This is a genomic window from Nostoc sp. (genome assembly GCF_036916735.1).
Taxonomy (GTDB): Bacteria; Cyanobacteriota; Cyanobacteriia; order Cyanobacteriales; family Nostocaceae; genus Nostoc.
This window is the reverse complement of sequence record NZ_JBALFV010000030.1, coordinates 1-41,610: the sequence shown is the minus strand read 5'-3', so window position 1 is coordinate 41,610 and position 41,610 is coordinate 1. Positions and strand designations below refer to the sequence as shown.

The 41,610-nt window shown below is 41.2% G+C and carries 33 protein-coding genes; 14 read left to right on the top strand and 19 right to left on the bottom strand.

The features are described from left to right. Window positions 1-288: hypothetical protein (locus V7L20_RS07610; protein ID WP_334743488.1), on the top strand; the 288-nt coding region annotated here is incomplete at its 5' end. A 206-nt stretch (window positions 289-494) separates the two neighbouring features. Here V7L20_RS07610 and V7L20_RS07605 read toward each other — a convergent pair. The 4 genes from V7L20_RS07605 to V7L20_RS07590 all read right to left on the bottom strand — a co-directional run bounded on the left by V7L20_RS07605 (window position 495) and on the right by V7L20_RS07590 (window position 7,932). Then, complete coding sequence (locus V7L20_RS07605) at window positions 495-1,049, bottom strand: DUF3124 domain-containing protein (protein ID WP_334743487.1); 555 nt, start codon at window positions 1,047-1,049, stop codon at window positions 495-497. 66 nt (window positions 1,050-1,115) lie between these two features. After that, window positions 1,116-1,793 carry a potassium channel family protein gene (locus V7L20_RS07600; protein ID WP_334743486.1) on the bottom strand — a complete coding sequence of 226 codons (678 nt, stop codon included), beginning with the start codon at window positions 1,791-1,793 and terminating at the stop codon, window positions 1,116-1,118. A gap of 547 nt (window positions 1,794-2,340) precedes the next feature. Then, complete coding sequence (locus V7L20_RS07595) at window positions 2,341-6,819, bottom strand: translation initiation factor IF-2 N-terminal domain-containing protein (protein ID WP_334743485.1); 4,479 nt, start codon at window positions 6,817-6,819, stop codon at window positions 2,341-2,343. Window positions 6,820-7,014: 195 nt separating this feature from the next. Beyond that, window positions 7,015-7,932, bottom strand: a complete 918-nt coding sequence (locus V7L20_RS07590) for a histone deacetylase family protein (RefSeq protein WP_334743484.1) — start codon at window positions 7,930-7,932, stop codon at window positions 7,015-7,017. 111 nt (window positions 7,933-8,043) lie between these two features. Here V7L20_RS07590 and V7L20_RS07585 point away from each other — a divergent pair, with 111 nt between their 5' ends. Further along, window positions 8,044-9,081 carry a mechanosensitive ion channel family protein gene (locus V7L20_RS07585; RefSeq protein ID WP_334743483.1) on the top strand — a complete coding sequence of 346 codons (1,038 nt, stop codon included), beginning with the start codon at window positions 8,044-8,046 and terminating at the stop codon, window positions 9,079-9,081. A gap of 6 nt (window positions 9,082-9,087) precedes the next feature. Here the strand turns inward: V7L20_RS07585 and V7L20_RS07580 are convergent, their stop codons facing one another. The 6 genes from V7L20_RS07580 to V7L20_RS07555 form a co-directional block, all read right to left on the bottom strand. Beyond that, window positions 9,088-9,942 (bottom strand): metal ABC transporter permease, encoded by an 855-nt coding sequence (locus tag V7L20_RS07580; protein WP_334743482.1) that lies wholly within the window; start codon window positions 9,940-9,942, stop codon window positions 9,088-9,090. Further along, window positions 9,927-10,193, bottom strand: a complete 267-nt coding sequence (locus tag V7L20_RS07575) for a hypothetical protein (RefSeq protein ID WP_334743481.1) — start codon at window positions 10,191-10,193, stop codon at window positions 9,927-9,929. Before V7L20_RS07575 ends, V7L20_RS07580 begins: the two co-directional genes overlap by 16 nt. A gap of 29 nt (window positions 10,194-10,222) precedes the next feature. Then, complete coding sequence (locus tag V7L20_RS07570) at window positions 10,223-11,020, bottom strand: SDR family oxidoreductase (RefSeq protein WP_334743480.1); 798 nt, start codon at window positions 11,018-11,020, stop codon at window positions 10,223-10,225. Window positions 11,021-11,240: 220 nt separating this feature from the next. Continuing rightward, complete coding sequence (locus V7L20_RS07565; protein WP_334743479.1) at window positions 11,241-12,059, bottom strand: metal ABC transporter ATP-binding protein; 819 nt, start codon at window positions 12,057-12,059, stop codon at window positions 11,241-11,243. Window positions 12,060-12,369: 310 nt separating this feature from the next. Then, the gene (locus V7L20_RS07560; protein WP_334743478.1) at window positions 12,370-13,425 is read right to left on the bottom strand and encodes a metal ABC transporter substrate-binding protein; all 1,056 of its coding nucleotides are present in this window, start codon (window positions 13,423-13,425) and stop codon (window positions 12,370-12,372) included. Window positions 13,426-13,696: 271 nt separating this feature from the next. Continuing rightward, a complete protein-coding gene (locus V7L20_RS07555) occupies window positions 13,697-14,476 on the bottom strand; it encodes an MBL fold metallo-hydrolase (RefSeq protein WP_334743477.1) in 780 nt (259 codons plus the stop codon). 362 nt (window positions 14,477-14,838) lie between these two features. Between V7L20_RS07555 and V7L20_RS07550 the strand changes: the two genes are divergently transcribed. Continuing rightward, window positions 14,839-15,732 carry an alpha/beta fold hydrolase gene (locus V7L20_RS07550; RefSeq protein WP_334743476.1) on the top strand — a complete coding sequence of 298 codons (894 nt, stop codon included), beginning with the start codon at window positions 14,839-14,841 and terminating at the stop codon, window positions 15,730-15,732. Between the two features lie 432 nt (window positions 15,733-16,164). Then, window positions 16,165-17,220 carry a serine/threonine protein kinase gene (locus tag V7L20_RS07545; RefSeq protein WP_334743475.1) on the top strand — a complete coding sequence of 352 codons (1,056 nt, stop codon included), beginning with the start codon at window positions 16,165-16,167 and terminating at the stop codon, window positions 17,218-17,220. Window positions 17,221-17,308: 88 nt separating this feature from the next. Here V7L20_RS07545 and rimM read toward each other — a convergent pair whose 3' ends face one another. Both rimM and V7L20_RS07535 read right to left on the bottom strand, forming a co-directional pair. Beyond that, window positions 17,309-18,043 (bottom strand): ribosome maturation factor RimM, encoded by a 735-nt coding sequence (rimM, locus tag V7L20_RS07540; RefSeq protein ID WP_334743474.1) that lies wholly within the window; start codon window positions 18,041-18,043, stop codon window positions 17,309-17,311. Between the two features lie 14 nt (window positions 18,044-18,057). Then, window positions 18,058-19,341 carry a valine--pyruvate transaminase gene (locus V7L20_RS07535; protein ID WP_334743473.1) on the bottom strand — a complete coding sequence of 428 codons (1,284 nt, stop codon included), beginning with the start codon at window positions 19,339-19,341 and terminating at the stop codon, window positions 18,058-18,060. A 283-nt stretch (window positions 19,342-19,624) separates the two neighbouring features. Here V7L20_RS07535 and V7L20_RS07530 point away from each other — a divergent pair, with 283 nt between their 5' ends. The 3 genes from V7L20_RS07530 (at window position 19,625) to V7L20_RS07520 (ending at window position 21,313) form a co-directional block, all read left to right on the top strand. After that, window positions 19,625-20,734: an S-(hydroxymethyl)glutathione dehydrogenase/class III alcohol dehydrogenase gene (locus tag V7L20_RS07530; RefSeq protein ID WP_334743489.1), complete on the top strand. Its 1,110-nt coding sequence runs from the start codon at window positions 19,625-19,627 to the stop codon at window positions 20,732-20,734. A gap of 175 nt (window positions 20,735-20,909) precedes the next feature. Beyond that, on the top strand, window positions 20,910-21,131 hold the full coding sequence (locus V7L20_RS07525; protein ID WP_334743472.1) for a DUF29 domain-containing protein: 222 nt from the start codon (window positions 20,910-20,912) through the stop codon (window positions 21,129-21,131). Beyond that, window positions 21,128-21,313 carry a DUF29 family protein gene (locus tag V7L20_RS07520; protein ID WP_334743471.1) on the top strand — a complete coding sequence of 62 codons (186 nt, stop codon included), beginning with the start codon at window positions 21,128-21,130 and terminating at the stop codon, window positions 21,311-21,313. Before V7L20_RS07525 ends, V7L20_RS07520 begins: the two co-directional genes overlap by 4 nt. Before the next feature lie 136 nt (window positions 21,314-21,449). Here V7L20_RS07520 and V7L20_RS07515 read toward each other — a convergent pair whose 3' ends face one another. Next, window positions 21,450-23,123 carry a hybrid sensor histidine kinase/response regulator gene (locus V7L20_RS07515; RefSeq protein ID WP_334743470.1) on the bottom strand — a complete coding sequence of 558 codons (1,674 nt, stop codon included), beginning with the start codon at window positions 23,121-23,123 and terminating at the stop codon, window positions 21,450-21,452. A 282-nt stretch (window positions 23,124-23,405) separates the two neighbouring features. Further along, window positions 23,406-25,325 (bottom strand): GTPase family protein, encoded by a 1,920-nt coding sequence (locus tag V7L20_RS07510; protein WP_334743469.1) that lies wholly within the window; start codon window positions 25,323-25,325, stop codon window positions 23,406-23,408. Window positions 25,326-25,540: 215 nt separating this feature from the next. On the opposite strand from V7L20_RS07510, the gene V7L20_RS07505 reads away from it, so the two are divergent. Then, on the top strand, window positions 25,541-26,857 hold the full coding sequence (locus V7L20_RS07505) for an AAA family ATPase (RefSeq protein WP_334743468.1): 1,317 nt from the start codon (window positions 25,541-25,543) through the stop codon (window positions 26,855-26,857). Beyond that, entirely contained in the window at window positions 26,842-27,498 is a 657-nt protein-coding gene (locus V7L20_RS07500; RefSeq protein ID WP_334743467.1) for an RloB family protein, read from the top strand. The genes V7L20_RS07505 and V7L20_RS07500 overlap by 16 nt, the downstream gene beginning before the upstream one ends. Before the next feature lie 135 nt (window positions 27,499-27,633). Here V7L20_RS07500 and ebsA read toward each other — a convergent pair whose 3' ends face one another. Further along, window positions 27,634-28,008, bottom strand: coding sequence for a type IV pilus biogenesis protein EbsA (gene ebsA / locus V7L20_RS07495; RefSeq protein WP_334743466.1), 375 nt, complete (start codon window positions 28,006-28,008; stop codon window positions 27,634-27,636). Window positions 28,009-28,696: 688 nt separating this feature from the next. Here ebsA and V7L20_RS07490 point away from each other — a divergent pair. Both V7L20_RS07490 and V7L20_RS07485 read left to right on the top strand, forming a co-directional pair. Beyond that, window positions 28,697-30,103, top strand: coding sequence for a glycosyltransferase (locus V7L20_RS07490; RefSeq protein WP_334743465.1), 1,407 nt, complete (start codon window positions 28,697-28,699; stop codon window positions 30,101-30,103). Window positions 30,104-30,236: 133 nt separating this feature from the next. After that, complete coding sequence (locus V7L20_RS07485) at window positions 30,237-30,596, top strand: hypothetical protein (RefSeq protein ID WP_334743464.1); 360 nt, start codon at window positions 30,237-30,239, stop codon at window positions 30,594-30,596. Between the two features lie 291 nt (window positions 30,597-30,887). Here V7L20_RS07485 and V7L20_RS07480 read toward each other — a convergent pair whose 3' ends face one another. Next, window positions 30,888-32,939 carry a DNA polymerase III subunit gamma/tau gene (locus V7L20_RS07480; RefSeq protein WP_334743463.1) on the bottom strand — a complete coding sequence of 684 codons (2,052 nt, stop codon included), beginning with the start codon at window positions 32,937-32,939 and terminating at the stop codon, window positions 30,888-30,890. Window positions 32,940-33,603: 664 nt separating this feature from the next. Here V7L20_RS07480 and V7L20_RS07475 point away from each other — a divergent pair. Together V7L20_RS07475 and V7L20_RS07470 are read left to right on the top strand one after the other, a co-directional pair. Next, window positions 33,604-34,290: a hypothetical protein gene (locus V7L20_RS07475; RefSeq protein WP_442943511.1), complete on the top strand. Its 687-nt coding sequence runs from the start codon at window positions 33,604-33,606 to the stop codon at window positions 34,288-34,290. Between the two features lie 188 nt (window positions 34,291-34,478). Continuing rightward, complete coding sequence (locus V7L20_RS07470) at window positions 34,479-38,327, top strand: CHAT domain-containing protein (RefSeq protein ID WP_334743461.1); 3,849 nt, start codon at window positions 34,479-34,481, stop codon at window positions 38,325-38,327. Between the two features lie 389 nt (window positions 38,328-38,716). On the opposite strand, the gene V7L20_RS07465 is transcribed toward V7L20_RS07470, so the two are convergent. Together V7L20_RS07465 and recR are read right to left on the bottom strand one after the other, a co-directional pair. Further along, on the bottom strand, window positions 38,717-38,911 hold the full coding sequence (locus V7L20_RS07465; protein WP_138502135.1) for a hypothetical protein: 195 nt from the start codon (window positions 38,909-38,911) through the stop codon (window positions 38,717-38,719). 196 nt (window positions 38,912-39,107) lie between these two features. Further along, window positions 39,108-39,665, bottom strand: coding sequence for a recombination mediator RecR (gene recR, locus V7L20_RS07460; RefSeq protein ID WP_244944996.1), 558 nt, complete (start codon window positions 39,663-39,665; stop codon window positions 39,108-39,110). A gap of 158 nt (window positions 39,666-39,823) precedes the next feature. On the opposite strand from recR, the gene V7L20_RS07455 reads away from it, so the two are divergent. Then, entirely contained in the window at window positions 39,824-40,768 is a 945-nt protein-coding gene (locus tag V7L20_RS07455) for a toll/interleukin-1 receptor domain-containing protein (protein ID WP_334743460.1), read from the top strand. Window positions 40,769-40,991: 223 nt separating this feature from the next. Here the strand turns inward: V7L20_RS07455 and V7L20_RS07450 are convergent, their stop codons facing one another. Next, a complete protein-coding gene (locus tag V7L20_RS07450; RefSeq protein WP_334743459.1) occupies window positions 40,992-41,342 on the bottom strand; it encodes a histidine triad nucleotide-binding protein in 351 nt (116 codons plus the stop codon). Window positions 41,343-41,610 lie beyond the last annotated feature (268 nt).

Sequence of the window (41,610 nt, the reverse complement as noted above, 5' to 3'; positions counted from 1 at the left end):
CTGAGCTTCGTGAGTGAACCTTTGAGCTTCGTTGATGAATCTCTGAGCTTCGTGAGTGAACCTTTGAGCTTCGTTGATGAATCTCTGAGCTTCGTTGATGAACCTCTGAGCTTCGTGAGTGAACCTTTGAGCTTCGTTGATGAATCTCTGAGCTTCGTGAGTGAACCTTTGAGCTTCGTTGATGAACCTCTGAGCTTCGTGAGTGAACCTTTGAGCTTCGTGAGTGAACCTTTGAGCTTCGTTGATGAATCTCTGAGCTTCGTGAGTGAACCTTTGAGCTTTGGCTAATTAGGATCTGTTGCCTCCAGCAAGAGATTGAGTCAGAGACTCAATGAATGCATTCCCATGCAAAGCTTAGGAACGAGGAATTAACTGAATTACGAATTATGAATTACGAATTACGAATTACGTTAACGTCTTGCAAAGCGAGTCTGCGTACTCTTACAGAGAAGTAAGCTACGCTTTTAGCCTCTCGTAGAGAGCGTGATTACGAATTATTTTAAAGGCGATCGCTTATCGTTATTTTGACTTTTAATTACTCTACCAGGACTGATAAAAGAAATTCCTTGTTGAAAGTCAGTACCAATCATGACTGCTTCCACTATCGGTTCGGATATTTCTGTTTGGGCTACCCACTCGACAATGAAGTTTGCGCCTAAACCTCCACTGGTATCATTTCTATTGATAAAAAAATCTGTAGAAGCTAGGGCATCAAGTTGAATAGGGCGCTCCAAATACTGTTTAACTAGTTTCCCTTCTGAGTTATAGTAGCGCACAGAAGTAATAATAATCGGATTGGTCAAATCTGTATTCCGAATACTAAGCGTAACTGCTAACTCAAAAATCTCTTGGCGATTGTGATGATAAATATGAGAGTAGACCGGAACATAAAGAGTTTGACTGTTTGCTATCTTAAAATTATTATCCAGCGTCACTGTTTTTTGCAATGGGGTTGCTGGAATGGCATCGGGTTGTGACTTAGGTGTTGATTCACAAGATGCCAGAATAATAACAGCGATCGCTAAATAAATATATCGATACGGCTTCATCAAAACTCACCAATTTTTTTATGTGTAGCTAACCCTACCTAATAAACAGTTAGGTAGGAACTGCGCTCAACATCTTTGTTCAATAAAATCAATGACTTGATGTAAACATCCTGGTTTAGTCACAATCAGCACAGTTGAATGAGGTTCCAGTATTGTACTACCGTTAGGAATCATCAAATCTTCGTGGGGATGGGATTGATAGCCAATAATTAGCGAACCAGTCGGAAATTGGGTATCTTGAGCAATTTCAGCAACGCTACGACCAGCAACATAGCAATTGTTGGGGATGGAAAGTTTCAGAACCTCAATTTGTCCCTGCTCAAAATGCATCATTGATTCTACTTGTGGATACTCAATGGCGTTCACCATTGTTGAAACTGATAGTTCAACAGTACTGATAACATGATTAGCTCCAGCTATCCGCAGTGGTTCGGCAAAGTCGGGGTGACGCATCCGACTCAAAATATGGGGAACACCGTAGTGTTTAGCAAGAGTTACCATTGCCAAGTTTAAGGCATCATTTCTCAGAACAGCTGCCAAGGAACCGGCTTTGCGAATCCCCGCTTCTAACAATACTTCTGTACTTACAGCACTGCCTTCAAAAGCCATTGCTCCTACTTGTTCACGGGCATAGCGGCAAGCGATAGGGTCAATGTCAATTAGGGCAACAGTATGTCCCAGTTCTACCAGTTTTTGCGCCAAACTTAAGCCCACTAAGCCGGCTCCACCAATTAGTACGTACATGTATGTTCTTGATGCTCTCTTCAACTTCCTATTCCACTTTACAAGTTAGCAAAGGAATGAAAGTCTGCGTTGGTAACAATAAAATCTCCTTTGGATTGTACAGTGTTCCCGTTAAAATTCTAGGTAAAGGGGACTCTTTACTGGGGATTAGGGATTAGGTGTCAAGTCAAAAATTATGGTGGTTGCTTATTACCCACCATTAAATTTTCAAAAACTTTTTTCCAGTACTCAGTACCAAGTATTGAGTCCCAGAGCGGCGTCAACCCCTTCCCTACGGAACGCACTCGCGTTCGGGGAAGTCAAAAGTTATGTTTTGAATTCTCTTCAAGTCAGTCCTTTAAACAAAAGGGGTGATTTTTTTATGGGTGTAGCTATCGCTGTTGGGGTCATAAAAGTCTCTAGTCTGTTTCTAAATGAGAAATAATCAGTTTTGGAGGGCAGTTTGTTAATTGTAACTGTCTTTATAGGAGCTTAAAAATTACTTTTTTCAACACTTTTATATTTTTTGTTTCTCGTTTAAGCCTTTAATTAACAACAAAATAAATTTTCAAATTATTCGAGAAATATCAACGAAACCTCCATGACAACTAACAATATTTGATACTTCAGAATACATACTTCCGACTTTACCTGATTGATGAGTAAACAAATTATGACAACCCACAATTATCAAGAGTTCTTGAGCGCGAGAAAATGCAACATTTACCCGTTCTGGTTTCTTCGCAAATCCCACATCTCCTTTGCTATTGTTGCGAACCATACTTACAATTACAACAGGTCTTTCCATTCCTTGAAATCGGTCTACTGTACCAGTACGAATTTCTAGTGAAGGAAAAAGTTCAGATTGCAGACGTTCATCAATTTTTATTAATTGAGCGCCATAAAATGTAATTACGGCAATTTCTTTTTTTGGTTCACCATTAACAACTTTAGAAGCCCAACTAGTCTCGAACTGCTGACACAGACGTTCAATCGCATCAATTTCTTGAGTATTGAAGTAAGAAGTTCCGTTTCTTTGCTCTAAAAACTGATTCTCTATAGGTGTTTTTACCCAAATAAGATGCTGAGATTCTTGGATGATTTCGCCTGCTAGATGATGTGCACGTTTTGTATCCGGCTCCAAAATACCAGATTCGAGTTTACCATTATAAAACTGATTAATTGCTCCCATAATAAATGGGTGCATTCGATATTGTGTAGTTAGCATTTGTTTGATGCTTTCATTAGCAGATTCAAACTGACTTTTAAACAGTGATTCTTCTAAAAATTGTAGTTCATCTCGTGTGTTGCCAATTGTTTGAGCAACTTCTTCTAAAGTGCTAGTATCAAGCATAGGTGGTAATTGCCGATGATCGCCTACCATAACTAACTTTTTACCTTTCAATGCTGGGATTAATAACTCTGGTGGAGTACACTTACTAACTTCATCAATAATGACGACATCAAAAGATTTGAATTCTTCAGAAAAACCTCTATTTGCAGCCTGAACACAGGTAATACCAACGACATTAGCATTATCTAAATAAATACGCCTTAAGTCGTCGCGGTCGCCTTCCGTTGGCTCTCTTAATTTTCTTATCCAATCTTGTACAAAATTCTGATATTTATTCAGATAAATTTCATCTTTTTGAAGTTGTTGCTGCCAAAAGTCAAACTGAGTATTGATTTTGCGTAAAAACTCTATACTAAACAAGTCATTTTGAGAATTTTCTGGTTTAAATTTATCAGGTATAGTTTGCCATTCTCTCAACCACCAGTTTCGTTCTTCTATTAAATATTTTGATGGTTTTGGTTGTGATTTTTGTTCTATTTCGCGTAAATTTATTTGCAATTTTTGAATTTGTTTTAAAGAATTTTCTGTTTCTTTTTTTAGCTTTAATAAATGCTCATTTAGAGAATAGTTAATTGTATCTAGCACAGCAAAAGGTTCTAATAATGAGATTAAGGTTTCAAGCTGAGTGATGCAAGTTTTCCAATAATTAACTTGATTTATAAACTCTTGGGGTTGCTCCCAAATATTTGATTGTGTTGCCAAGTATTTTTCAACTACAGTACGTAGTTGAGCAGGTATATTTGTTTGTTGATTAAGTTCTTGCAATATATTAATCACCTGTCCAAGTTGGAAGTTAGCATTCTGCTGTGCTTTTTCTACCTCAGCTTGAATAATAGATATTTGCTGTTGGCTAAGTTCATTTTTCTGAAGTTCATTTAGTTGTCGTTGCAGCGACTGAAGTTGTTGGTCGGTTTCTGTTTTGACTTTTAAAACGCATTGACGCGCATTTGCAAGAATAGTATCTAGCAATTCTTGTGTAATGCGGGTGAGAGTAGAATCGATATTATTCCACTCCCATGATGCAGCATAAGTCCGTTGCATTCTAATTAAAAAAACCTGGGTATTCTCAATCAATAATTTTCGCTGTTTGGGGTTGAGTAACTGATAATTATTGAACTGTTGATAAGTTTCTTGCCATTGGGTGCGAGCGCTCTTTGATAGCACCATTGGAATTTGACTAAAATTTTGTTGTAAAAAATAACTAAAATTATGCTGTTTACCCCGTCTATCAGTGAAATTGCCATCTATTTCATAAGCGATCGCCTTTGCTAATACTTCCCATTCTGGTAGGTTAATTTTGTAATCTATTGGTACTATTGGTAATTTCAAGGTATTCGCAAACATCAACAACCCTAGCGGCAAGTCAACTAAATTCTCTGTTAGTGGTAAACCTGATTGCTGACAATCTTTCAAAGTTTGATAAAGATGAGAAGGCGCTGTAGATTTCCATTCCTTAACTGCTGAGATAATATAATCTATTTCGCGTTTACGGTTTTCCCATATCTGGATTGTTTGCTGTAAGTTTTGCAGTTTGGTAAGATATTTCTGATAATCTGGTTGTAGCTGATTTAATGAGGCGAAATTTTGTTGGACAATCTGTACTGATGCTGCAACTTCTGATATAGCTTGACTTGCATTTTGAGCATAAGTCAAAGCAGTTTTAAATCCAGAAATTTCTATTGCTACAGTTTCACGCAACCAAACGGCTAAACCAAAAGCACCAAGCGCCGGACGCACAAAGCCAATTTCATCAGTATATTTGATGGTTTGACGAACATTTGCTAAAAAGTCTTCTACTAAACTGTTACCTTCTGTGTATGGCTTAAGAAGTGGCAAAAAATCTGTAACTTCTGAAGCTTCCCAGTTAATATTTGGTGCAGTATTTAATACATTTTCTAATTTTGTGATTAGTAATTCAACCTCATTCTGTTTTTCTATAGTTGCGTTGTAATATTTTTCTTTATTTTGAAAGTTTATCTCTATTTTTAACTTATTTTGATTAAATTTAGTTTGTTCCTGATTAACTTTTTCCTCTGCTTGGAAGTAGGCTGTAAATCTTTGTGATAATGCCAGTAATTGAGTTAAATTTTTAATATTTTCCAGCCGTTGAGTCAGATTATTTTCGCAGTCATTTGCAGTATTTTCTAGCCATGTGCCAATCACTTGGTCTTCTAAAAATGGCTGTCCTTCTTCCCCAACTTTTTCGGCTTTCCCCTTGCGTACAGCACGAATCACAGGGTTGTGAACTAATCTACTTAGGGCGTTATCTACTGCTAAATTAGCTTGAGATGCAATTAGAGTTCGTCCACCGCGAAGCGCAATTTGATAGCAAATCTCGGCAATTACGGTAGTTTTTCCAGTACCTGGTGGCCCTTGGATAAGAACAAGATCCTTAGCAGCAAGTACCTTTTCTACTGCTGCTTTCTGGCCAGGATTAGCAGAAGATAATAACAAATCTTGTGGTTGGAGTTCGATAGTTGTTTTGATTTGTCTAGCCTGGGAAGCATCGAATAAAAAGTTACCCAAATATGGATTTTGGGTGTAACCATTATTCAAATCATCCAAAGCTTTTTTCTTACGCTGAATCTGCTGAATATCACCAACTGCTTCAAAACACAAAAATCCTGTATCTGGCAACTTATAACGCTCTGTTGCCATGAATTCAGCTAAGTCACGTTCTAGCCTGAGATTAATAATACAACGGTTGGGGTTAACTTCCTCAACAGTCCCTAATTGACGACCGCTAATCCAATTTTTGCCAACGGGAGCAGTTTCAAAAAGCTTTAAATCTTCGTTTTTTGTACGTCTTGCTCGCTCCCAAAAGTTTTCTACTTCGAGGGAATTTTGATAAAAGCCGTCAAGAGTGGCTGAGGCTACATCAATTTCAAAACTGATTCGTCTTTTAAAATTATAGTTGTGACTTACATAACGCACGCAAAATTGACGTGCTTTCGCAATTTTTTCCTCAATCTGCAAAAATGCTTTCCAAGCTTTAAGCTGATCTTCTGTAGGCACATTTTCGCCACAAACTGGCGCGGCTGCTATGCGTTTCAATGTTGCGGGTGGAATGTCGAGATGATGCTGATGATTAGCTAGCAAACGTAAGCAACAAGGTAGAGCATAGCTATCAGCCTGTCCCCGTGAGGGTTGTAACAACTGAGCCGATAGTATTTTTATACCGTCGCGTCCATCTTTTGGTACAGCCGCTCTAAATCCTAATGTTTTTCTCAGCTTCTCAAGTCTTGCGGGTAATGGAAAATCATTGGAGTCTGTTGCTATTGTTAAATCCCAAATTTCTTCTCTTGCTTCTTTCCCCGCACCTTTGCGACGCACATAAAATAGAGAAGGCTTTTTACCGACACATTCCAACATTAACTGATTGGCGCGATCGCGTCGCTCTCTAAATTCGGGATATGATTTCAGGACGCTTTCACCTTCAAGATGGCGGATAAAGCTATCAACTGCTGAAGCTATAAACATATAGCCCCAATCTTCAGAGTTTGTTTTATTTTTCGAGGATTTTGTTATTAGTTTATTTGCTACTGAACGAATGCGTTCTGCATCAAATTCTGAGATGGTGCTGGTATGACCTTTGACTACAATGTTGAGTTTGTTACAAATTACTAATAGCTTCTTGCTATCCAAATTCAATTCTTTTGCTAGTTCGTAAATTCTGAGTTTGCCGTTGTTCATCCAGTACTACCTTTGCCGACAAAATAGGGTTTAATAAACGCAGAGGGGCGTAGAGGTAAGCGCAGAGGAGCGCAAAGTTTATTTTAATCCTATTCGCTACAAATTAAAGGTAATACTCTGCGTACCTTTGCGTTTACTTTGCGTTCCTCTGCATTTAAAAACTTTACGATTTTGGTAGTATTTCCTATTAACTAACTATAGTTTGTACTGCTGGTAAACTTCAGTAGCGGCGCGATGTAGCAGAGAGTGTCGCCAAACTAAAGATTTCATATCATCAGCGTAACCGCCGCCAATAACGCAGGCGACAGGATAACCGCTACTCATACAGGTACTTAAAACCTGCATTTCCCGGCGGAAAATGCCAGCATCTGTAAGGGCTAATTTGCCTAAGCGATCGCCTATATGAGGATCTACACCAGCATCATAAAATACTAAATCTGGCTTGACTTTAGACAATAAATCTCCTAGATAATTTGCCAAGGTTTGTAAATAAGGGTCATCTTCCATTCCCACCGGCAAAGGAACATCCAAATCGCTGTTTTGTTTAGTACCGGGAAAATTGACTTCGCAGTGCATGGAAAAAGTAAAAACGCTGTCGTCGTCTTGGAAGATAAAAGCCGTGCCATCTCCTTGATGTACATCCAAATCGACAATCAGGATTTTTTGGACAAGTCCGAATTTTTGTAAAACGCGACAGGCGATCGCTATATCGTTGAAAATACAAAAACCAGATCCATAAGTAGGAAAAGCATGATGAGTTCCACCAGCCGTATTACAAGCTAAACCTTGACTTAATGCTAATTTTGCAGTGAGTATTGTACCACCTACAGCTACACAGGTACGATTTGCTAATGCCGGACTCCAAGGCAAACCAATACGTCGCTGTGCTTTGGCATCTAAGGTTCCTTCACAGTAAGCTTTAACGTAATTTGGAGTGTGGACAAACTCTATCAATTCTAAGGGAGGACGTTCGGGGGTATGAAATTGTTCTTGATTAGCTATACCATCAGTTAACAGCAATTCGTAGAGTTGTCGGAACTTAGACATCGGGAAGCGATGTCCTTCAGGCAGGGGAGCAATGTAATCTGGGTGGTAAATAATTGGCAAGTCCATAGTCCAGAAAATCTCAAGCAGGTAATCCGACAAATAACAAGGTAAAATTTAGCCATAATCGCAGCAACAGTGCTGTTATCCTAAATGTAAAACTCAAAATTTAAAATTTATATGATGGAATGGATTACGCCGATAGCATTTATTCTAGCTGGCTTCGTGGCTGGAATAGTCGGTGAAAAAGTTATCTTTAAAAAACTGGAAACATTCGTTACTAATAAACGAATTGCCGGGAGTAAAATTATATTTCGCTCTTTGCACCGGATGACTTTTCTTTGGTTTGTGATCGCCGGTTTTTTTTGGGCAGTTCTAAGCGCCCCCCTCAAGCCAGATATTGCAATCGTACTGCAAAAAATTCTGACGATCGCATTGCTGTTTTCCGTAACCCTAGTCTTAGCCAGATTGACTGCTGGTTTTGTTAATTTATTTATTCGCAAAGCCGAAGGTGTTCCCACTTCACTAATTTCTAACCTTGCTAAGGCTACTGTTTTCGTTTTAGGAACATTAATTGTATTGCAAACAGTAGGTATTGAAATTACACCGATAATCACAACTTTAGGTGTTGGTGGTATAGCAGTTGGTTTGGCACTTCAAGACACACTAGCCAATTTATTTTCTGGTTTTTACTTAATTATTTCTAAGCAAGTTAGAACTGGAGACTATGTGAAACTAGATGCTGGTCATGAAGGATATGTTACAGATATTTCTTGGCGGAATACGACGATTAAAGAAATTTCCAATAATGTGGTCATTGTTCCCAACTCTAAGTTGTCTTCTGCGATTTTCACAAATTATCATTTACCAGCAAAGGAAATTACTTTAACAATGGATGTGGGTGTCAGTTATAATAGCGATTTGGAACAAGTTGAAAAAGTGACTGTAGAAGTTGCCAAAGAAGTCATGCAAGAAATTGCACCGGACTTAAAAGAAAATGAACCATATATTAGATTTCATACTTTTAATGATTTTAGTATAGATTTTACGCTTTATATGCGGGTAAGTGAATATTTCGATCAGCGTATGGGTAAACATCTTTTTGTTAAGAAATTACACAAACGTTATCAGCAAACAGGAATTCAAATTCCTTTTCCCATCAGAGAGGTTTATGTGCCAAATAATGTAAATAAAAATTCGGCATTAAATTCAGACTAACTCTTGTTAAGGCAGGTGTTTTATCGGGAGGGGAGGCAAACGGCGTTTATATCGTCCTTGCAGGTTCTTGGTGAACAGCACGCAAGCAAATATAGCAGTTGAAAGTAGTACTACACTTGCTCCAGAAGCAATGTCGAGGTAGTAGCTGAGGTAGATACCCACAAACGAAATCGCAACTCCTAAAATCCCAGAAAGAATCATTACATAACCAAAGCGATCGCTCACTAATCGGGCAATTGATGCCGGAATCACCACTGCTGAAATAATTAGAGTCACTCCCAATACATTCAGTGTCGCCACTAGTAAAGTTGCCAACATCAAAGCAAATAAAGTATCCATTACAAAAACGGGTACGCCATGAACCTGAGCAACTTCCCGATCAAAACACCAAAATAGCAACGGGCGATAAAACAAGAAAACGAGGCTGAGTAAGACAATCGTTACACCAGTCACCACCCACAAATCATTAGGGGAAACCCCCAACACATTACCAAACAAAGCAGCTTCAAAGTTTTGGCTAAATTTGCGATAGCTACTTATTACAGCTACTCCTAAAGCAAAGCTAGCAGTTGTTACAATCCCAATAGCTGCATCCGAGTAAATTTTCCGTCCGGTCAAATATTGAATCAGCAGGGCAGCTGCAAAACCCCAAATCCCAGAGCCAATGTAGAAATTCAAGCCCAGTACATAACTCAGTACAGCTCCTCCCAAAATCGCATGAGATAAACCGTGGGCAATGTAACTCATTCTCCGAGTTGTAATGTAAACTCCCATAATCCCGCATAATAGCCCCGCCATCATGCCTACTAAAATGGCACGGCTAAAAAAGTCGTAGCGAAAGGGAGCTAGTAAAAAATCCATATTTTTATTAATAAAGGCAAAAGACAGAGGGCAGGAGGCAGTAAGTACTCACGCGCAACTGCGTGGGATTGAGATGCTCCACGGAGGCGATCGCTGGTAAGAGGAAAATTATGGTGAGGCAAAAGCTCATCGGTAATGCAAGCGATGTCTACGATGGTCACTGAGCTTGTCGTACCCCTACGGGGAAGCAAGCTAGCAAGAGCGTCTCGTAGAGAAGTGCGGGCTACGCCTACGCATTTTTCATTACCCATAACAATTTTTGCTAAGTGTTTACAAAGCATCAGGTAGCTACATAACCGCCATCTATAACCAAAGACTGACCAGTTATGTACGAAGCTGCTTCTGAACATAAGAAAAGAACAGTTGAAGCAATTTCTTCAGCTTTCCCCATTCGTCCCATTGGAATCATTGTTGTCAATTGTTGACTTGCGGTTTTAGGATCACCCATTTTCTCTGTCATACGGCTTATCAAATCTGTATCGATGATGCCTGGATTAACAGCATTAATACGGATACCTGATTGGGCATAATCAAGGGCTGCTGACTTTGTTAGCCCCATAACAGCGTGTTTGCTTGCATGGTAAGGCCCAATACGGGGGAAGGCGATTAGTCCACCCATTGAGGAGTTGTTGACAATTACGCCTTCACCTTGACGAAGCATTTGGATAATTTCATACTTCATGCAGAGGAATAATCCTCTTATATTGATTGATATAAGTTGATCGAACTGTTCAATTGATTGTTCGTGGAGAGGAGCGTTTCCACCGTCAATTCCAGCATTGTTAAATGCATAATCTAAGCGACCGTAAGTTTCTACCGTCTTGCTGACAAGTGCTTCTACGTCTGATTCTTGGGCGACATCTGTTTTGACAAACACAGCTTCACTTCCAGCTTGTTTAATCTGACTCACGGTTTCTTCGCCTTCAAAGTCACGACGAGCCGCAACGACAACTTTTGCGCCTGCTTTACCAAAGGCGATCGCCGTCGCCCGACCGATTCCAGAACTTCCACCTGTAATAATTGCAACTTTGCCTTCAAATTGACCTGCCATAATTTCTCCTGATAAGCTAATAATCATTTAAAATGCATCCCCGGTCACATTCAGCAGCAGAGGGCTTGGTGGTCGTTCTGATAGTTCGATACCTGCGTACAGAGGACAAGAGACATATTCTATATAAATTTGTGCTTTTGTCAATGCGTAAGTCCTATGGGGGATGATGAAAAATAAAACGGGGGACTTCTTTCCTCTCGCCTCCTGCCTTTTTTTATAAAAGCAAGCTGATATGGCTTAGTGACAATTATCTTGCACGCAATACTTCCGGCAAGTTGTCTTGCATTTGATGGCGTAGAGATGTACCACCGCTAGCAATTAAGATTCGGTCTTGTTGGTGGAAAACTACCATTTCTCCACCAAAAGTCTGCTGAAGATTTGCAGGAGTGAAGATATCGATAGGTTGACCTTGGCAAATTAAACCGTGGTTGAAACACACTACCCAAGGTAAATGAGTCGCCACTGAATTAAGGTCATGGGTGGAGAGAATAATTGTTAAGCCCTGTTGATTCAAATCAGCCAATAGGTGCAATAGTTCGTGTTGAACGTGCAAGTCTGAACTGCTGGTGGGTTCATCTAGAAGAACAATTTCCGGCTCTCCTACTAAAGCACGGGCAATAAAAACCCTTTGCTGTTGACCACCAGATAGATTACCAATGGGTTGATGGGCAACATGGGCAACCCCAACGCGCTCTAGGAGTTCTCTGGCAACTTGGCGATCGCGCCGTGAAGACCAAGGCAACATCTTTTGTTTTTGGTAACGCCCCATCATCACCACTTCCAATGCCGTAACTGGAAAAGTCCAATCCACCGTTTCCACCTGTGGCACATAACCCACCAAAGGCGGTGCTACTCCTGGCTTTAAGCGCCTTCCTCGAAACAAAATCTCTCCAGTCCAAGGACGAACCAGCCCTAAAATAGCTCTGATTAAAGTGCTTTTACCACTACCAGAAGGCCCCACCAAACCAGTAAGTTGACCTGGATAAAGCGTCAGATTGAGATCGGTAAACACTGGCTGGTTTTGATAACCACAGGTTAAATTTATCACTTCAACTATTGGTTGCATATACAGCAGATTTCAGTTATTGAGGTATATAAACTAAGTACATTGCGTAAAAACGTAGTGTTGTTAATGCAAGGGGATGCATTGGCATTGCAAGAGGACGCATTGGCACTGCAAGGTGATACATTGGCATTGCAAGGGGACGCATTAGCATTGCAAAGGGATGCATTAGCATTGCAAGAGGACGTATTGGCATTGCAGGGTATTGCCAAATTTAATTTGCTACAAATTAATAAAATGCTGTACTCAGTCTCTTGCACTAGATATCAAACGTGTTTTATTCCTGAGTTCTACTGTATTTATTTTGTTGATCCTACTTGGTTGCTGTTGGTCCAACAACATTTCCAGTGTTCAAGTTCTTTACTAAATCAGGGTTTCCTCCTAAATTAGAAGCGATAATCCGCATGTTGTTAGCCATCATGCCAATATAAGTATGCTCAGGATTAGTATTTTCTATTGCATTGGCTGAACCTTTGCCTGGTAACTCATCATCGGCAGTGTTGGCTGTTTTTACCTTCGCTTCACGAGCAATTTGTTCTTCTACCTTGCTGGGGTAAACCTCAGAACCAAAAATTGCTGGAACGCCTATTTTCCGAATTTGGTCAATTAGCTTGGCGACATCTTGAGCGGATGGTTCCTTGAAATCTGAAGGTTGAATAGCACCAATTACTTGAAAACCATACTGTCTGGCCCAATACGCCCAAGAATCGTGGTAGGTCAAAAGTTTACGGTTTTTGGCGGGAATACTGGCGACGATTTCTTGTGTTGCTTTGTCTAGAGCATCCAGACGTTGTAAATAATTTTTGAGATTAGTAGCGTAGTAGTCTTTGCCAGCAGGATCTAAGGTGGTTAACTGTTGGGCGGCTAGTTTGGCGTAATTCTCAGCATACTTGGGGTTTACCCACAGATGAGGATTGGGATCACCCTTTTCTTTAGGAAAGCTGAAGTCGAAAAGCCATTGGTCTTTGGTAATGGTATTACTGCCTAGTTCAAAAATTTTAGTTTCTTTGGGCTTCGAGGCTTTAGCTAGTTTTTCTGTTGGCGATTCTAAATGCAACCCATTGGCGATGATCAAATTAGCTTTGGATAGCAAATCGGCATCGCTGGGACGAGGCTCAAAGGTATGGGAGTCGGTTCCTTCGGGAATAATCCCCTTAACTTCTAAGCGATCGCCTGCAATGTTACTTACAATATTCGTCAAAGGAGCAACTGTCGTTACAACTAAAAGCTTATTCTGTGTCTTTTGCTCTCCTGCTTGAACCGGAGTGCTGGTTACTTCGGGATTAGAAGACACCGTTTTATCCTGAGAGGGACTGCAAGCTACTACCATGAAGCTCAGTACAAATAGCAATCCAAAAAGGGTCTTCATTAGATTCAAGCCTTCTAAATTAAAGAATCAATCTTTGATTAGACCTTTTCCCATTATTAAAATGCAATGCCCCCTCCGGGTATTTTCGGTTGATTTTTAGATTTTTTTACCTAATATCCTACTTAAGTGAGATTGGGAAAGTCGAGGGTATAGCAATTATCGACATTGCTGAATTGAAGGATGAATTGTTTTTTGCATCTTTGCGCCTACCCTACGGATTGCCGTAAGAGTAGTTGCTGCGCGTTGATACGTGAGCTGTTCACATTTTGATTTAGATTGCTAATGCTCGTTTTTCTAATGATAGTTCAAAGCGATCGCCTGGTTTTGGCTCAAGTACGTGTGTCGAAAGATTGTTTTTCTCAAGTAACAAACGAAATTCCTCAGCAGTTCCTTTAGTCTGAATCAATTTCATCAGCAATCCCTCAAACGCCACATCACCACCAGCCGCAGTAGATAATATTACTTGAGGTTGTAACGACTTTACTACTTCTAAAGCACTATTTTGCCCTTTAATAATCGACCCAAGCAAAGGCAATGTCATATCAATAAACGGTGTAATCACTACATCTATGGGTGCAGCTTGCTTAAGTTCTGGGGAATGATACCCGTGAGGCTCGTAGTATACAGTTAAACCACTTTCCAATTCTTTGAGGAGATAACTATTTTCTACCAGAGTGGGGCCAATGGGAGAGCCGGGAAAAGCCTTAATTTCAACTTGATTATTTAAAGTGAAAGTTTCACCATGAGCTAATACTGTAACTTGGGTATAACCTAACTGCTGTACAACCTTGGCAGCATTGACAGAAGCTACAACCTTGATGTTGCGATCCAGCAGCTTGAGCGTTGGTGGATGAGCATGGTCTTCTAAACCTTGAGATAGCAGGATCAGATCAATATTATCTGGGATTGGGCGATTTTGCGATCGCGAACCTTTAAATAACCAATCCAAATTGCTGAAAATTAACGAACCAACTAACCAAGGGTCAATTAGTATTCGTTTTTGGCCGATTTCCACCAGCCAAGAGTTACTGTCTAACCAAGTTAAGAACATAAAATTTAATGAAGATAACGCCTATCTTCATTATCAATGGTGTCAGCTTTATTGCAGGCATTGAAGTTACTACTGCGTTCTTACCACAAAGTAATCATCATTTCAAATGTAGCAATTTTTACCTATCATTTCCAATAAACCGTTTCGCCTCATCCAACAATAAACTAAGAGTACTGGCAATGTGTTCTACACTCAAGCCTAACTCCAATAATCTAGGTATTGCATCCTGTCGCGCTTGTTTTGGTTATAGGGCAAAGACTTTAACTCAACTCGGACTGGTTGAAATAATAGCATTTTGTTCAGACTTGATTTTAGGTCAGAGAACATTAATATATTTAAGAAACACTTTATTAATATTCATAATGACTGTAACTACACAGCCGCTTGCAACCCCAGACGCCTTTGAAAAATTCTTTTGGACTTGGCAGGGCTACAAAATTCAGTATACTGTCATGGGTATAGGACGCCCTTTGGTACTAGTTCACGGCTTTGGTGCTTCTATAGGACACTGGCGCAAAAATATCCCAGTTTTAGCTAATGCTGGCTACCAGGTATTTGCCATAGACCTTTTAGGTTTTGGCGGTTCCGATAAAGCGCCGATTGATTACAGTGTGGAAGTTTGGGTAGAACTACTGAAAGATTTCTGCACAGCACATATAAACGAACCTGCTGTATTTATTGGCAACTCCATCGGCGCACTTTTGAGCTTGATTGTACTGGTAGAACATCCAGAAATTGCTGCTGGTGGTATTTTAATTAACTCTGCGGGTGGCTTGAGTCATCGTCCCCACGAACTGAACCCGCCGCTACGGATGGTGATGGCAACTTTTAATCAGTTTGTGCGATCGCCAATTACAGGTAAATTGGTCTTTAACCGCATTCGTCAAAAAGCTCAAATTCGCCGTACCCTCTACCAAGTTTACAAAAACCGTGAAGCCGTCACCGATGAATTAGTCGATTTACTTTATACTCCCTCTTGCGACCAAGGAGCGCAACAAGTTTTCGCCTCCATTCTCACCGCTCCCCCTGGCCCAAGTCCAGAGGAACTTTTGCCCAAAGTAGAACGTCCTCTATTAGTAATTTGGGGTGCTGACGATCCTTGGACACCAATTACTGGAGCAAAGATTTACGAAAAGGCGCGTGAGAATGGCAAAGAAATCAAAATTGTTCCCATTCCCAATGCCGGTCATTGTCCCCACGATGAAGTTCCAGATGTTGTTAATGCCCAGATTGTCGATTGGCTAGCGCAAAGTTAAGAATTTCGCGCTAAGACGCAAATGCAAACACACTTTCTACCGATGCGTCTTGTGCCATGCAGGCTATAAATGGGGCTAACAATCTGGGTCAGACAATTTTGGATTTTAGATTTTAGATTTTAGATTGACTATTAGTAAGCTACTTGCTCTGCTTGGGGAGACATCCTGTTGGGTGGGTTTCCCGGCTTGAAAGAAGTAGCGTGAGATTGCAAGACCGTAGTGGCTGATGAATGCAGGGTTGCTATATCAAGAATTTTTCATTTTGAATCTTCAAGCCAAAATCGTTTGACTGAGCGTACCTTTACGGGGAAGCAAGCTACGCGTAGCGTCTAGTAGAGAAGTCGGAGTCCAAAATTTAAAATCTAAAATTCGGTGAGTGGGTCTTAATCTTTCTAATTGCACCTTGACAGAATCAAACTCGTATGGTTTGTAATGGAGCTTGATGTGCGTAATAGACATAAAGGCGCGATTTCCTTAAATCACCATCCAGATTTTTCCAAACAAGGCTATCAAGTTATTAGCGAACTAGGACGCAACCGAGAAGGGGGACGCATTACTTACTTGGCTAATGTCCTCAACTCTAAGCAACAGGTGGTGATTAAAGAATTTTGTTTTGCTCGTGTGGATGCTGATTTGTCAGGTGTGAAGGCATATCAGCGTGAAATCGAAATCTTGCAGCGACTAAATCATTCTCGCATCCCTCGCTATATAGATTCTTTTGAAATACCAGGGGCTTTTTATCTGGTTCAGGAATATAAAAATGCCCCATCTTTAAGCGTAACGAGCAACTTTAATCCAGAAGAAATAAAGCAAATTGCTTTGTCAATTTTAGAGATTTTGGTTTATCTACAAAAGCAAATTCCGCCAATTATTCATCGTGATATTAAGCCAGAGAATATTTTGGTTGATGAACAACTAAATGCTTATTTGGTTGATTTTGGTTTGGCTAGGATACAGGGTGCAAAAGTAGCTCTGAGTAGCTTGATAGCAGGAACCCCAGGTTTTATGCCACCAGAGGAACAGTTTGGTCATTCTCTGACTGAGGCATCAGATTTATATAGCTTAGGAGCAACGCTGATTTGCTTACTTACTAATACCCGTTGTGTTGAAATTGGGAAATTAATTGATGATAACTATCGCTTTAATTTTCAGCAATTAGTTCCTCAAATCAGTCCGCGTTTTCGGTCGTGGTTGATGAAAATGGTGGAACGCAATCGGAAACGTCGCTATGCTAATGCAGCTATTGCTTTAAAAGCACTTGGGCTAATTGAGGTTGTTGGTAGTGTCACTAAGATAGATAATTTAATCAGGATAATACTTAGAAAACGAGCTACTTTGTTGGGACTAGCTACTGTTGTTACACTAGCTGCAATGGAGGCAACTTTGATCAGTTGTCAGCCGGGTTATACGGTTAGGCAATTACTAGAAGCTACAGAATGTCAAAATTTTAATTTAAACGCAAGTTGCCAACAAAAAACCGGAGATTAAGATTAATTAGGTTGCCTCTGGCTAAGAATTACAACGGTTTCCAATTAAATTGTTTTTCAGCTTAACTATAAGCAGCTTAAAGAATGACCTAATTATTAATTTCCAATAACCCAGGCGGTGGCGTGATTTCAATGCGATTAGATTTCAAGTCTACTACTGGTGCGATCGCTTCCACAAATGGAATCAAAACAGTCTTTTGTCCTCTCTTACAAAGTTCTGATCCGAGGAAACTTCCGCTCAGACTTTGCGCTTTATCATTTGTCATTTGTTGTTTGTCAGTACCAAAAGATGGGTGCAACTTGACTTCTAACAAATCATTGCCAGCCGGGATAATGTCTACCACCGTACCAACGAGTTCGCCAGATGCTTGCATGAAGACTTCCAAGCCAATCAAATCGAGGACATGATATTCACCTTCGCCTAATTGGGGGCGATCGCTTGCTAGCACCATTAACTTACAACCGCGCAATGCCTCGGCCTGATCGCAATTTTCCACGCCAGCTAATTTGATTACATACAAGTTTTTGTTACTAATGTAACGTCCTGTCAATAATTCGATTGGTTGAGGTTCTGTGTCACCTGAACATAACAACCAACGTTTTCCTGCCACCTCAAATCTTTCGGGGAAGTCAGATACAGGATAAACCCGTAATTCTCCAGACAATCCTTGAGGGGCAACAATCTTACCAATTTCTAGCCAATTATCGAGATTGGGGACTGGGGATTGGGGATTGGACTTTTTTGATTTTTCTCTTCCTCCTCTGCTCCTGTGCGCCTCTGCGCCTCTGCTCCCTATCTCTTTGTTTGCTTGTTCGTGTTTCATTTCTATTTTCTGTACTAGGCACTCACAGGCGCACGCTTATAAGCTTCTTCAGCTACTTTTGCTAAACGTTGCATAGCAGTGGTGATCTCCTCATCGCTACCGGTGAGGCTGATGCGGAAGCATTGGTGTTTGTGGGCCCACTCTTGCTCTAAACCGGGGAAGAAGCTACTTCCTGGGACAATAATCACACCTACTTGCTTAACTTGCTGATAAAATTTCCAATCACTTATGGGTAGATCCTGTAACCACAACCAAGCAAAAATTGCTCCTTCACCGCGATGGAGAAACCAAGGTAAATCCTTGGGCATCGCTTGTTCTAGGCTGGTTTCTAAAACGGTAAACTTATTTTGGTAAAAGGGACGGATGACAGTGTAAGAAATTTCCACTAAAGCGCCAGAGTTGATTGCAATAGCTGCGATCGCTTGGCCATAACGTGAAGAATGGAGACCAATATTTGCTTGAAAACACTCCAGCACTTCAATCCACTTTTTATCTCCAATGGCAATACCAACTCTTTCTCCTGGTAATCCCGCTTTTGATAAACTCATGCAGTGTAAGATGTTATCACCAAACACTGGTGTCATTTCAGTAAAATTCAATGCCGGAAAGGGAGGCGCATAAGCTGAGTCAATTAACACGGGTAGATTGTAAGGCGCAGCCAGGGCAGCAATCTTTTTTACCTCATCCTCACTGAGGACATTACCAGTGGGATTACAAGGGCGAGAGAAGAGGATACAACCCGTATTTTCTGTAATCGACAGTTGGCTGAAGTCGGGGCGATATTTAAATCGGTGAGCGGCTTCATCAATATCGAGAGTCGGTTTGTAAGCAGTTAAGGCTTTTGGAACTAAGGAGAGGCCGCCGTAACCTGTGTAGTCAGGGCTGAGGGGCAAAACGATTTGTTTTAACTCGCCACTAGGGGTATAGCCACCATAGCTATTCACAGCGTAGAAGTAGAGGGTTTGACTACCAGGGGTGATGAGGATATTGCGTTCGCTTAAGTTTAACCCGTAGCGTTTGTTAAAATCGTTAGCGATCGCTTCGACTAATGGTGCATAGCCCTGACTTGAGCCGTAGCGACAAACTACCTCACCATATTCTGGGCTAGCCAAAAGCTGTGCAGTACAATCCCGCCATAATTGTTCTACCTCTGGCAAAATCAACGGATTACCAGCACTCAAATTAATAAACTGCTGCCCTGCACCCGCTCGTAATGTTTCGATAATATCCTTCATGATTGCTCTGACGCCAGTCAGGTTGGACATTTGAGCGCCAATTTGAGTTAGGGCAGGGTTCATAAGCTGTGACAAAATGTATTAATCGAGGGTGGACAAATTATTTGGGGGTTGCTGCTGACATCCAGTTTACATCGTTGCCAAAACAGCTGTTGCCGCTTTTAACCAATCTAGCTAAAGAATGATATTTTAACAAAGTAATATTTATAGTTATAGCGGCGATCATGCTTGGTAAATACGATGAAGTGATACAAAAGTGTATCATGCGTTCAATATAGTGAAAGAATCCCCATGCTTTATTCAGCACTGAGGATAACTTTAAATAACTATATTAGGAGGGCTGATGTTGCAAGTTAAAGCAGCAGTAGCTTACAGCGCAGGTAAGCCGTTGACAATTGAAACCGTTCAACTATCAGGCCCACAAGCCGCCGAAGTGTTAGTTGAGGTGAAAGCTACCGGAGTTTGCCATACCGACGCCTTTACTCTATCTGGTGACGATCCCGAAGGTTTATTTCCGGCAATTTTGGGACATGAAGGCGCTGGTGTGGTAGTGGAGGTAGGCGCTGGTGTCACCAGTCTCAAACCAGGAGATCATGTAATTCCTCTATATACTCCCGAATGTCGCCAGTGCGAATATTGTTTGAGTTTCAAAACGAATCTTTGTCAAGCCATTCGCTTAACTCAAGGACGCGGTGTTATGCCCGATGGTACTAGCCGCTTTAGCATTGATGGGCAAATGATTCATCATTATATGGGTACATCCACTTTTGCCAACTATACAGTGTTGCCAGAAATCGCTCTGGCAAAAATTCGGGAAGATGCGCCATTTGATAAGGTTTGTTACATTGGCTGTGGTGTGACTACTGGTGTTGGTGCAGTCATCAATACTGCCAAGGTGGAACCAGGAGCAAATGTTGTGGTTTTCGGCTTGGGTGGTATTGGTTTAAATGTCATCCAAGCGGCGCGGATGGTAGGGGCAAATATGATTGTTGGGGTGGATATTAATTCCAACAAACGCGCTTTAGCAGAAAAGTTTGGCATGACGCATTTTGTCAATCCCCAGGAAGTAGAGGGTGATTTAGTTCCCTATCTGGTTGATTTAACAAAAGGCGGTGCTGATTACAGTTTTGAATGTATTGGTAATGTCAAAATTATGCGTCAAGCATTAGAATGCTGCCATAAAGGTTGGGGCGTTAGTGTGATTATTGGGGTTGCTGGTGCTGGACAAGAAATCAGCACTCGTCCTTTTCAATTAGTAACTGGGCGCGTTTGGAAAGGTTCAGCATTCGGTGGCGCTAAAGGACGTACAGATGTGCCAAAAATTGTTGATTGGTATATGGAAGGTAAGATAAATATTGATGATTTAATTACCCATGTAATGCCCATTAAGCAAATTAATGATGCTTTTGAGTTGATGCACAAAGGAGAATCAATTCGGAGTGTGATGATTTTTTAATTCATAATACTTCGGCTACGCTCAGTACAAGTTCGTAATTCGTAATTTTTGCCTGATACTTACGCAGACAGTCATGTTTAAAATAAGGTTTAAATCTCTACTTTAAACATAATTATGAGTTATGAATTTTAAATTATCTAGACACTACAAAGCCTGAAAAACAACAAAAAAGCTGATGCAAAACTTCTATGAAGCAGACTTCTACAGTTGGACTCAACAACAGGCCAACCTTTTGCGTCATCACCAATGGAACCAGCTTGACCTGCCCAATTTAATTGAGGAAATTGAATCTTTGGGAAGAAAGGAACGCCAAGAATTGAGAAATCGTCTGAGTGTGTTAATTGGACATTTACTTAAATGGGAATATCAACCAAAGCAACGCGGTCGTAGTTGGTGAGCCAGCGCGTTGCAGGGGTTCCCCCCGTTGTAGCGACTGGCGAACCCGAAGGGTTAGCAACAATTAGAGTACAACGACGAGAAATTCTCAATTTGTTGAGCGAAAATCTTAGTCTGAAACCTTACATTGAAGAAGCACTCCAGGAATCATATCAAAATGGTAGGGATTTAGCATCAGGATAAACAAATCTGCTACTCTCAACTTTTCCCAAGCAATGTTTATATGCTTTTGAGGAAATTCTGAGCGATCGCTTTTATTCGGGTGAGCCTGCCAGAGATGATTTAATCGGATAAAAGCGATGTTTAAAACGGGCTACGCTTACGCACTCATGAGAAAGTATTGATCAATTTCTGCCGTAAGTATTTCAAAGTCTACAGGCTTGGTCAAGTGACATTTAAAACCAGACTTAAGCGCCAGATCCCTATCCTCCTGGCCACCGTAGCCGGTGAGTGCAATCAGAATTGAGCGAGTAAATTTGGAGTCTTTACTCAGTTCCTGTGCAACAGCGAATCCATCCATTTCGGGAAGTCCGATGTCACAAATAATCACATGAGGCTCAAACTCTCTTGCAGTTTCTAACCCTGAAATTCCATTGTTGGCAATGGAAACTTCATGCCCGAAGTACTCAAGCACTGCTTTTAATGTTACGGCTGAATCCTCGTTATCTTCGATGACTAAAATCTTTAACGATTTTTTAGCCGCTTCTATAATCTCTGAGTCGTAATCCCAAGCTGTAATCTCTTCGCAAATAGGAAGAGTGACTTTGAATTCTGCTCCCAAATTAATCCCTTTACTTGAGGCTTCAACATTACCACCATGAAGTTCGACCAGACTTTTTACTACCGATAATCCCAAACCTAGCCCACCCCTGGAACGATCTAAACTGGGATCGGCTTGGGTAAACGGCTCAAATAGTTCTGGTAAGATTGTCGGGTCTATCCCTATACCTGAATCTCTTACAGATAAAACCCCTACACTGCCTGAGCCATTTTCACCTGGAATAAATGAGAGATCCACCCAGATCGTCCCATCTGGCTTGGAAAACTTTAAAGCGTTATCAAGAAGGTTCCCAAAGACTTGGAAGAACCTGGTTGGGTCAACATAAGCCCACAGAGGCTTGTTTGGTAGGTCTTGTACTACGTTAAGGTTCGATTTCTTTATTGCTTGTGCATGGTCATTGAGACTCTGGCGAACCAATTCCACCAAATTAACCTTCTCCAGGTTTAATGAAATCTTCCCATAAGTAATGGACGATACGTCAAGTAACTCCTCGATCAATTTCGAGAGGTGCTTAATCTGGTGTTGCATCATTAAAACTGTTTGTCCGACTGCACCAGTCTCGCCTAGCTTCAACTTGAGAAGCTGAACCCCGTTGGAGATGGGAGCAACAGGATTCCTCAACTCGTGAGCTAGCATCGCAATAAATTTGTCTTTCAGGGCGTTTTGGTTCGTCAGTTTCTGGAAAAGTTGAACATTGGCGATCGCAACTGCTGTTGTGTCGGTCAAAATCTCAAGCAGTTCTATCTCTTCGGGCGTGGCTAGGTGTGGTGTACTCCAGTAGGCTCCGATCGCACCTAGTGGCTCAGAAATCCGTATGGGAACCATCACTAAACTTTTGACAAAAGTTACTTTGTAAGCCTCAATCGGAATTCGAACATCCTGGTAAATGTCTTCAATCACGGCTGCTTGTTTATTAAGCATCGCCCAACCGGAAATGCAAGACTTGAGCGGAAAACGCATACCTTTCCAAAGTGGCCCGATGGCGTTTTCATCGACATAGTGGCAACATTCACCATCCCGCAATACAAAAGTTACTCCATCAGCATTAGTCAGATCACGAGCAGCTAAACGCACAATCTCAATAATTTCCTCAATAGTCCGCACACAAGCCAAATCTTTCACCACCAAAAGCAGTCTATTGTAAGACGAAATACTATACGGCTTATGTGAATTCTGTTCTTGAGAGATGGAGGTTTGTAATATATTTTTCATAAACAACTCGGAATAAAGGGGATGTCTGTGCAAAAACTTAGGTAAAGCGGATAGGTTTCAGCAGACACCTACTCTTAATCGTAATTTGAAGTTTGATGTTAAGAGTATGACCCGTTACCTACCGCATTTTTTGTTTTTTCTCGATATAGTATAAATATATTCAATATTAATAAATATCACTTCGTAAATATACTCAAGTTTTTAATTATAAGAATGAAAAATGCGTAGGTGTACCCTGTTGTAGACATTGCTTATGGACATTAATTTCTTAATGCAAACAAATTATTTGGTGATCGCCAAATAATACTCAAATCGCCGCCGGAGTTGTTCAACCGTCAAATTTTGAGTCCAGTATTCCACTAGGGCGTGACCAAAAGCCCAGGCGTTGCGATCGGGTGAAGCAGAGTTTTCCAGCAATAGCGGCCAGAGGGATAGCAATTCAAAGTTGAGCGGGTTAGGGTTACCTGTATTCAAGAGCGAGAAAAGCTCATATCCCATTTGAAGTTTGCCAATCACAATCGGTAACTGTTCCACAGGAATTTGCTCTGCCAGCATATACGCTAGGGCTGGAGATCCGGTTGAGAGTGTAGAAACAAACTGGAGGACGGGACTTTTGAGCAATGCTGTTAGTCCCTGTGTTGTGGCCATTTGGAAAGTGTAATTGTCGATGATTTTGGCAGCAGCAATGGTGCGGGCTTCGAGGTTACGCAAAAAGCGGGCGAGACGGAGTTGCTTAGTAGGTGCGATCCCATCTATTAATCCCAAGGATAGCCGCTCTACTCCCCAAGCGATTCGATTTGTTTTGCTGTCACCTGTAACCACGGGTACAACTAGATTACAAAAGTTTCCCAGCAGTTTGGCACGATACTCAGTAGCTTCTCGAATGGCAATTTCTTTTGGGCGATTGCCCCATTCCCAATCATAAGGCGGTTGCCATTCGCGGATGGGACGCAGACGATCTACTTGAGTGACGATGGCGATTGCTGGTAAATCTGCAACTTCTGCTTTCATGTCTTGCAAAAAGTCTACATCCATTTGCAGCGCAGGATCGAGGGCAGGGGTAACTAACAGAAGTAAGTCTGCGTTCATGGCATAATCAAGCACCAAATTTCGCAGCTTGGCACGGTTGACTTGTTCGTAACCAGGTGTATCCCAAAGTGTTAGGGTTTCTCCACTTTCAGTCTGCCATTGATAATTTTGAATGCGATCAGTACTGGGTAAAACGTCAACGGCTGCGAGATTCGCCTGAAATAGCGTGTTAATCAGGCTACTTTTACCTGACCCCGTGCGCCCTACCAGCAGAATATTCACGGGTTTTTGCTCAACTGCTTCAGTTGGTTCGGCTTGAGTTAGGATTTCTCGAAGGGTTTGAGTTTTTGCCTTGGGTAAAGTGGGTGTGGATACTAGGGTTGCTGAAACTGGTAATGTAGTACGTCCGTAAAGAGCGATCGCCTGCCGACATAAGTTTCTCAGGGCAGCTTCTCGAAATAACTGGCTTAAATTCCCCAACAATTGCTGAGTTGCCTGGTTACTAGAACCCTGACTGACTTGTTTTGCCACCGCCGCCACTGGATTTAAAACCCACTGTGCCCAGTTCCAAGCTTTCCAGAATTTCCGAGCCGATGGCTCCAACTTCCGGTAGACTTCATATCCTTGGTATGCTTGCCCAACCGTTACCTGATTCAGGACAGGAGATAATTTTTGCATCCACCGATCCATATCATCCACCGTTCCCCGAATCAACCCATAAGCTTGGGGGACGTATATGTTCAGTAGCGGATATTGAATTTGAGGATTGTAGATATGAGCGATCTTCACAACCAAATCCTGGCATCGCGTCCAAAAAGTTTGCCAATCTTCCCAAATCGGGCGATCGCTTTGTGCTGCTTGCAAAATCTCTTGAAGGGCGGCTTCTGCAAGCTTTGTAACATCACTTCCGACTGGTAGCCCTACTGTATCCTCTGCTGTTGATTCCAGTTCTTCTTGGACTTGGGCTAATACAGCTTCCACTTGGTTAACAGCAGGTTGAGTCCATTTGACTAATAGCCAACGCCAACCAACGAATAAAAGAGTGAATATACCCCAAATCCAATTAATACCCCACGCATGAATTTGCGAACCGGCGGACACCAGTAAGAAAATAATTATAAACGCGATCGGGATTGCTAAGACGACCCACTGCCACGGTTTTAATCGCACCATTGCCCCATACCTGCTTTGGTTAGACTGCTTATATTGCTATTGTCGATCTAAATCTTGTCGTGAGTTCTGGATTACTGCATGTATTAAAGTGTAGTAATAGCTTACACTGGCTGCTAGTTCAGATGATATGTTGTGATAAGAGTGGAGATTTGCCTACCTTTAAGATAAAATTTACGTGAATAAATCACAAAAAAGTCTCTTGTGGGCGTTGAATTATGCTTGTAGATTTTACAGTCGAAAACTACCGCTCAATTAAAGAACCTGTAACCCTAAGTGCGGTTGCTCAAAAACAAAGCGATCGTCAAACAAGCCAAAGCAGCAAACGCAAACGGGTGAAGTCAGATCATGAAATTGCACCTGGATATCATGTTGAAGGGTGGGACATTGAGCTTTTACCTGTTCTGGCAATTTTTGGAGCTAATGCATCAGGTAAAAGTAATGTTATCCAAGCTTTAGATTATTTATTGCTCATAATGGCTTATGGCACACAGCAAGCATTTGCATTCCAGAGAATTTTAAAAAATGCAAAACTAGATCCTTTCAAGTTAGATAGCATCTCTGCTCAAAAACCTACAAGATTTGAATTAAGAACTTTATTTGATAATAATATCTATACTTATTCACTAATAATTAATCAAAATAATATAATCTCAGAAAACTTAGACTATGCTTTAAATACAACTAAGCGTCCACGCCGTTTATTTCATCGTCAATGGGATGATAGTAACAAAAAGTTTATATGGAAAACTGGTGATTATTTTGCTGGTTCCCATAATCAGCTCCAGGATAATCTTAGAGAAAATGAGTTATTTATTAGTACATTAGGAAAACTAAAAGTAGATGTAATTGAGTCTCTATTACGCTGGTTAAAGGTTCGCTGGCTTGGAATTAATTTGGGAAATGAAAAGTATGATATTACCTCAATTACATCACTGCAAGGTACTGATAATCCCATAATAAATGAAATTTTTGAAGAAGCATTGACAATTGTACTAAAATTTGACACAGGATTGTCAAGAATCGATATGGTAAAGAAATATGATGATCCAAGTGACTACAATATATATGCTTTACATAACACCCATGACGGTAATTTAGTCGCTTGGCTTTTTGATGAAGAATCTCTTGGAACTCAACGCTTATTTAGTTTAGCATTTCGGATAGTACTAGCTCTGAAAATAGGAGGATTAACAATTGTCGATGAATTAGGCACAAACATTCATCCTAACATTGTAAGAAGTATTATCAGAAGATTTCAAAATGCCAAAACAAATCCAAAACGTGCTCAACTGATTTTAACTAGTCATGATAATACCTTACAAAGAAATAACTTATTACGCCGTGATCAAATTTGGTTCACGCAAAAGCGCCCCGCTCAAAGCACTGAGTTGTATCCTTTGACTGATTTCCATGTGCGAAATGATTTGGCAATTGATAAAGCTTATTTAGATGGTCGTTTTGGGGCCGTTCCATTTCTGCCATCTGAAGAGGAAATGATTTTACAGGGTGATGAGCAGTGCCAAGAAAGTTAAATCGTCGCCCACCTAGCAGAAATATTGCTCAGAAAATCCTAATTGCTTGTGAAGGAAGTAAAACAGAACCAATTTATTTCAATAGTATTCGCAATGAATTACGTTCATCAACTTTAGATATTATTGTATTGCCTCATCAAAACAAAACTGATCCACGTAGCATTATTGAACGACTCATTGAAGAACGACAGCAGAGGAAAGATACCCAACAGTGGAGTAAAGAAGATGAGGCTTGGGCTGTTTTTGACGGAGATGAGCATATTGAAAAAAGTCTGACAAATTGGCAAAGTGCAATAAATCGAGCTAAAAGCCAAAAGATTAATCTGGCAATTACAAATCCTTGTTTTGAACTCTGGTATCTAATTCACTTTCAAGACCATTTTGCACAAATCACTCGTGATAGGTTAGTTAATTTACTCGAAAAGCATATACCCGACTACGACAAATCAATGTGTTTGTATCCAAAACTATTGAAATCCTTAACTGAACAAGCGATTCAGCGTGCTGAGAAGATGGCAAAGCAGATAGAACGTAATGAATTATCTGAGCATTCAAATCCCTGCTGTAGTGGCTTGCCTAAACTAATTAGTAGTTTGTTAAGTTTAAAGAATAGAGAAATTACTGAAAATAATTTTAATTAGCTTTTATATAATTATTGTTTGTTATAAAAACTTAAAATGCTTGTAAGCGATGTCTGACGGCAAGTTGCTTTGCGTCTACGCAAGCAAGAATCTTTTAAAGACAAGCCGAACTTACAAAAGTCCGGCTGAGTTTAATTAATCGTCTATACGCAGTAGCTTCCGATAAAACGGTTGTGAAAAATCGATTGCACGATAACGTTTATAATTATCCATAACTTCAATTAAAAAATTAATAAACTCGAAACTAGCCATCATCAGTTCGTAACTCAGTTCAGCATTGCCATCAAACTGGATTCGGCAACGGGTTAAGTCTGAGGGTAAAGTCGCAACATTCCAAGAGGCGACAAAGGGGACATGTTCACTAGCTTCTATCTTCCGGTGTCCCTCCAAAACCCCTTTTTGATAAAGACTGATGGCATAGGGTAAGAAATTGCGTCTAGCGCCCTGAATGTAAGGTAAGTAAACACTGGCTTGTTGTTGAGTGACAGGCTGGAGTTGGTCAATAGACATTGTTAAATATGCCAATTGGGGATATTCGTGGATGTGAGTAGTATTCCCAAAAGATGTGTCTAAACCACATAGTAGGGAGTGGGTACAAGGGGACAAGGGGTGAGAACTTGCAACAAGTCTTTCCCCTTGTCCCTAATTCTCCTTGTCCCCAAGTCCTCTTCTCAATCCTCAATGACGGCAGTTGCTCCACTTGGGGAAACCCCAAGACCGCACTGCCTCCCCTATGCCCCAAAAATGAAGTTACTGCTAAGAAATATTAAAATTTCGGTTAGAATAATGCTGCATTAACTTTTATAGAAGCTGGGGAAAATAACACTAAAAATTCCCACTGTAAAGTGGTGGATGTTATTATTGCTGTTTCTCCCAACAACGAGCTGCTACTACCTTGTTATTACTTTGCCCAAAACGGAGTTCTCATTGAAGAAAGTCCCACTCTACAAGCTTCCTGCCTAAATGGCTATCAAAGGAATCAAGCCTCTGTCTAAGAGTAGCAAAGGTGGTTAATGCGAGGTAATTACGCAGAGTGGCGGTGACAACAAAGGTAGTCCTAGCGGCTTTTGGCTTAGGGATAGCGGGTATTGCAGTTTGCCCATTCCGATTAACATCGGGAAAAGTAGATTAGGGATATTTGTCCGTAAAATTACTAACTGTAGACAAATACTGGTTTTTGAATCAAGCAACCTAACCTATGCCAGCGAATTCCTGGCCCGAAGAAAATTCTTATCAAGAGCTTGATCCGCTCAACTCCTTGTTGTCTGACCTATCAGCAGATGAGGAGTCAGTGTTAGAGACAGATCCTGTGTCTTTAACATCCCGGTTTCAAGGTCGTAGACGCAAAGCGGCTCTAGTTTTGACTATCGTCTGGAGTGGCACGATCGCTCTACATTTAGTTTCTTGGGCTTCTATATTTATTCTAGGACTGACCACTATTCTAGGATTTCATGCCTTGGTGGTAGTGTTTACTAAATCCCGTCATTATCCAAAAGAAATACAGGGAGATTTGCCCTCTGTATCTGTGCTAGTGGCTGCGAAAAATGAGGAAGCGGTAATTGCTAAATTAGTTAAAAATCTTTGTAGTTTGGAATATCCAGCTGGGCAGTACGAAGTATGGATAATTGATGATCACAGCAGTGATAGCACGCCAGGTTTATTAGCAGAACTCCAACAGAAACATGACCAATTGAAAGTACTAAGGCGTTCAGCAGAAGCTAGTGGTGGCAAATCGGGAGCGTTGAATCAGGTATTGCCTCTGACAAAGGGCGATATTATAGCAGTATTTGATGCTGATGCCCAAGTGACACCAGACTTACTGCAACAGGTAATACCTTTATTTCAAAGAGAAAAGGTGGGGGCGGTGCAGGTGCGAAAAGCGATCGCCAACGCTAAAACAAACTTTTGGACTAAGGGTCAAATGGCCGAAATGGCACTTGATACTTGGTTTCAGCAACAGCGAACCGCCCTTGGTGGCATTGGCGAACTGCGCGGCAATGGTCAATTTGTCCGGCGTTCAGCCTTGGAAAGCTGTGGTGGTTGGAATGAAGAAACCATTACCGATGATTTGGATTTGACAATCCGCCTACATTTGGATAAATGGGATATTGAGTGTGTTTTCCATCCAGCAGTGCAAGAAGAAGGAGTGACAAGTGCGATCGCACTTTGGCATCAGCGCAACCGTTGGGCAGAAGGCGGTTATCAACGCTATTTGGATTATTGGGATTTAATTCTCAAAAACCGCATGGGAGGGCGCAAAAGCTGGGATTTGCTGATGTTTATGGTGATTATGTATATTTTGCCAATAGCAACGGTCCCAGATTTATTAATGGCGATCGCTCGTCATCGCCCACCGATGTTAAGTCCGATCACAGGCTTATCCGTTACTATGTCGATGGTAGGCATGTTTACAGGTCTAAAACGGATACGTCAAGATCAAAAATTCCCACTTTCTACATATTTTATGATGCTGGTGCAAACCCTGCGTGGCAATTTATATATGTTGCACTGGTTAGTCGTCATGAGCAGTACTACCGCCCGGATATCGGTAAGACCAAAGCGCCTGAAATGGGTGAAAACTTTGCATACCGGGAATGAAGAATAGCCCCTTTAGGGAATTAAAAATAACAGAGGCAGGAGGCAGGAGCAATAATGCCCTCTGCCTCCTGCCTTTTTCACTGTAGACTATAATATTCACACTTCATTTTTTCTTCCGAAAAAGCTAGACCCTGATGAAAATGAATGAAGAACAATGGCGGCTACTTAGGGAAGAACACTGGTTACTGCTTAAGCAGCAATTTCCCATTGGTCGCAAGTTTTGGGCAAAAGTAGGAAAAATTAGACCTTTTGGCATATTTATAGAAGTTGATGATTTTCCGAAGGATAGCTATAAGTATATAGGTTTAATTCATATTGGACCTATTTTTCACTACAAAGAGGAATGTAAACCACTACCTCTAGATTATGCTCAGTGGCCTCAAGAGGGCACGTGTATTTATTGTATGGTTTATTATTATAGAGAAGAACACGACAACAATGATGGACAAATTAGCTTACGTTGGCTGGGAGAAACCAGTCAATATCGACCTGAGGCATAGCGATTATCCCTCACTTTAGAAGCAACTATTATTAGATGGGACTTTCAAAGAATAAATTACTCAACAAAAATCGATTCTACAACATATTTTATGGTATAAACAAACAACTCACGAATTAAATAAAGTAAACTTAACTAGTAATAAAACTCAAAATCCAAGTTTGATATAACTGTGTAGTATTTTCTTAAAACTAAAATTATGAGTAAGATATAATTAGTAACATCAGCTATTATTTTTCCACACAAAATAACTTTTATTCTTTTGCCAGATTTTAATTCAATATTAAGAGCATTATTGATCATCAACTTCTGATTCTTCTACCCACTCAGGTGTAGTTATGGAATCTGAGAATTCTGGGAAATCATCTGCGAACCGGATAATTTGTCCGTTGAAAAATTCTGCTAGACGTTGAGCTGCGATCGCTACTTCGTCAGGTTCCCAATCAGGTGCGGGTGTTCGCTTTGGAGTTGGAGGCAAAGCTTGCACGCCATTTCCATTAAGGCCATTTCCATTTGCCCCATTTCCATTTACACCATTTCCATTTTTTGCTGTTGTCGATGCTGATGGTGGAGTGATTGGCTGTGGTGCTGGCGCTGGAGACGGAATTTGCTGCTTATAACTGAGAGTTGGTGGTTGCTGAACATGAGTAGAGTCCTTTGGAGGTGGATCTTTTTTAGCTGGGGTAGGAGTTGTAGAACTGACTTGTTCTAGATTTATCTGAACTTCACGTTGAAAAGTTTGCTGGAAAGCTGCTTTCATCATCGGGAGATCAGATTTAAGTGTTTCATACCATTTAGACCCTTTAACAGTAATACGTGCTAAAGTACCGTTAAACTCTATTAGCTGGCACATTTGCCCCAGTAAAGCTTGCCTGGAAGGCATCGGAAAATTAGCACGCACTTGTTGCCAAACCTGAGTTAAGTCATATTGTTCTTCCTCAATCACTTCTGAAGCTACTGGTTCAACGTTCGCAGGTGGCACGGGTACAGATACCGATTCTGGGGTTGGTGGTGAAACTGAGTTAGCAGCAGAATTGTGATTTGTTTGCCGTTCAACTGGAGAAGATGAAGTGACGGGCTGATTTTGGGCAGTCGCTAGATGATTAGGTGATGCAGAATTATGATTTTTTTGCGGTTCAGCTACAGGTAAAGAAGAGACTGCGTGATTTTGGGCAACTGCTGGAGGATGGTTTGGAGATACAACAAGTGTGTTGACTCGCTGCGTGATACTTGGGGCTTGTGGCTGAATATTCGTCGCACTGGGTAACAATCCTAGTAATGTTACTTCCAACCACAAACGCGGCTGGGTGCTGTTTTTAATTTGCACTTCAGCTTCTCGCAAATGTTTTTGTCCTGCCAAAATCACACTCATATCGAAGTATTGAGCAAACTCAACCAACGCTGTCCAGGTTTGCTGAGTACAAGCAACCAAATCGTGGCGATTAGGTGCTGTTTTAGCAATCAGTAAATCGCGGTAAAAAGCAGCGAGATTTTGCAGAAGAGTTAGCGGTTCTCGACCACGGTCTAGAATGTGGTGAATATAGTCTAGAACTGCTTCGGGTTTATCTTGAGCGATCGCATTTAAAAGCGCTAGCAAGTCTTGTTCGCTTACTGTCCCCACCAAATCCCAAACTCTATCCGGTGTCACCTCACCCGCTAACAAACCCAATTGGTCAAGCAAACTTTCGGCATCCCGCAACCCTCCTTGAGAAAGTTGGGCTACTAAAGTTACAGCGTCGGGTGAAATATGAATGTTTTCATAAGATGCGATCGCATTTAAATGCTTCACCATCGCCTCTAACTGAATGCGTCTAAAATCAAACCTTTGACAGCGCGAAATAATCGTTGGTAACACCCGTTGTGGGTCTGTTGTCGCCAATACAAAAACTACATGTCTTGGTGGTTCTTCTAATGTCTTTAGTAGCGCGTTAAATGCCTGGGTACTGAGCATGTGGCACTCGTCGATTACATAAACCTTGTAGCGACACTGCACAGGAGCAAACTGGGCTTTTTCAATTAACTCGCGGATATTATCGACACCAGTGTTGCTAGCGGCGTCTATTTCAATTACATCTAAGGCATAGCCCTTGGTGATCCCCTGACAAACCTCACACACGCCGCAGGGTTGGGCAGTGGGCAAGTCACTTTTGAGACAATTGAGGGATTTAGCCAGAATCCGGGCACTAGAAGTTTTCCCCGTACCTCTAGGCCCAGTGAATAAATAGGCGGGGGCGATTTTGGATGTGCCGATCGCATTCGTGAGGGTGGTAGCGATCGCCTCTTGACCCACCAGTTCAGCAAAACTCTTGGGGCGATATTTGTGGTGCAGGGGTTCATAAGACATGGAAATACAGACTTCAATGCCTTTCAAAGTTAATTACTAGCACCGAGTCGAGTTTAGGATTCAATTATTTTAAACTCTCGTACCTGCTTTGTTTATCGATTTTGCCATAGCGCGAGACTCAACTAATGCCGTGAATTTTGGCACTCAGGAAACTTGCAGCCAGAGCATATCCTCTACTATGATTTCAACATCAATGTATGGGAATTATAGCATATTTTTTAGTACATTTGTTCTATAAAAAAATTGGGAGTAGGCAAGAATAACTATTGCTCAATCAGGACTTACGCACTCAGATCCCCCAACCTCCTTAAGGGGCTAAGGGGATCTACGTTTCAGGCTTCAGTGCTTTCAAGAATTTTATCGGCTTCTATGTAGAGGAGAAAGTTGCTGTGAGTTTTTCCTCTGTGCCCAATGACGCTAGTCGCTCATGGGAGAAGACCGCTCTGGCTTTGCAATAATGCACTAATATAGCAAGGTGGAAGTCAAAAGTCAAAAAGCTTGTGTTGTCAGCTTTTCCCTGATTGTGAATGGTATCTCTATTTACGCCGTACTGTACTAAAGAAAAAAGAGATTTCCTGTCTATACGTTTTATTGACTGAACTAACGCCATAGTCCAGTGCGATCGCTACAATCTTAGGATAAGCAAAACTTAATGGTGCAGCAGATGCTCAAGCGGCTATTTCAATGGTTCAAAAAGCTTTTTCAGAACTTGTTTGGTGTAAAACAGACTGCCTCAAAATCTAGAGGAAATGTGCCAAAAGAACCAGCGCCACCCCTAACCGATACCGATCTGGAATTTCTCTTCAACGAACTGTTGCAAGGAGTACATCAAGCACGAGGGGAAGCGTGGGCACAAAAGTGGCTGCATAATATTGAACATCGCATCCCAACTGAAGACTGGGTTGAGTGGTTAAGGCGTTTTGGCGACAGATTGCTAGCATCACCTACACCCAATAATGAAATAGCTGCACGTTTAGTGCAATTGGGTGAGTTGAACATTGGCGAAATCGGAGATGTTGCCTATAGTATCGGGATGCAGTTGTTGACACGCAATCAAGGCGAACCAATTTGGGAATATGAAGGGCCAGATACTTTTAGCACAACGATACCATCTGAGCCAACCGCACCCATCTCAGAGTCAGTAGAGACCCCAGAAAACCTGCCAGAGGGAGAATACCAAACTGTTACCCTAGAAGAGTTATTTGCAATGTTGCAGCAGGATGAAAACTTACGCCAGCAGATTGCTCAACAGCTTGCCGTTGATACAGACGATCCAGAAGTGCTTGTCCAGGCATTAATCAATCAATTATATCTTGCCGGTCAATCGACTACAGAGCAAACAGAAAATTAACTACTTGGCATCAAGAGTCGAATCTGGAAATTGTAACGTTGTAATACTATACTCTTGAAGTTTTGTATATTTTTTGCTAACCTGCGACAGAAGCTCTGTCTCGAGCTAATGGATTTTTACGTAATTGATGATTTTTTTAACATAACGATGGCTACAATCTAGAAAAACAAAATCCAATAGTGTGGCAGATGCTCAGGCGGATATCGCAGTCGCTTAGAAGGTTTTTAAAGCGCCTCATTGCAAGTAAGCAGGCTAGTTCTCTCAAGGATGCGAGAGGACATAATCTGGTGGAGATGCTACCAGAACTAACCAATGCGGATCTGGAACAATTGTTTATCCAATTGTTAGAAGGCGTGCATCAAGCACGAGGACGACAGTGGGCATTGAGGTATCTGCAACGGGTAGAAAATCGCATTTCGGCTGAACGCTGGATAGACTGGTTGATGATGTTTGGCGAAAGCTTGCTAGCTTCACCAGCACCAAATCCGCTTTTAGCAACAAAGATGGTGCAATTGGGGGAACTTGGTGTTGGCAGAATTGGAGATGTTGCTTATGACATTGGCATCCGGCTGCTGCAAAACTCACCTACACAGATAGAGGATAAGGAGAATTATCCAGAAGAGAATTTAGAAATCACTCATGGGGAAGAACTGATCGGCAATTTAGGCGAGCAGTTATGGGAGTATGATGAACCAAATGTCATAGAAACTACTCCTGGGCAAGAACTGATCCGCAATTTAGGCGAGCAGTTATGGGAGTATGATGAGCCAGATGTGGTAGAAATAACAACCGATGAAGAAATTATCCCAACTTCGCCTGGGCAAGAGTTAATCCGCAGCTTAGGTGAGCAATTATGGGAATATGATGAGCCAGATGTTGAACCAATAACGTCAGCGCCTGAAAATGCCTCTTTTGAGGAAACATTCACCGAGAATTTAGAGCAACTGGTATTGGAGTATCAAAGGGAAGATGCCCAAACCACAATACCTGAAAATTTCCCTCTCCCCGCAGCAGAAGATTCAATCACCTCATTAGCCCAACTGAGGTTCGATGATGAAGTTGTTCAACCTACAACAGGAGTAAATCTCCTTTCCACTAGACAAAGAAGTGAATTAACAACTTCTCCCTCAGTGGAAACCTGGGATAACACTTTGACCAATTTAGAGCCAAATGTGGCTAATACATTAGATGAGTTGTGGGTGAGATTGGATCAAAGTACCAATTTAGTCGAGCAACTTGCTTATAATTTGGCAGTTCAAAGCAGCAATTCTTCTGGAATAATTGGGCGACATGGCGATGATCCTATTACCCAGGCTCAAGGGTGGTTTTATCAAGGTCTAAGCCAAGCGAAAACAGGTGATTTGTTAGGCGCGATCGCATCTTATGACAAAGCCATCGAACTTCAACCAGAATTATCAGAATATTGGTTTAACCGAGGCTTGACGCTGTTCCATTTAGAACGTTTTGATGAAGCGATCGCATCTTACGAAACCGCCACACGACTGAAACCCGACTTCTACAAAGCTTGGTACAACCGGGGTGGAACTCTCGGAGAATTAGGATACTTTGAAGAAGCGATCGCTTCTTTTGACAAAGCTATAGAAATCAAGCCAGATTACCAAGAAGCTTGGTCTAGCAAGGGTTTGGCACTGCTGAAGTTAGGTTGGCTACCGGAAGCTATTTTTAGTTATGACCAAGCGCTACATTTGGAACCAGAAGACCAAGAAAATTGGTATCACCGTGGTATAGCCCTAGCTGTCAGCGAACAATTTAACGAAGCGATTATATCTTACGATAAAGCGTTAGAAATTAACCCAGACTATCACGAAGTTTGGATAGACCGGGGTGTAGTGCTGTTTAATTTGGGAAGATGGTCAGAAGCGATCGCCTCTTGGGATAAAGCACTATCAGTTCAATCCGACTTCTACTTAGCTTGGTACAACCGGGGTATAGCGTTAGACAACTTAGGACGTAGACAAGAAGCGATCGCCTCCTATCAACAAGCGATCGCCATCAAACCAGACTTCCACTTAGCTTGGTATAATCAGGCAGTAGGATTGTTTTATTTAGAACAATTTGCCGAAGCGATCGCCTGTTATGACAAAGCTTTGCAAATTAAACAAGATTATTGGGAAGCTTGGATTGGTCGAGGAACTGCGATCAGTAATTTAGTGAACTCTGAAGCATTACTGATTTCGAGTAGTATCACAGCGACAAATCCCACCTTACAACAGGGCGGCTACGAAGGGAAACTAGCCAGCTACGAGGAAGGGTTAAAGCATCTGCGGACAGATACCCATCCAGAAGGTTGGGGTAGATTGCATTTTGCGGTCGCTAATACTTACTACGACCAAGGTAAAAAAAATACTAATCCTCGTGATTATTGGCGCAAAGCCGCATCTGAGTACCATCAAGCGCTATTAACCCTCACACTAGAATATTTTCCCCAGTTGCACCTAGAGGTTTTACAATCTCTAAGCAAAGTCCTGATGGGTTTGGGACAAATAACACAAGTTCAAGAATTGCTGCAACGCGGTACAGATTTATTGCGACAATTGCTGAGTGAAGAAACTGCTTCAGATGAAAGTAAAAAACAGTTAGCCTTGAAATTTGCAGGCTTTAACCAATTGGCAGTTGATTTAGCAGTAGAGTCTGGTGATTTAGTTGAAGCCTGGGAAATTGCTGAACAAGGCAAAAATGCTTGTTTAAACTGGCTACTTTATGGCTGGAATGATCATATTTACTCGCCTTATTATGGGGCAATTCAACAACTATTTAATCCCACAACAGCAATTATTTACTGGCATATTAGTCCAGTCGCCTTACACACATTTATTCTCAAAGACCAAGCGCCATCACCGATCCTCCTATTTACACCCATGCAAGATACTGGGGCAATACCTTTAGGAGAAGATGCTATTCGTCTAAATGAATTACCTCTACCCGAAGCAGTACAACGCCTAATTGAATTTGAAACTTGGCTAGAAGATTGGCATCAACAATACCAAGAATATCGCAGCACAGCCCAAGACAAAGAAAGTAAAAACCAGCATTCTTGGCGAGTTGATATGGAACAAAAGCTGTCACAATTGTATGAAATTCTGAATATTTCTACAATTGCACAGGAACTTGAAGGGATTACCCAACTAGTTTTAATTCCTCACCGTGACTTGTACAGATTGCCCATTCATACCCTTTTCCATCTTCCTTCCCCATCACCGGAAGCATTGCCAAATGTGGAGTCAAATTTCAGCGTTACCTACCTACCTAGTGCCCAAATAGGTTTATCAATAAGAACTGAAGATATCTGGCAGTGGCAAAATCAATTATTGCTCAGTGTTGAACATCCAGAAAATACAGGTTATCCCACACTGAAATTTGCCAAACTTGAGTCGGAAATTGTTAACCAGATGTTCAATAATATCCAACGAATTCAAGGTTTAGAAGCCACGAAAGATATTGTTAAAAACGCCTTATTTGATAATTATAACATCTTTCATTTTGCAGGTAATGTCATTAATAATTTGGTTGAACCAAAAAAATCAGCATTAGCATTAGCAGGTGAAGATAAACTTACTTTAAATGAAATATGCCAACAAAATCCAGCAAGTTACAACCTTATTACTCTCTCTGCTTGTGAAAATTTAATTACTAGCAACCATACTATCAGCAGCGAATATGTGAGTTTAGTGACAGGTTTTGTGAGTCAAGGCGTTCCTCATGTAGTAAGTACTCTCTGGAGTGTAGAGTCTTCAGCTAGTGCTTTGGTAATGATAGAGTTTTATCGACGATTACAGCCTAATAAATCAGCAGTTACGGCCTTAGCTGAAGCAACCAGATGGCTGAAAGAATTAACTGCTGGAGAACTGACAAAATGGTATGAAGATGTCTTGAATAATCTGCATCCTGAAGAAGTACGAATTCAAACTTATTTAGCGACACAAGTATATAGAAATAGTAAAATTGCATCAGATAAAAATCTTTATAATCATCCTTACTACTGGGCAGCATTCACGATTACAGGTAAGCCGAATTAATCTTTTGTACTGCTGCTAAAACTGCTGTTTTATTCCCCGCCGATTCTGACTTCTTAGAGCTAGAAGTTTTATTTCCAGAGGAAGACTAGCTCAAGCAACAGCAGTTAGTGTTTGAGACCTAGTACTAATACACATCGGCAGAAATAAACTACCCATTCCAAATCGCTCAAAGCCGCAAAATTCAAGCTTTTTGACTTTTGACTTCCGCGCAGGGTACTAGTAGATTCTTCAGGTTTTTTCCCAGAACTATCTAGCATCAGCACTGTAAATAACGTTAGTTTTGGTCGTTACGGTGGACTAAATAATCAGGTATTCAATCCACCATTGTTGAGTTTAGTTACTAATGAGAGCCGACGTAGTTAAACCTTGACTCGTCATCAGAGTCAGCTTTACTCCTGATCAATTTTTTCGATATCATCAGGTGTACCAGTGGCAGAAATTTTTGATGTGCCAGATTTACCTGCACCTGAGTTGCCGCCAGAAGCGCCAGCACCCCCTGAGTGTTTAGAATCGGTGTTCCCTTGTTCTTCTTGAAGCTGTTCAAGGCGGTTTTTTTCTTGAGCTTTATCTTTTTGGTCAGCCATATCTTATTTACATTTTTTACGTAGCGATCGCTTTTAACTCTACCATTTTCCCAATTCTTGCGACACCAGAGGCAAAATCTCTTTGCACACATGGCACTGCCTCAACATTTACGTGCTGGCAAACGTGATTTTAACAGAATTAGTGGGGCGATGAACAGGAGCGAAAGCTGGCTTTAAATCTAAAGTTTATTTAAGCCTAATCTAACTCCCGGCGTCCTTCCAATGCCCTTGCCAGGGTCACTTCGTCGGCGTACTCCAAATCACCACCTACAGGCAAACCAAAAGCAATCCGCGTCACCTTGGTAAATGGTTTCAGCAGTTGACCGATATACAGTGTTGTTGTCTCCCCTTCTACACTGGGACTAATTGCCAGAATTACTTCTTGAGGTTTTTGCTGACTCACCCGGCGTTGCAAAGCAAGTATAGTCAACTGTTCTGGCCCAATTCCATCAATTGGCGAAATCACCCCACCTAAAACGTGATATTTGCCTTTGTATTCACGGGTTTTTTCCAGCGCAATCACATCACGGGGATCTGCTACAACACAAATAGTTTTGTTGTCACGATTGGCATTGCGGCAGATTTCACAAACAGGTTCAGCAGATAAGTGAAAACAAACAGAACACAAGCCTATCTGTTTTTTTGCCTCAATCAGCGCATGTGCCAAAGCTTCTACTTCTGCTTCTGGTCGCTTTAAAATATGCAAAGCCAGTCGTTGGGCAGATTTGGGGCCAACTCCCGGTAGGCGTTGCAATTGCTCAATTAACCGTGCTAAAGGGCGTGCGTAAACCGTTGTCTTGTCTCCAGAATGTTTTTACCATAACTATGATGACATTCTTACAGAATTTTGGAGTAGTCATTTAATTCATCACAGCTAAAATGGGAATCTTGGTAGCGAATGGACGTTTGTAAATGGGTTATTATACAGAATTTAAAGGAAGTTTCCAACTAGATAAACCACTTAAAGCAGAACATCTAGCTTATCTCAAAGCGTTCAGTGACACCCGACGTATGATGAGGCTTATTACTAAGCTAGAAAAAATTCGTGATCCTATTCGAGAGGCTGTAGGTTTACCTATAGGAGCAGAGGGAGCTTACTTTGTAGGAACTAGCTGTAAGAATGATCAAGAACATCGAGATCCTTCTATTTTAGATGGAAATATTCCTCCAAGTGAGCAGCCTAGTCTATGGTGTGATTGGACTCCCAACGATGATGGAACAGAAATTATTTGGAACGAAGCAGATAACTTCTATTGCTATACTGATTGGTTGCAGTATCTAATTGAAAACTTTTTTACTCGTTGGGGATACAGCTTGACTGGTAGCGTTCATTGGGAAGGTCAAGACCCAAATGATTATGGCATTATTTGTGTTAAAAATAACCTAGTCGAAGTCTTTGGCGCTATCGTAATTACTAATGCATCTGGTGACATCAGACAACTGCGGGCTTTCTTATGCCATGCTTCTGATGACAAATCTGAAATGGAAAAACTCTACAATAAGCTATGTGAAGATCATATTGATCCTTGGCTCGATAAGAAAGCTTTAATACCTGGTCAAGATTGGAAGCTAGAAATCACAAGGGCTGTGCGTAATTCTGATGTTGTAATTGTTTGCCTGTCACATCGATCCATTAACACAATTGGTTTTGTTCAAAGGGAAGTAAAATTTGCATTAGATGTGGCTGAAGAACAGCCCGAGGGTAGCATCTTTATTATTCCGGCAAAGTTAGAAGAGTGCGATATTCCTCAAAGGTTACACCAATGGCAGTGGGTAAATTTGTATGAGGAAGACGGTTATGAGAGATTATTACTAGCTTTGCGAGTGCGAGCAGAGGCACTTACCATAAGTGAATAATTTGCGCCTTAAAGGCATGGATTTTAATTTGAAGGTACAAAAAAGAAGATACTCTTTAATTTCTCTTTTACCAAATACTTCTAAAAACAAAAACGCTCCCTGTTTCCAGAGAGCGGTTTTTAATTTAGCTAAACTTCAGAATTAACTGTTGATAGCAGGAGCAGTTAGTTTTTTAGTGATGAATCGCGTCTAGAGACACAATTCATCCGGTTTTATGGTTTTATCAACCAGGCGGCCAGTTCAACTGCCGTCCTCCTAAAATATGCAGATGTAAGTGGTGGACTGTCTGGCCACCATCATCACCAGTGTTGATGACAACTCGATAACCGTTTTCCAGTCCAGCTTCTTTTGCAACACGTTTGGCAGTTAATAAAAGATGCCCTAACAAAGCATGATCCTGAGATTCAGTATCAGCTAGTGTGGGAATGGGTTTTTTGGGAATAACGAGGATGTGAACAGGCGCTTGGGGATGTATATCTTTGAATGCTAAGGCTAAATCATCCTCATAAACAATATCAACGGGAATTTCCCGACGAATAATTTTGCTAAAAATCGTTTCTGTAGTTTCACTCATACCAATCTACCTACTCATCTGCTAGAGATTTTAAAGGTTTACTGTAGCGACTAGATCATTCACAAAAAAAACTTTTGCAAGAGTTTTTATGATTAGAAGTGCATAGAAGCAAAGCGGTGATGGGATGGCAGTCTTCTATTAAAGGGAGAGGCTAAGAGCGATCGCGGTTAACTTATAGCAATCGCCAAGGCGATTAGGACAGACAGTATAATCGATGAGTAAAGTAAAACTAGATACCGATTAAGCGTACAGCCCAAGGAAAGCTGAT

Excerpts from the sequence above, each read along its gene's own strand:
- V7L20_RS07585 (WP_334743483.1), top strand. The coding sequence starts at position 8,044 with ATGATGGAATGGATTACGCCGATAGCATTTATTCTAGCTGGCTTCGTG.
- V7L20_RS07485 (WP_334743464.1), top strand. The coding sequence starts at position 30,237 with ATGAATGAAGAACAATGGCGGCTACTTAGGGAAGAACACTGGTTACTG.
- V7L20_RS07490 (WP_334743465.1), top strand. The coding sequence starts at position 28,697 with ATGCCAGCGAATTCCTGGCCCGAAGAAAATTCTTATCAAGAGCTTGAT.
- V7L20_RS07510 (WP_334743469.1), bottom strand. The coding sequence starts at position 25,325 with ATGGTGCGATTAAAACCGTGGCAGTGGGTCGTCTTAGCAATCCCGATC.
- V7L20_RS07515 (WP_334743470.1), bottom strand. The coding sequence starts at position 23,123 with ATGAAAAATATATTACAAACCTCCATCTCTCAAGAACAGAATTCACAT.
- V7L20_RS07535 (WP_334743473.1), bottom strand. The coding sequence starts at position 19,341 with ATGAACCCTGCCCTAACTCAAATTGGCGCTCAAATGTCCAACCTGACT.
- V7L20_RS07475 (WP_442943511.1), top strand. The coding sequence starts at position 33,604 with ATGCTCAAGCGGCTATTTCAATGGTTCAAAAAGCTTTTTCAGAACTTG.
- V7L20_RS07470 (WP_334743461.1), top strand. The coding sequence starts at position 34,479 with ATGCTCAGGCGGATATCGCAGTCGCTTAGAAGGTTTTTAAAGCGCCTC.
- V7L20_RS07590 (WP_334743484.1), bottom strand. The coding sequence starts at position 7,932 with ATGGACTTGCCAATTATTTACCACCCAGATTACATTGCTCCCCTGCCT.
- V7L20_RS07580 (WP_334743482.1), bottom strand. The coding sequence starts at position 9,942 with ATGGATTTTTTACTAGCTCCCTTTCGCTACGACTTTTTTAGCCGTGCC.
- V7L20_RS07505 (WP_334743468.1), top strand. The coding sequence starts at position 25,541 with ATGCTTGTAGATTTTACAGTCGAAAACTACCGCTCAATTAAAGAACCT.
- ebsA (WP_334743466.1), bottom strand. The coding sequence starts at position 28,008 with ATGTCTATTGACCAACTCCAGCCTGTCACTCAACAACAAGCCAGTGTT.
- V7L20_RS07545 (WP_334743475.1), top strand. The coding sequence starts at position 16,165 with ATGGAGCTTGATGTGCGTAATAGACATAAAGGCGCGATTTCCTTAAAT.
- V7L20_RS07555 (WP_334743477.1), bottom strand. The coding sequence starts at position 14,476 with ATGTTCTTAACTTGGTTAGACAGTAACTCTTGGCTGGTGGAAATCGGC.
- V7L20_RS07455 (WP_334743460.1), top strand. The coding sequence starts at position 39,824 with ATGGGTTATTATACAGAATTTAAAGGAAGTTTCCAACTAGATAAACCA.
- V7L20_RS07600 (WP_334743486.1), bottom strand. The coding sequence starts at position 1,793 with ATGTACGTACTAATTGGTGGAGCCGGCTTAGTGGGCTTAAGTTTGGCG.
- V7L20_RS07550 (WP_334743476.1), top strand. The coding sequence starts at position 14,839 with ATGACTGTAACTACACAGCCGCTTGCAACCCCAGACGCCTTTGAAAAA.
- V7L20_RS07570 (WP_334743480.1), bottom strand. The coding sequence starts at position 11,020 with ATGATTATTAGCTTATCAGGAGAAATTATGGCAGGTCAATTTGAAGGC.
- V7L20_RS07450 (WP_334743459.1), bottom strand. The coding sequence starts at position 41,342 with ATGAGTGAAACTACAGAAACGATTTTTAGCAAAATTATTCGTCGGGAA.
- V7L20_RS07575 (WP_334743481.1), bottom strand. The coding sequence starts at position 10,193 with ATGGGTAATGAAAAATGCGTAGGCGTAGCCCGCACTTCTCTACGAGAC.
- V7L20_RS07565 (WP_334743479.1), bottom strand. The coding sequence starts at position 12,059 with ATGCAACCAATAGTTGAAGTGATAAATTTAACCTGTGGTTATCAAAAC.
- V7L20_RS07480 (WP_334743463.1), bottom strand. The coding sequence starts at position 32,939 with ATGTCTTATGAACCCCTGCACCACAAATATCGCCCCAAGAGTTTTGCT.
- V7L20_RS07525 (WP_334743472.1), top strand. The coding sequence starts at position 20,910 with ATGCAAAACTTCTATGAAGCAGACTTCTACAGTTGGACTCAACAACAG.
- V7L20_RS07605 (WP_334743487.1), bottom strand. The coding sequence starts at position 1,049 with ATGAAGCCGTATCGATATATTTATTTAGCGATCGCTGTTATTATTCTG.
- rimM (WP_334743474.1), bottom strand. The coding sequence starts at position 18,043 with ATGAAACACGAACAAGCAAACAAAGAGATAGGGAGCAGAGGCGCAGAG.
- V7L20_RS07560 (WP_334743478.1), bottom strand. The coding sequence starts at position 13,425 with ATGAAGACCCTTTTTGGATTGCTATTTGTACTGAGCTTCATGGTAGTA.
- V7L20_RS07465 (WP_138502135.1), bottom strand. The coding sequence starts at position 38,911 with ATGGCTGACCAAAAAGATAAAGCTCAAGAAAAAAACCGCCTTGAACAG.
- V7L20_RS07595 (WP_334743485.1), bottom strand. The coding sequence starts at position 6,819 with ATGAACAACGGCAAACTCAGAATTTACGAACTAGCAAAAGAATTGAAT.